At 36.9% G+C, this 57,671-nt stretch carries 43 protein-coding genes and 4 pseudogenes (2 of these 47 cut by a window edge); 8 read left to right on the forward strand and 39 right to left on the reverse strand.

The genetic code is table 11. The features are described 5' to 3' along the window. Window positions 1-48, reverse strand: the beginning of a protein-coding gene (yqeH, locus tag M1K46_RS11635) for a ribosome biogenesis GTPase YqeH (protein WP_256226093.1). It extends 1,053 nt beyond the left edge of the window; 48 of the gene's 1,101 nt are visible here — the first part of the coding sequence; it begins with the start codon at window positions 46-48; the stop codon falls past the left edge of the window. Window positions 49-50: 2 nt separating this feature from the next. After that, the gene (locus M1K46_RS11640) at window positions 51-566 is read right to left on the reverse strand and encodes a YqeG family HAD IIIA-type phosphatase (RefSeq protein WP_062234812.1); all 516 of its coding nucleotides are present in this window, start codon (window positions 564-566) and stop codon (window positions 51-53) included. A gap of 424 nt (window positions 567-990) precedes the next feature. Between M1K46_RS11640 and M1K46_RS11645 the strand changes: the two genes are divergently transcribed. Both M1K46_RS11645 and pssA read left to right on the forward strand, forming a co-directional pair. Next, complete coding sequence (locus tag M1K46_RS11645) at window positions 991-1,146, forward strand: sporulation histidine kinase inhibitor Sda (RefSeq protein ID WP_053357805.1); 156 nt, start codon at window positions 991-993, stop codon at window positions 1,144-1,146. 273 nt (window positions 1,147-1,419) lie between these two features. Beyond that, complete coding sequence (pssA, locus tag M1K46_RS11650; RefSeq protein ID WP_062237009.1) at window positions 1,420-1,959, forward strand: CDP-diacylglycerol--serine O-phosphatidyltransferase; 540 nt, start codon at window positions 1,420-1,422, stop codon at window positions 1,957-1,959. A gap of 44 nt (window positions 1,960-2,003) precedes the next feature. On the opposite strand, the gene M1K46_RS11655 is transcribed toward pssA, so the two are convergent. Next, window positions 2,004-3,782, reverse strand: coding sequence for a M3 family oligoendopeptidase (locus tag M1K46_RS11655; RefSeq protein ID WP_256226094.1), 1,779 nt, complete (start codon window positions 3,780-3,782; stop codon window positions 2,004-2,006). 365 nt (window positions 3,783-4,147) lie between these two features. Between M1K46_RS11655 and M1K46_RS11660 the strand changes: the two genes are divergently transcribed. The 3 genes from M1K46_RS11660 to M1K46_RS11670 all read left to right on the forward strand — a co-directional run bounded on the left by M1K46_RS11660 (window position 4,148) and on the right by M1K46_RS11670 (window position 6,062). Next, a complete protein-coding gene (locus M1K46_RS11660) occupies window positions 4,148-4,297 on the forward strand; it encodes a hypothetical protein (RefSeq protein ID WP_156316361.1) in 150 nt (49 codons plus the stop codon). 121 nt (window positions 4,298-4,418) lie between these two features. Further along, the gene (locus tag M1K46_RS11665; RefSeq protein ID WP_256226097.1) at window positions 4,419-4,667 is read left to right on the forward strand and encodes a hypothetical protein; all 249 of its coding nucleotides are present in this window, start codon (window positions 4,419-4,421) and stop codon (window positions 4,665-4,667) included. Window positions 4,668-4,811: 144 nt separating this feature from the next. Then, window positions 4,812-6,062, forward strand: coding sequence for an Nramp family divalent metal transporter (locus M1K46_RS11670; RefSeq protein ID WP_256226098.1), 1,251 nt, complete (start codon window positions 4,812-4,814; stop codon window positions 6,060-6,062). A 292-nt stretch (window positions 6,063-6,354) separates the two neighbouring features. Here M1K46_RS11670 and M1K46_RS11675 read toward each other — a convergent pair. Then, window positions 6,355-6,753, reverse strand: a pseudogene (locus tag M1K46_RS11675) (sigma-70 family RNA polymerase sigma factor); the annotation flags it as partial. 28 nt (window positions 6,754-6,781) lie between these two features. Beyond that, the gene (locus tag M1K46_RS11680; protein ID WP_256226099.1) at window positions 6,782-8,290 is read right to left on the reverse strand and encodes a recombinase family protein; all 1,509 of its coding nucleotides are present in this window, start codon (window positions 8,288-8,290) and stop codon (window positions 6,782-6,784) included. Window positions 8,291-9,090: 800 nt separating this feature from the next. On the opposite strand from M1K46_RS11680, the gene M1K46_RS11685 reads away from it, so the two are divergent. Next, window positions 9,091-9,444 (forward strand): BC1872 family protein, encoded by a 354-nt coding sequence (locus tag M1K46_RS11685; RefSeq protein ID WP_256226100.1) that lies wholly within the window; start codon window positions 9,091-9,093, stop codon window positions 9,442-9,444. A gap of 36 nt (window positions 9,445-9,480) precedes the next feature. Here M1K46_RS11685 and M1K46_RS11690 read toward each other — a convergent pair whose 3' ends face one another. From M1K46_RS11690 to M1K46_RS11700, 3 genes are read right to left on the reverse strand one after another with little or no spacing between them, the layout of a single operon-like run. Continuing rightward, complete coding sequence (locus M1K46_RS11690; protein ID WP_256226101.1) at window positions 9,481-12,081, reverse strand: AAA family ATPase; 2,601 nt, start codon at window positions 12,079-12,081, stop codon at window positions 9,481-9,483. After that, window positions 12,074-12,673 carry an ABC-three component system middle component 1 gene (locus M1K46_RS11695; RefSeq protein ID WP_256226102.1) on the reverse strand — a complete coding sequence of 200 codons (600 nt, stop codon included), beginning with the start codon at window positions 12,671-12,673 and terminating at the stop codon, window positions 12,074-12,076. The genes M1K46_RS11690 and M1K46_RS11695 overlap by 8 nt, the downstream gene beginning before the upstream one ends. Beyond that, window positions 12,670-14,193 (reverse strand): hypothetical protein, encoded by a 1,524-nt coding sequence (locus tag M1K46_RS11700; RefSeq protein WP_256226103.1) that lies wholly within the window; start codon window positions 14,191-14,193, stop codon window positions 12,670-12,672. Before M1K46_RS11700 ends, M1K46_RS11695 begins: the two co-directional genes overlap by 4 nt. 273 nt (window positions 14,194-14,466) lie before the next feature. On the opposite strand from M1K46_RS11700, the pseudogene M1K46_RS11705 reads away from it, so the two are divergent. Next, window positions 14,467-14,901 (forward strand): annotated as a pseudogene (locus M1K46_RS11705) (ATP-binding protein); the annotation flags it as partial. Between the two features lie 512 nt (window positions 14,902-15,413). Here M1K46_RS11705 and brxL read toward each other — a convergent pair. The 16 genes and pseudogenes from brxL to M1K46_RS11780 form a co-directional block, all read right to left on the reverse strand. Beyond that, complete coding sequence (gene brxL, locus M1K46_RS11710) at window positions 15,414-17,444, reverse strand: protease Lon-related BREX system protein BrxL (protein WP_256226104.1); 2,031 nt, start codon at window positions 17,442-17,444, stop codon at window positions 15,414-15,416. Between the two features lie 21 nt (window positions 17,445-17,465). Further along, the gene (gene pglZ / locus M1K46_RS11715) at window positions 17,466-20,015 is read right to left on the reverse strand and encodes a BREX-1 system phosphatase PglZ type A (protein ID WP_256226105.1); all 2,550 of its coding nucleotides are present in this window, start codon (window positions 20,013-20,015) and stop codon (window positions 17,466-17,468) included. Window positions 20,016-20,093: 78 nt separating this feature from the next. Next, window positions 20,094-23,633, reverse strand: coding sequence for a BREX-1 system adenine-specific DNA-methyltransferase PglX (pglX, locus tag M1K46_RS11720; protein ID WP_256226106.1), 3,540 nt, complete (start codon window positions 23,631-23,633; stop codon window positions 20,094-20,096). 52 nt (window positions 23,634-23,685) lie between these two features. After that, complete coding sequence (gene brxC / locus M1K46_RS11725; RefSeq protein WP_256226107.1) at window positions 23,686-27,267, reverse strand: BREX system P-loop protein BrxC; 3,582 nt, start codon at window positions 27,265-27,267, stop codon at window positions 23,686-23,688. A gap of 18 nt (window positions 27,268-27,285) precedes the next feature. Continuing rightward, a complete protein-coding gene (locus M1K46_RS11730; RefSeq protein ID WP_256226109.1) occupies window positions 27,286-27,867 on the reverse strand; it encodes a DUF1788 domain-containing protein in 582 nt (193 codons plus the stop codon). Window position 27,868: 1 nt separating this feature from the next. Then, entirely contained in the window at window positions 27,869-28,471 is a 603-nt protein-coding gene (locus M1K46_RS11735) for a DUF1819 family protein (protein WP_256226110.1), read from the reverse strand. Between the two features lie 354 nt (window positions 28,472-28,825). Next, window positions 28,826-28,981, reverse strand: a pseudogene (locus M1K46_RS25830) (recombinase family protein); the annotation flags it as partial. Window positions 28,982-29,473: 492 nt separating this feature from the next. Beyond that, window positions 29,474-30,676, reverse strand: a complete 1,203-nt coding sequence (locus M1K46_RS11740; protein WP_066287772.1) for a M24 family metallopeptidase — start codon at window positions 30,674-30,676, stop codon at window positions 29,474-29,476. 19 nt (window positions 30,677-30,695) lie between these two features. Then, window positions 30,696-31,658, reverse strand: a complete 963-nt coding sequence (locus M1K46_RS11745) for an ABC transporter ATP-binding protein (protein WP_256226113.1) — start codon at window positions 31,656-31,658, stop codon at window positions 30,696-30,698. Next, window positions 31,633-32,637, reverse strand: coding sequence for an ABC transporter ATP-binding protein (locus M1K46_RS11750; RefSeq protein WP_256226114.1), 1,005 nt, complete (start codon window positions 32,635-32,637; stop codon window positions 31,633-31,635). Before M1K46_RS11750 ends, M1K46_RS11745 begins: the two co-directional genes overlap by 26 nt. Window positions 32,638-32,658: 21 nt before the next feature. Next, window positions 32,659-33,561, reverse strand: a complete 903-nt coding sequence (locus M1K46_RS11755) for an ABC transporter permease (protein ID WP_256226115.1) — start codon at window positions 33,559-33,561, stop codon at window positions 32,659-32,661. Window positions 33,562-33,575: 14 nt separating this feature from the next. Beyond that, window positions 33,576-34,496, reverse strand: coding sequence for an ABC transporter permease (locus M1K46_RS11760; RefSeq protein ID WP_256226153.1), 921 nt, complete (start codon window positions 34,494-34,496; stop codon window positions 33,576-33,578). Window positions 34,497-34,634: 138 nt separating this feature from the next. Further along, window positions 34,635-36,188: an ABC transporter substrate-binding protein gene (locus M1K46_RS11765; RefSeq protein WP_256226116.1), complete on the reverse strand. Its 1,554-nt coding sequence runs from the start codon at window positions 36,186-36,188 to the stop codon at window positions 34,635-34,637. A gap of 113 nt (window positions 36,189-36,301) precedes the next feature. Further along, window positions 36,302-37,141 (reverse strand): tetratricopeptide repeat protein, encoded by an 840-nt coding sequence (locus tag M1K46_RS11770; RefSeq protein WP_066287748.1) that lies wholly within the window; start codon window positions 37,139-37,141, stop codon window positions 36,302-36,304. A 15-nt stretch (window positions 37,142-37,156) separates the two neighbouring features. Next, on the reverse strand, window positions 37,157-38,188 hold the full coding sequence (locus M1K46_RS11775; RefSeq protein WP_066287745.1) for a dipeptidase: 1,032 nt from the start codon (window positions 38,186-38,188) through the stop codon (window positions 37,157-37,159). Window positions 38,189-38,254: 66 nt separating this feature from the next. Then, window positions 38,255-39,463: a metal-dependent hydrolase family protein gene (locus tag M1K46_RS11780; protein ID WP_256226117.1), complete on the reverse strand. Its 1,209-nt coding sequence runs from the start codon at window positions 39,461-39,463 to the stop codon at window positions 38,255-38,257. Window positions 39,464-39,698: 235 nt separating this feature from the next. Between M1K46_RS11780 and M1K46_RS11785 the strand changes: the two genes are divergently transcribed. Next, window positions 39,699-40,598 (forward strand): LysR family transcriptional regulator, encoded by a 900-nt coding sequence (locus M1K46_RS11785; RefSeq protein WP_066287739.1) that lies wholly within the window; start codon window positions 39,699-39,701, stop codon window positions 40,596-40,598. Window positions 40,599-41,294: 696 nt separating this feature from the next. Here the strand turns inward: M1K46_RS11785 and M1K46_RS11790 are convergent. The 15 genes and pseudogenes from M1K46_RS11790 to M1K46_RS11860 all read right to left on the reverse strand — a co-directional run. Continuing rightward, window positions 41,295-42,206: pseudogene (locus M1K46_RS11790) on the reverse strand (HTH domain-containing protein); the annotation flags it as partial. Between the two features lie 256 nt (window positions 42,207-42,462). Then, window positions 42,463-42,906 carry a JAB domain-containing protein gene (locus M1K46_RS11795; protein WP_256226118.1) on the reverse strand — a complete coding sequence of 148 codons (444 nt, stop codon included), beginning with the start codon at window positions 42,904-42,906 and terminating at the stop codon, window positions 42,463-42,465. A gap of 534 nt (window positions 42,907-43,440) precedes the next feature. After that, complete coding sequence (locus M1K46_RS11800) at window positions 43,441-44,181, reverse strand: hypothetical protein (RefSeq protein ID WP_256226119.1); 741 nt, start codon at window positions 44,179-44,181, stop codon at window positions 43,441-43,443. A gap of 820 nt (window positions 44,182-45,001) precedes the next feature. Next, window positions 45,002-45,571, reverse strand: coding sequence for a hypothetical protein (locus M1K46_RS11805; protein WP_256226120.1), 570 nt, complete (start codon window positions 45,569-45,571; stop codon window positions 45,002-45,004). A 14-nt stretch (window positions 45,572-45,585) separates the two neighbouring features. Beyond that, window positions 45,586-46,674: a lysozyme family protein gene (locus M1K46_RS11810; protein ID WP_256226121.1), complete on the reverse strand. Its 1,089-nt coding sequence runs from the start codon at window positions 46,672-46,674 to the stop codon at window positions 45,586-45,588. Between the two features lie 12 nt (window positions 46,675-46,686). Beyond that, entirely contained in the window at window positions 46,687-48,525 is a 1,839-nt protein-coding gene (locus M1K46_RS11815) for a type IV secretion system protein (protein WP_256226122.1), read from the reverse strand. A gap of 14 nt (window positions 48,526-48,539) precedes the next feature. Continuing rightward, window positions 48,540-48,878: a hypothetical protein gene (locus tag M1K46_RS11820; protein WP_256226123.1), complete on the reverse strand. Its 339-nt coding sequence runs from the start codon at window positions 48,876-48,878 to the stop codon at window positions 48,540-48,542. 19 nt (window positions 48,879-48,897) lie between these two features. Continuing rightward, window positions 48,898-51,339 carry an ATP-binding protein gene (locus tag M1K46_RS11825; RefSeq protein WP_256226124.1) on the reverse strand — a complete coding sequence of 814 codons (2,442 nt, stop codon included), beginning with the start codon at window positions 51,337-51,339 and terminating at the stop codon, window positions 48,898-48,900. Beyond that, window positions 51,336-51,752, reverse strand: a complete 417-nt coding sequence (locus M1K46_RS11830) for a TcpE family conjugal transfer membrane protein (protein WP_256226125.1) — start codon at window positions 51,750-51,752, stop codon at window positions 51,336-51,338. The genes M1K46_RS11825 and M1K46_RS11830 overlap by 4 nt, the downstream gene beginning before the upstream one ends. A gap of 30 nt (window positions 51,753-51,782) precedes the next feature. Then, entirely contained in the window at window positions 51,783-52,004 is a 222-nt protein-coding gene (locus M1K46_RS11835; RefSeq protein WP_256226126.1) for a hypothetical protein, read from the reverse strand. An 11-nt stretch (window positions 52,005-52,015) separates the two neighbouring features. Next, window positions 52,016-52,981, reverse strand: coding sequence for a conjugal transfer protein (locus tag M1K46_RS11840; protein WP_256226127.1), 966 nt, complete (start codon window positions 52,979-52,981; stop codon window positions 52,016-52,018). Between the two features lie 17 nt (window positions 52,982-52,998). After that, window positions 52,999-54,879, reverse strand: coding sequence for a type IV secretory system conjugative DNA transfer family protein (locus M1K46_RS11845; protein WP_256226129.1), 1,881 nt, complete (start codon window positions 54,877-54,879; stop codon window positions 52,999-53,001). Further along, on the reverse strand, window positions 54,863-55,567 hold the full coding sequence (locus M1K46_RS11850) for a hypothetical protein (RefSeq protein WP_256226130.1): 705 nt from the start codon (window positions 55,565-55,567) through the stop codon (window positions 54,863-54,865). Before M1K46_RS11850 ends, M1K46_RS11845 begins: the two co-directional genes overlap by 17 nt. Window positions 55,568-56,113: 546 nt before the next feature. Continuing rightward, window positions 56,114-57,028 carry an ATP-binding protein gene (locus M1K46_RS11855; RefSeq protein WP_256226131.1) on the reverse strand — a complete coding sequence of 305 codons (915 nt, stop codon included), beginning with the start codon at window positions 57,026-57,028 and terminating at the stop codon, window positions 56,114-56,116. Then, window positions 56,928-57,671, reverse strand: the 3' portion of a protein-coding gene (locus tag M1K46_RS11860; protein WP_256226132.1) for a phage replisome organizer N-terminal domain-containing protein. It continues 141 nt past the right edge of the window; only the last 744 of its 885 coding nucleotides appear in the window; its start codon lies off the right edge, out of view; it ends in the stop codon at window positions 56,928-56,930. The genes M1K46_RS11855 and M1K46_RS11860 overlap by 101 nt, the downstream gene beginning before the upstream one ends.

The raw sequence follows: 57,671 nt of genomic DNA on the forward strand, positions 1-57,671 counted from the left end.
GGTCTGAATGGGTGCTCCGCATCCAATACACTTAATTTGTTCCTTCAATCTTATTCCTCCCAGTTAAGCATGCCTTTCCTTTTCATCCATGATAAAATCATTCTTTCAATTTTCCTGTTTACTCTTGTCCATAGACCATCGGTGCTTGCCACAGGTACAACCATGATCGTATGGAGATCCAGCCGATTCCCGCCAAGGACATCCGTCAGGAGCTGATCGCCGATAACTACAATTTCTTCTCGTTGAAGTTTCATATCGCGAATAGCCCGCTTGAATGCACGGGACATTGGTTTTCTGGCACTATAAATAAACGGGATTTTAACAGGATCGGAGAAGCTGCTCACACGCTGCTGCGTGTTATTTGAAACAATGGTAATTAAAATTCCCTTCTCTTTAAAAGAGCTAAACCATTTTAAAAGTTCAGGAGTAGCTTCCGGCCGATCCCATTCAACCAGGGTATTATCCAGGTCTGTAATGATCCCTTTTACATTTCGTTTCACTAGCATTTCAGGGGTTATATCAAAAATGCTCTGGACATGTTCATCCGGCAAAAAATTTTTTAACATGCTGGACACCTCTATACTATTCATTCAGATTACACTTTTACATTGTACCAGTTATTCGACGGGTAACAACTTTTTTATTGTTTTCAGTTACATTTGCCTGGAAAGGATGCATCCTTTTAAAGAAAAGTTTTCGACAAAATGTTCGCATTCCGACAATGTGGATAACTTTATTAACATTGTTCCTCTATGCAATGAGCAGAATTTTCTGTCTTATCTACAGTCTACCCACAAGTTATCCACCAAACGTTGTGGATAATCGAACGATTGTTCTGTTTCATGTTTCATGTTAAGCTGATTTTAGAAAACTACCAGAACATATAGTTTATGCGGATCTATGAGAAATCATGACACATACAGCGATGAAAATGCATCAATATGCATTAAAAACAGGAGGTGAACATGCCACCCGATTGGCATCTCACTTATGGAAAACTTATCGGACGAACTGTTGATCGAATCTTATTTTAAAGCGAAAGAACTTCAATTAAGTACAGACTTTATTTCATTAATTCAAAAAGAGATCGAACGCAGATCACTTCAGACCCGTCTCAGCACTCACTTTTGGAAAGCCCATCACTAAAAAATGGGCTTTTTTTTATGTTTTAATAGTAGGCATGTTTTCTTGAAATGATACAGTGTTCTATTCCAAAGTCTTACCTTTTTTTATTTTTCTATTAAATAGGAAGAAACAGAAACAGGGACTTATTTCCAATCATCCCCTTTCCAATTTTATAAAATTAACATATAATGATAAGAATCAAATATATTTCATTAACAGTGAATAATATTAATACACAAGTACTCTTTCCATTCAGATGAAGAAAGGTACAGGGAGCGATGTGATGTTATGTCCATGATTGCAAGAGAGCGGGTTGACTCTACAGTTAAGAAAATGAAAGGCCAAACGGCCAACGTTCTTACGCTGATCAACCTTTCACTAGGTGCTCTCGCTTTGATGTTTATTTTTAAAGATGATTTAAAAGTTGGCTTTATTCTAATTTTTCTAGCTGGCCTTTTTGACAGATTTGATGGTATGGTTGCACGGAAATTAAACATAGAATCAGAATTTGGTAAGCAGCTGGATTCACTTTGTGACTTAATTTCCTTCGGGATTGCACCTGCATTCTTGCTGTATCAGGGCTCTCTTTTCAATTTTGGGGTTCCCGGCATTATTTTTACCATTCTATTTATCGTGTGTGGAGCGATCCGTCTGGCACGATTCAATATTACCGAATTCAACGGTTCCTTCGTTGGTGTTCCAATCACAGTGGCAGGATGTATCATCGCCATGTGCTATCTTCTTATCCCTTTTGTTCCAGGATATGTTTTTATGTTTTTCATCATCGCTTTTGCTTTTCTAATGATCAGTTCGATCTCCATCCAGAAACGGTAATTAAAAACCATGGCCGACTTGGGCCATGGTTTTGTTGTGGCTTATTATTTTGTCAGGTCAAGAAATTCCTTCACATCTTCCATTGCAACCTCTATGCCCTTTTTCCAGAACGCCGGTTTGGTTACATCTTCATTCAAGTGTTTCATCGCCAATTCTTCGACCGTCATGCTTGCCGTGTCTCTGAGAAGAGCGATGTACTTCTCTTCGAAACTGCTGCCTTCTATTTTGGCAATAGCATAAATGCAGGCACTGAACAAATACCCAAACGTATATGGGAAATTGTAAAATGGAACGTCGGTAATATAGAAATGAAGCTTTGAAGCCCAGAAATATGGATGATAGCTTTCAAGAGAGCCGCAGAAGGCTTCTTTTTGTGCTTCAGCCATCAGTTCATTCAAACGCTCAACAGGTACAAGCCCTTTTTTGCGCTCTTCATAAAATCTTGTCTCAAACAAGAACCGGGCATGAATGTTCATAAAAAAGGCTACAGAGCGCTGTGCTTTATCTTCTAGCAGGGCAATCTTTTCTTCTTTTGTTTTCGCATTCTTTACTGCAGCATCTGATACGACCATTTCAGCGAAAGTAGACGCAGTTTCTGCGACATTCATCGCATAGTCAGTAGCCAGATAAGGCATATCTTCCATTACATATGAGTGGAAGGCATGGCCAAGTTCATGTGCTAGAGTAGAGACATTGCTTGGTGTGCCCGAAAACGTCATGAAAATTCGTGTTTCGTTCTTTACTGGGAAACCAGTACAGAACCCACCAGGCCTTTTACCTGTACGGTCCTCAGCTTCAATCCATTGCTTTTCAAACGCTTGTTTTGAGAACTCTGCCATCTTAGGGCTGAAGGACTGAAACTGCTCGACAATAAAGTTGGCCGCTTCATCATAGCTCATTTTGCTGTCGGCACTTGATAACGGTGCATCAACATCGTGCCAGCTTAATTTATCCAAGCCAAGGAGAGAAGCTTTTCTGTCCAGGTAGGACACGAAAAGACCTTTATTCTCTTCGATTGCCTGCCACATGGCGTTCAGCGTATCAGCGGACATGCGGTTGATATCAAGCGGTTCTTTCAGCACTTCGTCCCACTTGCGATGCTTATATAGGCTGTTTCGGAATCCTGCAATATGATTTAAAGCTTCTGCACAATAATCACCCTGCTGATCCCATGCTTCCGTATATTTAGCGAAAACCGTTTCTCTTTCCTGCCTGTCCGCACTAGTCATCCGGTTTTCTGCCTGGCCGACAGAAAGCGTTTCCTTCTTGCCGTTCAGTTCTACCTCGATGCCGATTTTCCCTACGACTGTGTCATAGAGGGTAGACCAGCTATGATATCCATCCACGGCCAGGTCATTCATCAAAGCTTCTTGTTCATAAGACAATTTTTGAGACGCTAGATTACGTCTCTCATTTAAAGAAAATGCAATGCTGGACAAATATTCGCTTTGAAGGGCTTCGTTCCACTCTTCATCCGGAATTTCAGCCATCTTATTATCAAGAAGCACCAGAATGGTAGTGTAGGCCGCATTCATAGACTCGAGCTTTCCGCGAAGATTTAAAGCCTGTTTGTCATTAACATCTTGAGCAGCAAGACACCCAACATAGGATATACATTCATTCAATAAGGCAGCTGTTTCTTGAACATCCTTCACGATCACCTGAAATGATTCCTTTGAAAATTGAAAGTCTTCTACCTTTTTGTTTAGAGCCGCAAGCTGTGCTTCAATGCTGGAGATAGCAGATAAAAGCTCTTCCGATCGGCTTCCTCCGCTGAATATAGAATCCAAATCCCAGCTCTCGCGCAATCCCTGTAATAACATGGTAATCCCCCTTGTAAATAAAGTATTCGATCTTTTTCCATTATAATGAAATTCCCAATAAAAATCGACTATTTAGTTTATTTAAAATAAAAAAACTCTTCTCCCGTACAGGAAAAGAGCAAAAAACCTATTCTGCGATGCAAAGATACATGAAATAGACTAATGTCAGGATCATAACTGCAAATAACAAAACTTCCTGCATATTCCGCAGCCTCCTTATGTATATTTCTTACTTCATCTATTCCCTTTAATAATAGGTTCAATCCTAATTCCTGTTTTCCTTTTTAATTAAATTGTAAATTTCTTACTATTTCGTTATATTTCAAGAGAGCTTGCTTAATTCATTTTTTTAAAGGGGGAGCACATTGAAAAGGAAAAATAAAAATTTTCATGCTGCCGGTATTATCCTTACTCACCATCCTCTCGATGACACTTGTCCAGAACTTAAAAAAGGAGCGTTCACTCCCCGATCCACATTGGAGCCGCTCCGTATCTTTGCCTCTCGTTACCAGTGAAAAGCAAATTGCCTTCACTGAAGTAAAAAACGGAAAGTATCAACTCTATCTAGTGGGTGTCCGAGAAACGAAGCATGAATGACAAATTGCCTCTTTCTCCGCTTCAGCTGTCCGGAAAACGATGATCTGGCTTGACTTTGCCGGAGAAGAAAAACAAAATGAAGACCTCTACACGTTAAAAGGAACTACGACTGATCCAAAAGAAATTGAGATCCGCCGAACTTTGACCAAACAAGATTGGATCAACGCTTGTTATTCTACCCTGATGTCTGTCATCTTCTTCTTTCTCATGCTGGTCACTGCATTAGTCTGGGTCGTACCCACGATTATTTTTCTATTCATTATGTATATAGTAAATACCAATCGATAAGCCTGCTTCCTTTTTTATTTCTTATTTGTTGCATTTTCCTGATTACTCGCATATATTATAGTCAAATCTCAAAAAGTTGAACAAAGGAAACTTTTTAACCTGAAGGACACCCTGTGACCTATTTTGCAAGGAAGGTGAGCAACAATGAATAGTAAAGCACTGGCTGCTGCTATCCCTAAGAAGGGTAAATTTCGCAGAGCGTTTCCTTTTCTTGGACCAGCGTTTCTTGTGAGTGTCGGCTATATCGACCCTGGTAACTGGGCAACCAACATTGAAGGCGGCGCCACGTTTGGCTATACGCTGTTATGGGTTCTCCTGCTTAGTAATTTAATGGCGATTCTTTTACAGATTACAGCTGCCAAACTCGGAGTAGCTACAGGGAAATCATTGGCAGAAAACTGCCGCCAGCATTTTTCAAAGCCGGTTGCTGTTTTTTTATGGATAACAGCAGAACTTGCTGCCATGGCTACCGATCTTGCGGAGTTTCTCGGTGCTGCACTCGGGATCTATATACTTCTTGGAATCCCTTTATTTCCAGCCGCATTAATCGGAGCTGCTGTTACATTTGGAATCTTGCTTCTTCATAAGTATGGATATCGTTTCATCGAACAGATCATACTGGCTTTCGTGTTAGTCGTAGCCGCTGTTTATATCATGGAATTATTTTATGCTAAACCAGATTTTGCCCAAGTAGGCTATCATATGGTTGTGCCTCAACTTAATTCAGCCAGCATCTTAGTGGCCATCGGTATGCTCGGTGCGACCGTGATGCCGCATAATATCTTTCTTCACTCTTCGGTAGTGAAAAATCGTTTGAAGAAGGACCAGCCAAAACATAATCATCGCGTATATAAGTTTGCCATCGTAGATTCCCTTCTTGCTTTGAACATTGCCTGGTTCATTAACTCGGCCATGATCATTGTCGCAGCTGCAGTCTTTTTCAAAAATGGAGTGAGCGTCAAATCGATTGAGGATGCCTATTCAACGCTTACTCCTCTGCTTGGCGGGTTTGCCAGCCTTGCTTTTGCGATCGCGCTGCTCTCAGCCGGCCTATCGTCCTCAGTAACAGGAACAATGGCAGGACAGTATATATTGGAAGGATTCTTGAATGTTAAACTGCCTATCTGGGTTAGAAGGGTTGTAACGATGATTCCCGCTCTTATCATCATTGGGATGGGAATTGATACGTGGAAAGCACTCGTTGTCAGCCAGGTTGTGCTCAGCATGCAGCTGCCGTTTACGATCATTCCGCTTATCATGTTTACACGCAATAAAAAGATTATGGGCAATTATGCGAATCGTCCATTGACGAACGTTTTATTATGTATTGTAGCCACACTCATTATCTTTTTGAATGCCCTTCTGATTTACCAGACATTCGGCGGGAATTTCTAATAAACAAGAAACAAGCCAGCATAGACTGGCTTGTTTTATTTCGCTTCATTATAAGAACTTGCTGATAATAATGGCAATAACACCCAGGAGGTTCTTTAATTTAGACCCGGCAGATTTGTGAAATAAATGAATGCCCGAAAACAGATGGGAAAATGCTTGCTTATACCCTTCTGCTTTTCAATCGGCGCTTCAATCACAACCTACAACAAATCAATAAACATCGGCTAACAGAGCTTTAACAAAAATAAAAGTACTGAGTCCATTCTCTGGCCAGCACTTTTATTGTATTTAATTAATAGGAGGGCTTTTCTTTCTGCCCCTGCTGCCGGCTTCTGTAAAATTCATGAAACAGTTTCATTAAGGCCCGCTTTTCAATCCTTGATACATAGCTCCTGGAGATTCCCAGCATTTTCGCGATCTCCCGCTGTGTTTTTTCCTTCTGAAGATCCAGTCCGAACCGACCGACGATGACTTCTTTCTCCCGATCATCCAAAACATGAATGTAATCATAGATTTTCTTTTTCTGCATTTTCAGCTGAATGGCATCGACGACATCCTCGGTTTCCGCTTTCAGGACATCAATCAAGGTGATTTCATTGCCTTCCTTATCGGTACCGATCGGATCATGAAGAGAAACATCTTTCTTGGTCTTCTTTAACGCACGCAAATGCATAAGAATCTCGATTCTAATGTCATTACATTGCGTTAGATATTACCAGTTAGAACGTATAAATTTGAATACTGTCTTTATATATCCTGATCTCTTTTACAACATGGCGTATTAGGGATTTTTTATCTTCAAAGCTTAACTCCTCTTTTCCCTTTGAGAAGTAAAATTCTGCAGCCTCCTCCAATAACTTTTTCCCGTATATATGCTGTTCACTACTTTTCTTCTTCGCTCCCAGTTCATCTAAATCCTTTTGCAAACGTTTTTCTTTTTCTTTTAGCTCTTTTAGTGATTGTTTTACCTCTTCTTCCGAAAGATCCAATCCTTGAGTAAATAATGCTAGCAAACGTTTCTTACCGGTTTTCACCTTTTTTATTTCAGATTGCAGCCTGTCAATTTCAATTTCTTCAAAATGGACAGATTTTTCTTCCCCTTCTCTTTCAGTCGCTGCTGCAATTTCCTCTGGTGTATTTAACCATTCTAAAATCGTCTCCCACACTTCTTCATCTAATTTGGGAACATAGACTTTTCTGCCGCAACCTGGATTTTTTGCACCTGAGGTATTCTTTTTATCGGTATAAATAAAAACGGTCTGTCCCCAGTTTTTAGTTTTAACGCCAACCATCGTATTGTTGCAATCACCACAGCGTAATAGCCCGCTTAATAGATATTCATTCTTACTTTTTTTAGCCCATCTTCGCCTTGACTCAGTTAACAGGGTTTGAGCATGCTCAAATATCTGTTCTTCAATGATGGAAGGACATTCGATTCGTATCCATTCCTCTTTTGGACGAACAGTCATTGGGACACGGTCTTCTTTAAACTTATACTTGTTCCCTAGCATACCTTCTGTGTTCCAACGGTTTTGATAAAACTCTCCCGTATACACTCTGTTCATCAGTAGCTGCCGAACCACCTGGCGATGCCATACTTTTGCGCCCCTTTTGGTAGGTATCCCTTTGCTCGTTAAATATTTTGCAATACCATTGATGCCTTCAACCATCGTATTCGGCTGGGTAAACAGATCAAATATGAGATGTACGACTTTTGCTTCTTCTTCATTTATGACGATTTTCCCATGTTCTTTATCATAATCATATCCGTAAATCTGAAAGTTCCGTAAAACTTTGCCTTGCCGGGCTTTTTCTTTTCTCCCCCGGCTCATCCGTTCGTTAATTTTTGCTTTTTCAAATTCCGCAATGGCTCCGCGCATACTATAGAAGAGGTTGCCTTCAGGAGTCTTCGTATACTCTCCATTGACAAAAACGAGCTGCACTCCCCGTTTTTCAATTTCATCTGTAATAATTAACTGATTCATTAACTTTCTGGAAAGCCGGTCAGGATCTAAGCATATGACTTTAGTGATCAACCCTTCTTTAACGTCATTTCGTAATTTAGTCAAAGCGTGCCGATCAAGGATTTCTCCAGAAACTCCTCGGTCTACATACTCCATCACTTCATCTGTCTTTGCCTTCTTTCTGCATTCCTTGATCTGATCCTCCAAGCTGAAGCCCTTCTTTACCTGCTCCTCTGTACTCACCCTTGCATAGATCGCGATCATTGAGCTTCTCCCTTCTGTACTTATCTTTAAGATAAGAGTAGCAAGAATACCTGATTTTGTCAGTAGAAGTTCCTTCAATGATTTTGATATGCACCTCGCATCACCTCTATAGAAGGTATGCTGTTACGGCTTGGTTACTTTCTAAAGTCTTATAGGGCCATATGAAAACCCCTCAAACCCAATAGTGTAAGGAGTTAAAAATGGTTTGAAGGTTCCAATGTGGACCCTGTGTACGGAACATATCTCACCCTTTTTTTTCTTTTCAAAATATGTCTAAAATACTGTGATATCAGCTTTTTAAATTTATTGTTTTCAAGATATTTATTATCTTTTTAAATTATTTTGGTCCAATTTTGGTCGGAATTTTGGTCCATCATACTACTTTAATTGCTAATTTATGTTTTTGAAAATTTCAAATAACTACACACGTATTTTATGTTAGATTGTTATTTACACCATTTCAGGACATTCATTTATAAAGGAGCAAGTTATCTATAAAAAAGAAAAAAGAAGCGTAAAAGAAAAACAGAAGGGTTAGTTAGAACTCCTTCTGGGAATTTTAAAACTGGACATTTACGGTAATTTATAACCTACCTTGACACTTTCCATGCTTTCCTACCTAGTTACCATTTTTAGCAAAATAACAGTTTTTACTTTTTTTACTAAAATTCATATATAAGGTCATCTATCATACCGTTTTAATCCTTCAACCACCGCTTAGATAAAAACCTCTCATGAAGTTCTATTAATTGAATAAGATATATAGAATACTCTCACACTCTTATTAAGGAGATAGACTCATGAAATATAAATGGAGTGACATGACAAATCGTGAAAAAAATATGTTATTAAGTAATAAAGTTTTAGAACTAGAATGCTTTTCCACATTAGAAGGTAAACATTGGTATGAGAAACATTACCAACTTGGCAATTGGCATTACACCACAAACTTACATGATGCAATGGATCTATCTAAGAGAATCATAAAAGATAATTTAGAGATGGTTATTTATTATTCCAATCAGAAATATCAGTGTCAAATTAATCATAAACATGATAATCGTTCTAATTTAGGAGCAGCGGTATCAACTTCTCTTTCCGAATCGATTTGTCTTGCTGTATTGAAATATAAAAAGGTCAATATTGAATTTTAATTAAAGGATGCTATATTTTATACACGTATTTGGTGTTTAAACTCTAGATTCATATTCACCATATCCAGTAAAATGGATATGTGAGTAGTTAATACCAAAATTTTTCATTTTGTGAACTATTAAATTTTCTAGATTTTCATCACATGTAGTAAAGAACAGTTGGTCAAAAAATCGATTTTCCTCTTTTTCATTAGAAAGTTCTGTACGAAGTAAATCAATAAAAGAAAGAATATTAAGGTCATCCATTGTTTGGATAGGGTCGTCCATAAAATAGCATTTGAAAACATTATTTTTTTGTCCCATAGCCACTGTTAAGAAAATTGAAAGAGCTACAACAGATAATTGACCAGCACTTAATATATTTGTAGCAGAAACTTCTTCATTGCTAATGGTTGCCATTAAACTTGCTTTAGTTTTTGTAGTACCATCCATGATTAAATTAATTTCTTCTATATTGGTATGGCGGTTTATCCTTCTATATATTTGTTGTAAAGGTGAACGGATTTCTTCTACCATCTGCCTATCCCATTGTTTCCTTTTTTTCTTTAATTCTAGGGATATCTCTTTTAAAGCTTTTAATTCATTCTGTTTTTTCATAAGTAGTTCTTCATGTTGATTCAAAATCTTTTTTCTTTTGTCTAGGTCAGAATGAGATTCCTTTAATATTTTATCATTGACAAGATTTGTTTCAATTTCATCTAATATAGTTAGCTTTTTAATTATTTTTTCAATTTTTATACTATCAATGGTTACTTGATTAGGTAGTTGTTCTGTTTTTTTTCTGTACGACTCCTTGAACTTTAATAAACTTTCTATTTTTTCTATTGTATCTAAAGACACAAACTCATCTCGATTCATTAAACCTTCACTAAATTTGCTAGGAACGGGATCAAGTTCACCCTTTTCATTTATAAGTAAGTCCAATATAGAAGTCTCTAAAACATAAAATTCGAGATCATCCAAAATCCGACTTTCTAATTCACGTCTCTTATTTTGTATTATTTCATCATTTACTTCGTGGTAGTTTAACTTAAATGAAGAACAAGCACTCTTAAATTTTTTCGTTTTATCAAAATTTGTTAATAAATTATTTAAAGATATGATTTTTGTGTCAATTGAGTTCAATAAATACTTTACAAATTGATTATAAATAACATTGATATGTTCTTTTTGTTCGTTGGATGATTTTTGAAGGTTTGATCTTTTAGAATCAACTTCCCCAAGAATTTTCCTAGCATTCCTTACAAGTTCATTACTTTCAATAGGAAATAATTCTTTACTTCCACAAAGAGGACAAACTTCTTGTCCATCTTCACGTAACTTGAAAAATCCCTGTGAATGATCTATTAACGATCTTAATGCATTAATTGCATCGTCTGAACTCTTAAAACCCTCAAGCTGGTTTACTAGACTTTCTAAATTTGAGTAATATTCAACTATAGTTGCAAAAGTGCTAAGTTCTCGGTCGTTTTTATCTAAAATAATCGAAGAGATAGCTTTAAGTTTTTCTACCCCTTCTTTTGATGAATTCTTAAAGCTAGATACCTCTCTCTTATAACCTTCTTGAATATTCTTATCGTATACTAAATTTTCAATTGTTTTCCCTTGTATACTTATCAGTTCTTCTCTCAACAGTTTAAAAGGATTTTCAACCTGTTTATTAAAATCTTGTAGCTCTTTTTGATTACGTAACTGATTTAGATATGTATCTACTTCTTTATATGCTGCTTTCTTTTCTTTAAGATATTTAAATTCTTTAAACATGAATATTTGTTTCTTAATACGAACAATTTTATCATGAAAATTTGTATCAATACTTAGTAAATCTTGCGGAAATACTTCTTGATTATAAAATTGTTCTTTTGGGTAATCTTTAATATTAATTGAGACATCTCCGCTTTTATTTCTTTCTTCCAGCAATTCTTTTTGTTTTTTTTCTGCCTCAATATACATACCCTTGGCAATATCAAAATTAGGTTTAAACTCTTCTATTATTTGATTATTTAATTGTTCTACCAACCCTTTTCTATTATTCTTTCCAGGATATCCGTCCAAATTATAAATAATTGTCTCAACTTCCTTTGTGCCTCCAAAAAAAGCTGAAAACATATCATAAATGTCATTTCTGCTTTTTTCATATACTCTTATGTTTTTCTCATATGAACTAGTGTATCTTTCATAAAATTCTTTAGATATCGATTGATTTAGAATGTAATCAATTGTATTCTTCTCCTCAATGTTTTTGCCATTAACTTTAAAAATAGTGTTTTCAGGAAAAAAACCGTTACTTTCATTGTCTCCCATATATATTCTCTCTATTTCAAGATCATTGTTTAGATAAACAATATCCATAAGGACACTTACTTGTTTTTTTGACCCATTATGCCGTAGTAGACACTTCTGCATTTTCTTATTTTTTTCTTTTCTAATTTCATAGTCCTCAACAACCCTTTGGATGGAACCAGTCATACACCACTCCATTGCATCTAACAATGAAGTTTTTCCGTAGCCATTTGGACCACCTAATAAAATTAAACCCTTCATGCTTTCTTTTTGATGAAAAAATGAAAACTCTTGTTGCTCATATCCTCTAAAATTTTGGATTTTTATACCTTTAATAAAAAAACCATTATTCATCAGATTTTCCCTCCTTTAATTCAAGGAGATTTAGAACCGTGTCTAGATTCAATTCTTCGTTCTCTTTAACTAACTCGTTATACAGATTTTTATTAACTACTGTTTTTACTTCTTCAATTAAACTATCTTTAATTGATTTAGATTGAGTTAATTCAACTTTTATAGGGAAAGATGGAAGTAATGAAATTTCTTTTTTTATAAAAATATCCTTAGAGCTTGAAGTATCCATAACAATTTTTCTACACGTATATTTATTTCTTTCTAGTCCTACAAGAAACCTTACGTCACTCTTATCAATACAATCAGTTTGCAAAGGACAAAGCAGAAGCAAATTTATATTGTATTTCAATGGATTTCGATTAGGGAGTACTTGAATGAATGCTAATATAATATTTTCAAACTCTTCAATTTCTTCTTGAGTAAAAGGTGTATTTTTCTCCTCAATAAGGTATAATTCGGTTTCAATTCTATTAATGTAAATGTTCTCGAATGGTAAAATATCTTCGACGTTGTTTTTAATAATTTCTCTATTAAATTTCTTTTTTTCATATCCATTTGATGTTAAAAAATCTTGAACTATTTCTAATTTCAACTATTATCTCCCCTTATAAAACAACCATCGACAAAGATGTTTGGAACTGTATTTATTTTTTCAAATTTATTACGGGACAAACAACCCATACATTGCACGTGAAAATGATCATCTTCAACTTCACAAAAAGTCAATCGTTTACGCTCTTCTCTTGGTAGAGTAATATCTATTTCATAATTCAAGTTCCTAGAAGCATTAAAATCATCATCATCATGACCCATATACCAGACATCTGGTCTTATGTCTTTAAGTTTCAATCTAGGAAGGAAGTGTCTTAAGCAAGCATAAAAGCTTTCACCATATATATCCCCTGTAATAACTCCGATTCCTCTTGTTTCATCTGGATATTTAAAAAGCCATGCTTTTTCATTTATTTTAAACCAATCTTCTAAACTTCCAATTCCATTTTCTTTTGCCTCATGAAAATAAAGGATTTTTGCTAACTTACTGAGAAAATTAGCAATCGGACTACTACATGTAAGAAACTCCATGAACTCTTCGGAACTATTATGTGTAAAATTTTTTAATTCTTTTGGTGCAATAGACTTTAAAAAAGAACAACGAAGTTCGTTTTCTATTAGTTTTTCCTTTAAAAAAGGTTTTATGACATGGTTATAGATTATTTTATAACTTTCAGTCACTGTATCATCAAAACCCATATCAAATTCTATGTCTGATAAATTTGAGTCCACAACAGAGAAAATAAAATCAATTATCTTCTGAGTATAGAAATCATTCATCTCATAAGGAACCCCGTGGAAATAAGACTTTAGAGACTCAAAAGTTAAATCAAGACCATTTTGACCATCTTCTATAAGTTTAGTAATAGCTGCGCCATATAAAAACTCTGGTGTATATCCATCCTTTAAATCACCAAAATACGAATGAAGTTTCATTTTAAGTTCATCTGAGATTTCTTTATGACTTTTAGTAGCTTTGAAGCGTGCAATCTTATAGAATTCTTCTCTATTTTGGTCGGTATCTATTCTAGTTTCACAAATTTTATCCCATACATTATGTTTTGGGATTTTATCACTTCCATCTTTTTTCATTTTTTCTAATTCTTTTTTTCTTTTAATCTCATAAGAGTTAAAGGCAGACTCTAGTACTGTTTGGATATCTTTTTCCCCATTTGGGTCATATTGAAATATTATCGCTTTATAGGATGTTTCTTTATCGATTTTTAATTGTAAAAATTTAAGGTAATTGAGGTATAACCATAGTACAGCATCATAATACTTTGAATCAGTTACACCTTTTGAATGATGCTTTATTTGAGCAACTCTAATATGGCTTTTATCTTTTGTATGACAGTATTTTACGTAGTCTTCAATAGTCTCAACTTTATATATTGCAGGAGAAAGCTCTTCTTCAAATGCATCTTTTTCTGTACCTTCTGTAAGTATATGTAAAAGTGTCAATTCAAACTGATAAAAATATCCTACAATTGAATGGAAGGCATCTCGATTTTGATTATCTCTGTGAATCCCATCTATAATATCGTTTAATAGAACTGTCATGTCCACACCTTTTTTAACTAAATTTTACAATAATATGAATTTTATAACAATCAATATAAATATAATAGAATTTGTAATGTGTTAAAGTCGATGACAAAAACACCTAGATAGCCGGAATAAAATCCTTATTTAAAATACAACCATAGTTTTGAGAGGAGTTATGGTTCATGATAACCAGAGGAGATTTTTTCAAAGATTTGTTTAAATAAGGAATGTCTATACATTATTTGTCATTGAGTGGTAAGAAGAATGTCATTGATGGTACATTTCATTGGCCGGAATCATTTAGCAACGGCGTTAGGCTTGAAGGCATGTGAACAAGGAATGGATGTGCGCTTTTACCGGGTTGCCGATCTGGTTGGAAATTTAGAAGACGTATTAAAACAAGGAAAATTACAGCGATTAATGAGGCAAATTGAGAAATGTGACCTACTGATATTGGACGAGTTAGGATATGTCCCTTTTCAAAAGGAAGGTTCAGAGCTGCTTTTTCACATCATAGCAGACTGTTAAGAAAAGAAAAGCGTAATTGTCACTTCCAATCTTGAATTTGGACAATAGAATCGCATCTTTGGCGATAATCGACTAACTTCAGTTTTAGTGGACAGACTTATTCATCACGCTCATGTCGTGGCATTTACAGGTGAAAGTTTCAGGCTGAAAAATGCCCCTTCATCTGTAAAATCACAAAATAAAAACTTAGTTTAAAAAGAGAGTTTGCAAGTCTATGCATATTTCGCTGCAACTCTCTCAGTATTTTCTGCTTGCAAAAAACATGTAGGATGGTGTTTATTATGGTGAACGTTTATTAGACGAGATCAAACTGTTAGCATATACCGGTGGAAAGACCATTTTAGAAGACTACATAAAACCCTTTTGAGATAATACTCCTTCTTTTAATCTACACACTTTTTAAAATATAAACAAAACCCCTCGATACATATTATCAAGGGGTTTTACTCTTAATACATGCCTTGATATTGTTCACGTTCAAAGGGTGTACCTGAGTGGAAACAGATACTATGTGTTTTTAAAACATAATTAAGTGATAAAACCCTATAAAATCAATACTTTTATAAAATATGTGTGTATTAAAATATATCAAAGGTGATACTTTGGTGGATAAAATGTGGGTGGTTTGGTGGGTGAAAATTTATCTATAAATACGTTCCCTAATTCTTCTTCAAACGTACCCTGTCGAAAACTTTACATATCAAAATTTATTCTGCCCCCAAAGCTTTAAACACTGCATCCTCCGGGGATTGATAAAAGCTGATTTGAAACTTTGCGAATAATTCTGCTGGTACTGATGGAATATCTACAGCGGATGTCATTGGAAGTAATATTTTCTTGGCACCACTATCAAAACAAACTTGAAGTACATTTGCTAGTTCTTCTACTTTATTTATTGTGCCACTTATACTTAGAGATCCTAATACGGCCATTTGGCTCTGTACAGGCTTATGAATGGCCCCTGAACACAACGCTATGAATGAAGCTAGTGATAGCTCACTCGTTAATCCAATACCGTGTATATCTTGAATATGCATCAGATAGTCTTTCAAGGTTGTACTGATCGTGCCACTTATATTTTTACTATTAGCCTTAAAATATCTGAATGATGTATCTATGCTTTCTTTTGCTTCTCGGTCCGATCCAAGTCCAGTTCTTTCAAATTTACCGTTTCCACTAACAACCTCAGTTTCAATTTTAAAAGTGCCAACCATACCTGATTTACCACGTGCAACAGTGTAAATGTGTCCAGGCTTACCCAATCCTTCTGGTATAATTTTGCCGCCGCCTTGTTCAGGAACAGAAACGAATTCCTCAATCATTGTTTCACTGTTAATATAAGAGAAATTAACATCATAGAATTCCATTCCGCCAATTTTCTTTAACTGCTCTTTTACGCGTCTTCTACCAATCAAAGCATACCTAAGGACTTCTTCTACTTCTTCTACGGTGAATTCGCCATTAGGATATAATAGTTTTATCATACCTGATACAGTCTTTCTAACGGCGATAACATCACGTTGATTTAAATTGTTTCCGAAACGAAAATATCTTTCTGCAACATCCGAGAATGATCGCTTCCTCATTTCTCGGAAAAATTCTGCTAAATAATCGACTATAAAACCATAATCATTTGTTAGAAATTCAGGTCGCATCTTTGGGACTTCCCACCCTGGGAGATAGTAATGCATTCGATCAAAAAATGCCGCATCGTAGGCCATGGCTTCAGGAAACGGGTCAAAAAGGTGAGATGTTTTTAAAAGCACATCCACACTTTGATTGATGTTTCCGACAAACACCATCGAAGCATTTGCATTTTTTTCTTCTCGCCCTCTGGCAAAAGAACCTGAAGCCATATAATCTTTCATAATTTGAATTCCGTCTTTATCTTTAAATGTGATACCTGCCACTTCGTCAAAAGCCACACAGTCCCACATACCAACTAGTCCAATTTGACGAGAGGACATATTGTAGAAAAGATTGGCAACTGTACTTTGGCCTCCGGAGACAAGAATTGAGTTCGGAGAAATTTCTTTATAAACGTGGGACTTTCCTGTTCCTCTTGGTCCCAGTTCGCACATGTTATAGTTATTTTCAACGAGTGGAACAAGACGAAGTAACATATGCCATTTTACATTCTCTTGAAGTTGAGTAGGTTCCATCCCAATTGATCGTATAAGAACATCAATCCATTCATCTTTTGTGAAATTTATTCGTTGGTTAAATAACTCTTGAAGATCCATCGTTGGCATCTGGATAGGAGTAATACTTTCAATACTGAAGGGGCTCGATCCCTTTTGTTCCTCATCATAAAAGTATTCCATTTTCAAAATGCACCAAATACCGCCTGCAAGTAACTTATCAAACTCTTTAACAAAATGAGATGATATAGCCACGCCCTTTAATCCTAGATTAGAAAACTCAGCTTCATAAACGTCTTTCTTTTCATTTAGTTTTACTGTAATTTTATCAATAACCGTATAACGGCCCAGCTCTTTAATCTTAGACTTTACCTTTTCAGCTTCATCCGGACGCACAAAATTGTCAGATAAGATCTTCTTGACCATTTCAACTCCATCATTAATGCTTTTCTCATCATTAGTAGCACAATACATCCCTAACAAATATTCTAAAACATAAACAGGAACATTCGCTCCTTCTTTGATCTTTTTCGTTAGATCTTTTCTTACAACCTTACCTGCAAAGTATTCATTTAACTTTTGATTTAAATCCTCCATTATCTCAACCCCACATTTCTCCTAAAAACCAAAATCATTTGAAATAGCAATATCAATTGTAAAAGGTATTTTGTCATAAACATTCTCAACTGACTCTTCTTCATCCTCCAAAATGAGATAATACTTCATTGCCTTATCGTATGTCATGTTTTTAAATACAAATTTTTCTTTATAAGTTCTCTCTTCTGGCTTAGAAGACTTACTATCGGCAATGATGATATTTTCATTTGATATACGATTTCCTTCAATATCAGTAAAATATATCTTTAGTCGAAGTGGCTTTTTCTTATCTTCCACTTTATCCGTTTGGAAGAAGTCTAAATAAGCAATCATGTTGGTGATTTTTCTTGAAATACTAGTTAATTTCACTTCCGCTTTACTTAAATCATTTTTGCCTGATCGGTCATTTTTGAACTTAATTACAGGTATTACATTTTCTTGTAACATTGCGCCACCATGTACATAATTTGCACCTGCACCTTTAACTGCAAAACGATTAGAGCCTCTTGGGACTGTCACATATTTTTCGTTATCATACAAAAGGTATCTCATGGAAAATTTCATCGTACCTTCAAGATCAGGTTTGTAATCCGATAAAATAAAGCGTCTTTTCTCAATTATCGCACCATCCATATTTTTGACGATTTTATCACTTTCTTGAAGTCGATCACGATTATAGATAAAACCATGGTCAGCCGTTATGACCATATTAGAAGCACTAACACTATTGACTAAATGGTTTATTAATGAGCTTATCTCTTGAAAAGTATCTTCAACAGCATTAAATACCTCTCTTTCAGTTGCTGCATGGTCCCCTCTAGCATCGATAGAATTGTGATAAATATAAATAAGCTTCTTACCAGAAACAGCTTCACGCAGTTCCTGACGATTCATTTCGATAATATCTTTATATTGAAGAGCTAATGAATCATTTACATACCTTTGTAAGATGGAGTTTCGGTTATCTGTACCAGAAGCCCTTATTCCATCAACTATTACTTGTCCATCTTCATATGAAATTTGTTTATGAGGTAAAAGAGCAGCCATACCAAGGTCTGTATAGGATGGTAGGACCCCCTGCATCGAACTGATTTCAGTAGAACCTTTTCGTTCTTGATTTAATAGTTCACTTAATTCTTTTGCTGCTTCAAATCGAAGGGCATCCGAAATAATTACAAAAACTCGTTCACCTTTTCCTAGGTATGGTTGGATGGTTGTCTTATAAAACTCAAATTGTTGGTCCATTCCAGGAATTGCCCAATGTTCCATTAACTCATTATCAATTGCATCACACCATTTAATCGAGAGTTCATCTGTAAACCAATTCGTATAGGTATTTTCAACTTTCTCTTTTAATGATGATAACCGTTCCTTATTTTGGAGTTTATCGTATGCAACATAAAACTTACGATACGCTGTATCAATCTTATAATAATCTTCACTGTATGCTTTAAACATTTCGTAAGGACTTTGTTGCCGAATAAAAAAGTCCAGTTCATATGCAATTTTGAGCAAATTAATTGCATGAATTAATGATTCATATTCATATTTAAATTCAGGATACCAGTGTAGTGTACGCCGTTTCGCGATCGTATCTATGTATACATCATACTGATGGATGTTGTTATTTAGTTGAGTAGAAATATAGTTGATTATCTTCTCATCAAAGATTTGAAAAGCATCTGTATTTATATAGTCCTTCATTTCCCACTCATCAACATAGTCATTTACCTTGACCATATTCTCAATCAATATTGACATCTTATTGTATTCGAAACGGTCAGTCTTATTATTCATAAACTGATTCATAAGGATTATACAATTTGTTGGTCGGGTCGAAATATACTTTGTCCACGTTTTTGGAATCGGAGCCTCTAAAGTGGCCGAAATATTAGATAGAGTGAAGAAAATGAGCAAAGTTTGAATGGAACGTTGTTCTAATGAATAGTTATAATGTTTCTCCACCAATGTCCAAAAACTTTCCTCATCACCGAACTTTTGAATGTTTTCCCAAGCATTTTTCCTTTCGTGATTCAGTTCTCTAAACAAGACTTTAATCACTTCATCTAGATTATTGAGATGGCTCTTACACAAAGCTGATAGAACTGCTATATCAATTACTTCATCTGTATATTCTTGGATATAATAAGATTGAAATATAGAATAGCGCTCTTTATTATTGAAAAACTTTGTATACTTCTTAAAAACGGGACGTAGCGAATCATTCGTTACATTCAAATCTCGCATAATTACCGTGATTTTATCTGTGGCAAATTCTAAACTATATTTATAAATATCTAGAAACCAATCCTCTTTTGGTGATGGTTTAGACATGTTTGCATAGATTAAAAAATGTGAATCTGAATCCTTTTTCTCCAGTTCGAATTTTGTTGCAAATAAGTTACTTTCTGTTAGTTTCCATAACCTAATATTGTTGAGATTTAGGCCGTCAATATCTTCTAAAAACTCTCCTTCTTCATCATACCAAAATACAATATGACGCTTCTTTCCATCCGTTAATTCCTTATTAAACGTATCTTGTAGAACCCTCTTTACGTCCTTAAGATTCATATCACACCAACCTTACAGATTAAATTACAGCTCCAGTATAATGCCTTATTGAAGCTATAACAGTTGAATTAGAATTCTTTAAATCTTTGCTAATAAATTTGCTTTAAGTGCTTTTTTCCCTTCACCTTGTGGTACTTCAATATTTTGAAACTTTTCATAGTTCTCTTTAACACCGTCATCCAAATCAATTTCAATTTTTTGATTAGCTAGGTGGGCAATAACTTGGTCATACTGCTGACATTCTAATAATTGCTTTTGTAGTTTTTCTTTTTGCTTCTTAGCTTTAGTTTTTTCATTTGTAGAAACATCCGATTCCAATAATAAATCTATTCTTGACATTTCAGCTTCATATTTACGCTGTAATGTATGTAAGTAATCTGTCCTTACTCTTGCAACAGCCCCAACATCATATCGATGCATGTATATGAGTGCTTTAAAGCCATCATTTTTACCACTGTCAAAAAGCCAATAAATTGGACGTTTTTGATAAGTTTGAAGATGATCTTTATAGAAGTCTTTTAAAAAATAACGACGAATCCGTTGACGGGAAGTTTCGTTTGCTTTTTTTATTAAAGTGGCAGCGATAAAATCAAGGTTATCTTCAATTGTTTCTTGACCAAATGTGACGCGTACAAAATCAATAAAACGACTAACAATATCATCTTCAAAATACTCATCATCTGTAATTGGGATAACATTGTCAATATCTACATTGAAAGTATTATATTTATTTACGTCAAACTCGCCACCAGCAAATACGAGTCCATCTTGCTCTATCGAATAGCGTCCAAAGATGCAACCAACTGCATAGGAGATAAAAGATTTAATTGTTTCTTTTTTTTCAATTGGCTTTAAGGATATTTCTTTTGAATCTACTTTATACGATAGTTCTTCATTAAGTCCAAATTCAACTAGGTAGATTTGGTTTATTTTTTCTTCGTTGTTTTTTAAATTATCAATCTCAATTTTATTAAATTTAAGGTATTCATAAAAAGCCGATTCAATATTATTAACATGCTGATTTTTATAATTTAACAAGGGATGTTTAATAAAGTCCCAAGACACTTCATAATTATCCCAATATTTTTTGGATATAGAAATATTCTGACTAACCATTTCATTAATACTATCATTTTCAAATAAGATTACTGGTAATTTTCCTAGAGGACCCTCATGATAATCAATTGTTGGAGATAAGAATTTTATAAAATGACTTACTAATTTACTGTTTAAGTATCCTAATATGTATTCTAATTTTGCATAGTCTTTTGGAAAACACATTGAGCCCTTTGTTTCAAAGACAAACCCTTCATCACAATACCTTACGGAAAGTGGTCCTGTAGTAAGTGTAGACCATGTTAATCCCTTCTTAAGGTAATACTGCCTAGACGGGAGATTATTACCTTGATTTTTTAATTGCTCAAAGCTTTTATCATCAAATTTAATTAGAATAGAATTATTTCCGTACCACTTTCTATAAGAACCTCCTTTATTACAAGGAACCCATTTTTTATTCGACAAATGAATATCTGCAATCTTATTAAATCGAAAACCAATTTCTATATAGTTTACTTCGTGCCACAACCGTAAAAACATTTCATTATTGCCAGTTGCAAGTCCTTGTCGCGGATCAGCAATATCTTTTAGCATAAGACTTTCTCTAAAAATTTCTATGACCCTTTTGCTAGCCCAATATGCAATTGGAGCCCCTGGAATTTCTTTATAGCTACTCTGTCTAACCTCAGCAAATCTATTTTCCTTATTAAAAAATTGACTTTCCTTTTCATAACGTCTTGAATCATAATAATCGACCAATCTTATCCCCGTAGGTTTAATCAATGGAAGATGTATGTTCCTACATACAAAAGCAACAGTTTGAACTACTTTTCCGATAATATTCTCAAATGCTTCTGCACCAAGATGAAGAATAGAATATAAACTTGTTGTATTTATTATGTTTTGACGTAAAGTCTCAAATGAACTTAAGAACATCCAAGAGTGCATTGTAACCATAGACAAATAACCATTCTTTTTAGTAAACTTCATACCTTTTTCAATAAATGTTGAATATAAGTCACTTTTTGAATCCTTATAATATTTTTCTGTAAAACGCTTTAAATTACTATTCATTCCACTACTACTCATATACGGTGGATTAGTGATTACTACATCGTATTTGTTAGTCATTAGATTGGTTTGTTTTATTAAAGAAGGTAATTTTTCAATTAATGATTCCCTATATTGATAATTGAAAATATCTTGAATATCATTTTGTAGTTTTATCTCTTCTAATCGATTTACTATGGAATCAGTATTAATTGCTTCTACATTAAGAATAGAACCGTATTCCTTTGCATCATGAAATACGTTAATGAGTTCAACAAAATCCTTACTTGAGTCATTAACGAAATATCTTATTTCTTCTGATGAAATACTGTTACTTTCTTGAATTGAACAAAGATTTAGCTCAAGCCTCCTCTTAAAAATTCGACGATTGTAACTCCTTGCTTTCATTACTAAAGCAAAATAAGCTAATTGTGCAGCACGATCATCGATGTCCAGTCCGTATAAATTTTTTTCTAATATTAATTGGGGGATTTCTCGCTCTGAATACCCTGCACTTTGGTAAATTTTATATAATACATCAAAAGCATAAACAAGTATGTGACCTGAACCCATACATGGATCTAATACTTTGATATCTTCTGGAGCTATATTATTATTTTTAAGGTTCTCAAGTTGTAGCTGTACTTCTTGTTCTTGCTCAGCTTCTTCTATATAGTACTTCCAATCATTCTTTAATTGATCATTAGGATGTGATTCAAGCCATAGCTTCCCTAAAGAATTTTCCACCATGTATTGAACAATCCATTTTGGTGTAAATAACTGTGTAGCTGCCGGGATGTTTTCCTTGGTTATCTTTTTATTCTTCTTTAAATCAACAAATATTTCATCTTTCTTTTCTGATATATAATACTGATATAACCACCCAATAATCTCTACTTGTTCTTTCCATACCTCCTCGTTAATCATCGATACTAAATCACGTACAACTGAACCTTCAGATAATAATTTGTCAGGCAACAGTAACTCTGTATAGTCCTCAATCCGTTGAAACATCATTGGCATAATTTCGCCAAGTTTATTACATTGTTTAACTAATATGTATTTAAATAATTCTTCCGTATTATTTTCGTCTTGTAAATGATAAACAACTTCTAAATCAAGTTCTAAATCTTTAGCAATGGTCAATACTTCTGTCACTGTATCCGGCTCAATTTTCCCACTGTCTATAGATGAAAGAACCCTTACACCTGTTGGTAGGTATTCATTAACTTCCATAAACCGAATTGCAATCAAACGGTTAAACCATGTATACGCTACTTCTTCTATAACTTGGTCGAATCCTTGGTCTTTAATTTTTTCTAAGAGCTTTTCCCGTTGTTTTATCTGGTATTTTTTGAAAAACTTATCGTTAATGCGAAATCCATCTTGATAAACTTCTAGTTCTTTAATTTCTTTTTTTGTGATTCCTAGTTCATAGGCTTTTTGTTGAATGGATTCCATTAATTTAACTCGGGCTGTAACAGCAAAGCTTTTTATGGCTGATTTATTCATAGTTTAGCCTCCTTCATTCTAAAAAAGGGAGAAGATGACTTCTCCCTAAATTCTAAACAAGCTTTATTATCATGTTTTCTTTTAATTCTTTTTTTAACTCTTGTCTTAATTCATTTAATAAGGATTCAATATCATCTTCATTTTCAATCGTTTTTGTACCACGTAAAACAGTAGATTTACTAATTGTTTTTGTTTCTTTATATCCACTAGGTGGATCAACAATCGTTGTCACACCTGTCCCAACTGTTGAGGGACTTGGCGGTGTGATCGGCTTATTACGTCTTGCAACTTCTGAATTTATTTCATCAATACAACGTACTTTCAATCGATCACTTTCCGTTTGCATTGCAATAGCTTCATAAAAATTGTTCACACGTTCAAGGCGGCTTTTTAGGTCGGAAAAACGATTTCTAAATACTTCACTAAACTTTTCCTTTATACTAGAATCTTTAGATAACTCACCCATAACGGTCATAAGGTCTTGATCGATTGCCTTGCTGATTGGTTCACATTCTTTCTCTAATAATAAAACAAAAAGATCATCAAAATCTTTGTATAAACCAGGTAACTTTTGAATATTGTCAAAAGGATCGCTATGCTTGACGATTTTTTCCATTTCGGCGATTATTTCCAGTACTTTATTATCAGTAACATACGAACGATTACTTTCAAAGATGTTTAACCGTTTAACAGCATTATCATATAGTTCTCGTTGATTTTCAAAGAAATCCTTAACATTCGCGACAGCTTCTGCATAATCAAGTAAGTCGTCCTCAACCTGTTTTATTTGCTCATAAAAGCTTGCTGTGTCTGAAATGGACAATAAATCCCCAATTGAATTCTTCCCGCCCGTTAAGATATCCTTTCTTGGATAGACTTTATTCCTGTAATTCACTAGTAATAAATTGATTTCATTGAGTTCTTTTTGTAAAAGTTCCTTACATCGAACCATAAGCCCATCTTCATCATTTGGTACGGCTGTAATCCCGAACATATCTTTGATTATATTTTTTGTTATTTTGATCAAATTCTGAGAGATACGCTCTCGCTTTTTAATGACTACTTTATCAACATAATCACGTTTCGTTAAATAATTTAAGATGTCACGATCAGATGTACTTAAGTTTGATTGGTTTAATTCAAACTTTATTTCCTGACACTTAAAGAGCTTGATGATGATAGCAGTTGTATCTAGCTCATTCCATCCATATGGCTGTTTTGAAAAGTAAGTTGTTATTCCTTTAATAGTAACTTGTTGTTTTCGAGAAGAAAGTCTGGCTATATAGTTACTTACCTCTTGGAGCGCAAGCTTATTGGGTTCATCATCGTCTGTCAAAGTTAATTGAGTTGTATTTTCTTTTATTAAATCATCTAGCTGCTTTGTTGTATCTACATACTCTTTAATATAAATTAGCTTACTAAATAGATTTTCAATTAATGCTCTGAACGCATCATTAATTCGATCAACGGGATTTTTTTCTTTTACATCAAGTAGCTGAGAGTTTACGTAAACTTCAGCTACTTTGAATGCCTCAGTTAAGTAGGTGGTAACGCGCTCTTTTCGGTCTGTCACTTCACGTCCTTTTCGAGTTTTAATATCCTCAATAGTCTGGGAAACTGATGACCCACTTTTTACCTTAAGGTAAGCTTGGATTTTTAATATGTGTTCCATCTCGTCTAAATAGGAAGTATCAATAGGTAATTTTATGATGACATTATTTTCACGCATGGACATCATTTTAAGTTCTGATTGGTTTAAGTCCACAGTTTCTTCATAGTATGGAGTAATGATTTTTATACCGAAATCATTTGTCTGTCCAGTAATTGGACGATCATCAATAATACCATTGAAACCAAAATGATATCTTGTTGAATATCGAAATTTTTTATCTTTATAAATCGTATTAAATATCTCTTCTCCTATTTTATGAATTACTTCAGCAGTATCGACGTGCATATTTTTGATTTCACGGTTTACATCTTGCTCATCATTAGTTAAGAAAATATATTCATCACCATTTTTTTGTATTAAAGTTTCTCTTGATAATCGAGTGAGTGATGCTTCCATTTCCTTTTTCAAATCAATCTTATCCACATCAATATGATTGACCATTAAGGTTGATAGGTTCTCTAAATCAGATGGTAATTCTTTTACATATTTGATTAAGAATAATAGTTTTAAGATTTCAATATCTTGTTCTTTGAGCCGTGAATTTTTTTTAGCGTGAATAATTACTGTTCGTATTGATGAATCTAGAAAAGCCTCGATTGTTTCATAAAATGCTGAAAATGGTACCAATGATCCTTCTTCATGTTCAGCAAAGCGAATGGCTGACTCTTGAAACGCACTTAAAAGGGAACGTTCGCCTTCTGATAAACTCTTTCCCGAAGCCCCATGAATTCTTACACCCGTAAATACTTTTTGAAGTAGATTGAATTGGTATGGTACAAACGGATAAATATCCACAAAATCTTCTACGGAAATGAACGTTTTCATTTCAGCAGCTTCGTGTGAAAACAAAAATAGGTTTTTGAGTATAGAACTCTTTTGGCGGTACACTTCTTTCAAAGTAGCCGTACCTGCTTCATTCTTAATAAGAATACGTTTTTTAATCACCTCGTCAACATATGCACTCGATAAGCTTAGTTTCGTATCAAAACGCCCTTGAATTTTAGAGAAATCGTTCCCTTTTACACTTAAAACAGAATCAATATCTTCTTGGCTTGTTACTACGATCCACGCTTTGCCGCTGCAATGAATTCCAAATTGATGAACAATGGTTTGGAGGTTCAACATAGATTGAGAATTATCCCCTATGTATTGCCCTACTTCATCTACAAGGAATACAACATGATGATCCTTCGTATCTGGTTGCTTTCTTTTATCTTCAATATATTCATTTACTCTTTTCGCGAATTTCTCAATACTGATAGAATATTCTTGTTCAGCTAGTTCAAACCAATGTCTAGCTGCGTCTTCACTCATTTTAGTCGTTTTACATAAAGCTTCAATAATAGAGTCTTCTTCATAATAAAAATCTTCTCTCGAGTCTTCCCATCGGTTCCCCGAAATTTCATTAAATGCCTCTCTAAAGTGTTCATAGAGTCCATCCTTATCCATTTTACGTTCAATATCAGCAATCCATGGAATAGATCCACAAAAACCTTGCATCTCGTTAAAGACCTTGTTAAGTACCTTAACAATGGAATCTTTATCAGACTTTGAATCGGATTCACTTTTTGCGTCAATATCAAAAAGAATAACATCGGTCGTGATGTCACCAGCCATTTTTAAATCAGCTAATATCATCGAATCATGAATTTTTTTATCAAAAAAGTTTATCGCTTCTTTATCATTTACTATTTTATTTTCAATAAGATAGGAAAGAATTTTAAGAAAGTGTGATTTACCACTCCCAAAGAATCCAGAAATCCAAACACCTACTTTGTCTGTGTTACCTCTTATTCCTTTTTTATAGGATTGAAAGAAGTCACCAATGTGTTTATGAAGTTCATTTGTTACAACGTACTCATCTAATTCCTGATAAATATTTTTTTCGTCATCTTGGCCAACTTTTACTACACCTTTAATGTCACGAGTAATTAATTTGTCAAACATTTTTTGTATTTGCATCCTGTTCCCCCCATTAGATTACTTATCAATTAGTTGAAAAGCTCGATAGTAATTGTCATCTTTAATTTCACCAAATAAGACGAGTTCCTGGCCATCATAGTTGCCTGGAAAAAACATCACAACAGGAACCTGATCTACTCTCTTTTGTAATGTATTTAGCACCGTATGTGAGCGAATGATCGGAAATGCCTTGCCAATACCGGTCAAAAACACAATATCGTTTGGTTCTACACGATCAGAAATGTATTGAACAATTAAATCATTATTTAGTGTCAATCGAAGTGCCTTTTTTGTTGCATTTAAAATGAAATTACTACCTTTCTTTTCTTCCATCTCAAAATTCTTTTCCAGAAAACCTTTGTTATGTAGGATTTCTAAAACAATTTCATATAAATCAAATTCTCTAATGTAAATCTCAGAATTGTCAGTGTTAACTCTTTCCTTAATGTATGCAACATGCTCCCTAACTAACATTTCATATTTTGGATCATAATCGAAAATATGATAGCCAACTTCATTTCCTAAACCCTTACTTTCACGAAATGACGCCTCTGTTATCCTAGGTAGGATATCATCTAATCTCTCGTTAATACTTTTCATTTCACTCACCTGCTACAATTTTAATATAAGTTTGGTCACCTATTTCTAGTAAATGTTGTTTTACTTCATAATCTAAATACACTCTCTCTATCTCGCGATCACCTTTCTGGTTTTTTATTAATCCAACTTCGTTAAGAATTCGAATGTATACCTGTTTGATTTTATAAAACGTATAGTCATTCCAAGAGGCAATTTTGTCACTCTGTTGCTTTTTTGTATCAAAAAAAATGTTAAAGTCTTTGTCCGTCAAAAAATGTTCCTTAAGGATGAACTTCTCTCTGAATACCTCATACATGAATTCAAAAAACAATCTGTCAGTTTTCAAAATGGAATAAAGGACTAACATTTTACTCGTTTCAGAGTCACCACGGGCAATTTTCCCAATCAGAAAATCGTCTAATTCATTGAGTCTTGTTAGAATTATTGATGCAATCTCTTTTTTTCGGGCTTCTGTTTTTACCTGGAATATATTTTCACGAATTGCCTTGTCCTTTATTTCAAAAGCCTTTGACCCTTGATATATAAGGTCTGCTACCTTTTTCGTCTCTAAAAAAAAGAACGGTCTGGATTTAATTGTTGATTTATATTCTTGCTTTTTTTCCATTTAAACACATTCCTTTGGTCCACTTTTTATAAATCAATTGTACCATTTATTATTTACCTTCTCACCATATTATAATAGATTTAAGATTGAATGATTTTATATTGAAAGAATAAACCCAAAGTTTAAGAACAATTCCAGAACAATGGATTCGAAATTTCTATTTAATTTTTGGTATAATATCACATTTCAAATCTTAATATTTGTAAACTCACTTATAGTTTCCCTACAAAACTGTTGGTAATCTTTTTGTAACGCCGTGGCCATACATTTTCGAAAGATATTGGAAAACACAGAAAACACAAAAATTATTACACTATGATTATTAGTTTGGATTTTAATATTATTTTGGTTGGTTTATATAGTGTAAAAGCTTTGTTCTTCTACTAATTCAAATAAATCTCGAGTAGATCTGCTAATTCGAGTTAAGTCTGTCACTGTAAGTGCATAACCAAATTGAATTTTATCAAGTATCCTCTTAAGTTTAGGCCACTCCAAGTCCTCACCACTTACATTCTCTTCGTAAACTTATTCACATTCTGCAGCCATTAAAACTTTAATTTGATGGGCTATGTTCTTCTCTTGTGTGCTAACTCTTTCATTACCTATAACAAAGAATAATCCTCATTTAATATTAATCATTTTGGATCATGAAATTGGGATATCCCAATTTCACAATCCAACATTCTATATCATTGTTCCAATAGATTCTACCCTATTGAAACAAACAAGGAATAAACGATACACTCAAAAGGACAACATCATGAATAGAAAGTACCCCCCAAAAAAAGTAAAGGGTTCCTAACATAATAATTGGCATATAAAAACTCAAAAACTCGCCGCGAATTGGCGAGTTTTTTTAATCTATGGACCAGGAGTGCCACCCTTCTTCAACTATCTTTTCTTATGAATTCTGTGATGCGATGGCCGAGAACCTAGATTTGTGTTTTACCTATTTTAAGGGTGGGGATTTTCGTTTGTATTGCCACTCGCTCCTTCTCTTTCCTACAAAATCCACAGATCGCGCTTGAGTGGTGTTAATAATTCATATCCTTTATCTGTTATTAAAATATTTTCCTCGATGCCAAACCAGCCTTCACCTTCTTCATAAAAAGCAGGTTCGATAGCGAATACCATACCAGATTTCAGAATTAATTCTGATCCCAATTCAAAGGTCGGCATTTCATGAATGGATACTCCGATAGAATGTCCAACCCATCCGCGAGTTTCGTAGTATTTTCCATAACCATGTGCATCGACAAATTCATCGACCACCTGGCATACTTCACCGGCAGTCACACCCGGTTTAATGAATTCCAGTCCTTTTTCACATGCGGCTACAGAGAAATCATATAGCTCTTTTTGTCTGTCAGAAGGTTGACCAATGATCGCCTCACGTATGATGTCGGAGTAATAACCTTTACAGCCCGGACCGCCGTCAATGAGAATTATTTCTCCTTTTTCAATTGGACGCTCACTTGGTGGACAATTGCTTTGTGTATACCGTTCCGCACCTGCTCTTATACCGAGAGGAAATACCTCATCTGCACCGAATTCGAACATCGCCTTGGAAATCTCTCTAAATAACTCCAATTCAGTCATCCCTGGATAAATGGAGTTAAGTGCTTTTTCATATGCCTTTATGTTGATATTACAAACATTTTTCATGTGGCTAATTTCCAGTTCGGATTTTATTGCACGAAGATCCCAAATGGACGGGCCAGCATCAATAATGGCAGCATCCTGTAAATGTCCCATCAGTTTACTGTAATCAGTGGTGTTCATGTGAATTCGAAAACCAACTCCGGTCTCCATACCGATTTTTCCTTTTGCCAATCCTTTCTTGGTGAGTACATCATAGATTGCATCCGGCAAGTTCGTAATTGCATCATCTCTTCCCAATGGGTCCCAAATTCTGAGATCCTCTACCCAAGTGGTAACCTTCAAAGCCTCACGGTTGCTATAACCACTCACCATCGTTACTTCTCCATCTTTTGTGATGATTGCACATGCCGGCTTTGATATACCACTACCCCATACGATCAGCTGGTATCCTGTAAAATATCTTGTATTCTCCTTTGTGGTGAGAATAACTGCATCCATCGCGTTTTCTTCCATCTTTTCCATCAACAATTTTAGCCGTTTTTTGTATTCCGACGCTGGAAATTCAAGCATAAATGGTTCTCTCATTGTAATCGCTTCTACCACTTAAATTACCCCTTTCTAGTTATAGATGGCATGCCATAAGATGGCCTCCGCCAATATCCTTCAGTTGCGGTTCCACTTTTTTGCATTTCTCAGTAACAAATTTACAACGGGTATGAAAGCGACAGCCTGTTGGCGGATGTGCCGGACTAGGAATATCCCCTTCCAACACAATTCTTTGGGTTGCCAAACCAGGATTAGGTACAGGAATCGCACTTAACAAAGCTTGGGTATACGGATGAGATGGATTTTCGAATAGTGTTTTCTTATCAGCAGTTTCAACAATTTTCCCCATATACATAACGGCGATACGATCACAAATGTGGTGTACGACGCTAAGGTCATGTGAAATAAAAAGATAGGTTAACTTCAACTCTTTTTGCAAATCTTGCATAAGGTTTATGATTTGGGCTTGCACTGAAACGTCCAAAGCCGAAACTGGCTCATCACAAACCAGCAACGATGGATTTAACGCTAGTGCTCTCGCGATGCCGATCCGCTGCCTTTGTCCTCCACTAAACTCGTGCGGGTACCGATTGATATGCTGGGGTCCTAGACCCACTGCTTCCAAGAGATGCAAGATTCGGTCTGTTCTTTCTTTTCTGGTGTACATATTATGGATTTCTAATACTTCTCCGATCGTATCGGCTATGGTAAAGCGTGGATCTAAAGACGAATACGGATCCTGGAAAATGATCTGAATTTCTCGGCGCAGTTTCTTCATGCTGTCTTTCAGAAGGTCCTGAATATATTTTCCTTTATAAATAACCTGACCATCTGTAGGCTCGATGAGTCTTAGAATCATCCTTCCAGTTGTTGATTTTCCACAACCACTTTCTCCAACAAGTCCAAATGTCTCCCCTTCGAGAATAGAAAAACTAATGCCATCTACAGCTTTAACAGCCCCGACTGTTTTGGAAAAGAGCCCTTTATTGATTGGGAAGTATTTTTTTAGATTTTTAACTTGCAGTAGTTCTTGATTCATGAGCTCCCTCCTCTCCGTATTTCCAACATCTTACTTGAGTGTTATCTTCCAAGTGTATGAGCTCAGGTTCTTTTTCTAAGCACACCGGCATTGCGTATTTACATCTCGGGTGAAACCTGCAGCCAGTTGGGAAATGATGAGGACTTGGAACTGTACCGGAAATGGCTGATAGCCTCTCTACCGGTTTATCAATATTCGGAATGGAATCAAGCAATCCTTCGGTATAAGGATGTTTGGGGTTGTTAAAAATCGTTTTTGTATCAGCATATTCCATCACTTTTCCCGCATACATAACCATGATTTTTTCAGCCATTTCTGCAACAACTCCAAGGTTATGGGTAATCAGGATAATAGAGGTGTTAAATTCTGCTTTCAGATCACTCATTAGTTTTAGAATTTGTGCTTGAATCGTAACATCCAACGCGGTAGTCGGTTCATCCGCGATCAATAAATCCGGATTACATGCAAGTGCCATTGCGATCATTACTCTTTGTCTCATTCCACCACTCAATTGATTGGGATATTCATGAATCCGTCTTTCCGGCATGGAAATACCGACAAGCCGTAAAATTTTAACCGCTTTCTCTTTCGATTCCTTTTTTGGTAATTTTTGGTGATATTGAAACACCTCCATCAACTGTTTTCCAATCGTAAATACCGGATTTAAAGAGGTCATCGGTTCCTGGAAAATCATTGATATTTCATTTCCTCTAATTCTTCGATACTCTGAGCTACTAATTTTGCAAAGATCTTTTCCTTTAAAATTAATACTTCCTTCTACAATCTTTCCCGGTGGAGATGGAACAAGTCCCATGATCGATAATGACATCATACTTTTACCGCAACCAGATTCGCCTACGATCCCTAGTGTTTCACCTTTCCCCAGCTGCAGATCCACACCATCTACCGCTCTAACAGTGACTTCTTCCGTGAAGAAATATGTTTTTAACCCTTTAATGTCTAATAATTTTTCATCCATTTTTTTCACCTGCTTCCCTTATCAGTTTTTTAGCTTGGGATCGAGTGCATCTCTTAAGCCATCCCCAACTAGACTGAAGCTCAGTACAACCAATGTAATCGCAGTTCCTGGCGCAATTGCTGCAAGCGGTGCACTTCTCAGCAATTCTCTCGCTTTACTTAACATGGCTCCCCACTCTGGATTGGGAGGCTGCACGCCTAGTCCAATAAAGGAAAGACCAGAAGCAGTTAAGATTGCCGTACCCATCATAAGGGTTGTTTGCACAATGACAGGTGATAATGAATTGGGAATAATATGCCGTAAAATAATCCTAAGATTAGACGCGCCGGCTGCCTTGCATGCCTCAATGTACTCCATCTCTTTTAACGAAATGACAGAAGCCCGGATTATCCGCGCAAAGTCCGGAACGGAGAAAATCGCTACCGCCATCATGGTATTAACTAAACCATTTCCTAACACCGCGACAATTACGATTGCCAGTAAAATACCTGGGAAAGCCAATAATATATCGATAAATCTCATAATGAGGGTTTCAATTTTGCCACCATAATAACCTGCTGTAACGCCAAGTACTAAACCTACAATCAGCGCCAAGCCTACACTTGCCATACTTATTTCCAAAGAGATTCTTGCGCCGTAGATTAACCGGGACAAAGTATCTCTTCCCAAATTATCTGTCCCGAGCCAATGCTCTGCACTCGCCCCTTGGAAATTGTTTGCCAAATCCTGTTGAAGCGGATCATAAGGGGCAAATAGTGGTCCGAATATTGCCGTAATTACAAAAATAATAATAATGATTCCACCAACGATAGAAACTTTTCTTTTTAAAAAGCGCTTTAATACCTGGTTCTTAATCTCCCTTGGATTGGCTTTGAATTTCTCCACCTCTGGCAATGTTCCCATTTTGGCTACCGGCTGGTCCATGCGAGTCACTCCCCTCAGTTGTAGCGAATTCTTGGATCTATAATTCGATATACAATATCTACTAGCACATTAATCAAGACGAAGCTTGTCGCCACGACAAGTACCGTTCCTTGTACGGCAGGATAATCACGGGTCAATACAGCATCTACCATAAAACGGCCGATACCTGGAACCGCAAACACACTTTCTACCAGCACCGTACCAGCCAATAATCCTCCAAAACGTAACCCAATAACTGTAACAACTGGGATCAACGCATTTTTTAAGGCATGAACGTAAATAACGATTCGTTCGGGCAAGCCCTTGGCTCTTGCCGTTCGAATGAAGTCTTGCCTAATCACATCAAGCATACTGGACCTTGTCATCCTAGCAATCAAGCCCATAGATTGTGCTCCCAGGGTGATGATAGGGAGAATATAATGAATCTGCGAGCTTATCCCAATCGTTGGAAGCCATCCAAGATATAACGAAAAAACGAGCATCAGCAACAGCCCCAAAAAGTAGGATGGGGTTGAAATAGAAGCAAGTGACAATATCATGATCAGATTATCTCCGAATTTATTTTGTTTAATGGCAGCAATAATGCCACAAAGCACTCCAAAAATAGTCGCGAAAATTGTTGCGCCAACCGCGATTGTAGCAGTGATAGGGAGTCTCTCCGCGATTTCCTGCGTAACAGGAAGACCTGTTCTTATCGACATTCCTAAGTCTCCTGTAAGTGCATTACCTATAAAAATACCAAATTGTTCGTATAACGGTTTATTAAGTCCTAGTTCTTCCCTTGCTTTTTCAATTATTTCTTGTGACGCTTCAATCCCAACCATCGTTCTTGCTGGATCCCCAGGGATCATATGAAGCATACTAAATACCAAAATCGTAACACCCATTAAAACGGGGAATATCTGCAAAAGTCTTTTAATAATGAAGCTTAACATTTTTCCCACCTCCATTATCTCCCACACTGGAACCAAACTACTTTATTATCTTGAAAGGTCGTTATTCAGAATGGATTGTAGACTCGCTTAGTCAAGTTGACCTCCACCAAGCGAGTAATTAATCTTCCTTTAAGTTGTTTATTTTTCAATGTATGCTTTCTCAAATGTAATCAAGGTTAACGGGCTTACTGTTACTTCCTTCACCTTGTCTTTTTTTGCAACAATCACGTATTGATCGTAGAGCCAGAATGCAACTGGATCTTCGAGGTAAACAATCTCTTGTGCACGTTTATAGAGAGCTTTTCGCTTATTTGGATCTATCTCTTTCATTGCCTTATAAATCACATCATCAAACTCTTTATTCGAGTAGAAACCGTAGTTTTGAACGTTTGTTTTTGCAGTAGCGTAGATCGGTCGCATACCCTTGTCCGCATCCATAGTAGATGGTGCAGCGCCCATGATAAAGATACCTTGATTAAATTTATCCGGAGTTACGCCGCCCCACTCTTTTACGATCTCACTCCACTCTTTCACGTCAATTGTTGCTTCGATACCTACGTTTTTCAACTGTGCAGCTAATGCCTCGGCAAGTTCTACCCCTTGTATATATCGTTCCGTGGTGGTAATTTTCGTCTTAAATCCATTTGGATAGCCTGCCTCTGCCAACAATTTCTTTGCTTTTTCGGGGTCGTATGGAATTGAACCGAGATCAGTATAGCCCCATGTTACTTTTGCTAATGCACTGGTAGACAATTCACCTAAACCAGGTACAACGTTATCTAAAATTGATTGCCTGTCAATCGCATAAGATACCGCTTGTCTTACGCGTGTATCATTAAACGGTTTTTTCGAAACGTCAAATCTAAACTGTCTCTGATTGTTTCCAAGGAGTTTAGTAATCTCGATCCCTTTGACAGACTCAAGTCTTTTCAGTTCTTTTGCTGGGATTTGTTGTATTACATCCACCTCTCCCGTTTCTAATGCCATTACACGAGATGCTGCTTCGGGAATCGGTTTGTAAACGATTGTTTTGGTCACACCTTTTTTGCCGAAATAATCTTCAAAACGTTCTAGAACGATTTGTTCATCCTTTTTCCACTCAACAACTTTATATGGACCAGTACCACCAACACTAGATTTCGCTGTTTTCCCAAGATTTTTACCATATGCTTCTATCGCTTTAGGACTGATGATCCCACCTGACGTATTCGCCATGCTGGCTTTAAAAGCACCGAATGGCTCCTTGGTGGTAAAGCTTACCGTATAGTCATCGATAACCTTTACTTCCTTTATCATTTCATACGATTGGTACTGCGCTAACCCATTATCTTTATTGAGGAAACGATCGAAGCTCTTTTTCACAGCTTCTGCGTTAAAGTCTTCACCGTCTTGGAATTTAACCCCTTTCTTTAATTTAAACGTCCATACTTTTCCGTTCTTAGACACTTCCCATGATTTTGCTAAATCGCCTACTATTTCTTGTTTTTCATTAAATTTCAGTAATCCATTGTAAAGCATTCTAATTACTTGCTCAGAGGTGTTGTCATTCATATGCTGCGGATCTAAAGTTTGAGCATCCGTATTAGGAGCAAACACTAACTTATCTGTAGTTTGATCTCCGCTAGTGGGAAAAGAGCACCCAACAAGAGCTAGTACCAAGCTTAATGAAAGCAAAAATGATAATTTCCTCATATTATCCCCTTCCAAATCTACTTTACTTCATTTATACTTTGGCATACGCTGTTGTCATTCTAGTATTCGTTCTTTCAAAGATGCCGACCTCGAATGCATTGATTATATAAACCTCAATAACTAGATAAAGAATCACTCTTGGACATATTGCTTAGTTCCGCTTCAGCTGCCAAATAGCCAAATGCGGACCATTGCGTTGAATCTTCAACGATTCTCTTAAACATAGCCTTTGCTTTCTCTATTTCACCGTACACAAGATAATAATGTCCCAACCCATAACCTTGTGTGGCAAGTTCTAAGTCAGGAAGCTGTGCACCTTCAAAATACAGAAGTTCCTCTGGTTTTAGTAAACCTTTATACATAAGCAATCTTCTATGGTAAGAAGCATTTTCTCCTGGATCTGTATCCTCTGTAATGGGTTCAATCAGTTTTATGGCTTCTTCTTTTTTCCCTAGACGCATAAGGGTCATCCAGTACCAATCTGCAATGGCTACATATTTATCATCAGTATCAGTAATCTCCATGCATTTTCTGTATACGCTTTCAGAACGTTTGAAATCACCTAGTAAGTAATAGGCTAGGCCCAAATGGTACCAGGTATCCCAGTTCGTTGAATCAATACGTGATGATAGCTCAAAGTCAGCTGCTGCTTGTTTGTACATGCGTATAGATAAGTGACGGTGTCCTCTGTGCCTGTATACCAAAGCATGGAAAGGATCATAGCTTAATGCGATTGAGTACGCATCGATTGCCTCTCTAAAAAGCAAGGATTTGGATAATGCAATTCCTTTTATCATCCATAAATCCGCGTTATTCGGTGTTTTCTCTAGCTCTTCGTTAATTCCCGCTACTTCCTTGGACATTTCTAATATTGATTTAGACCAACCTAGCTGATTTTCTCTTGAATCTCTTTGCTCAGTTAAAGCTATATTCATGAATGTGCCTTTTTTCATTTCAATGTCCCCATTCTATTTTGAACTTGAAACAACATTCCTTTCTGATTTCCAAACTTGCTTTAACACTCTCGTAAAGTTGCCGCCTAAAAACTTCCCGATAGCTTCTTCACTGTATCCTCTCTTTTTTAAACCTACAATTACGTTATCGATCTCTTTTACACCTTTAAAATTTTTGGCATGAGATACTATTGGTTCAGAGCCTACTCTTCTGTAATATTCACTCACCACTTCTGGGTATAAATTTGCTTGGACTAACGTACCTGATTGATCTTCCTTATCATCAAGCGTTATATCACTGCCAAACCCTACATGGTTAATCCCTACTAGATTGATAATGTATTCTACATGATCTAAATAATCATCAAGGGATGGCTGCTTGTCTAATTCTGAATTCCAAAGAATCGCTGACCAGGGAGTTAATCCGATCACGCCGCCCTTCTCCGCAAGTAGCTTGATCTCTTCATCTGTTTTATTTCGTGGATTATCACTTATGTTTTTCACATTAGCATGGGAGATTACGATAGGCTGAGAACTGGCTTTAATCGCTTCTAATACAGTTAATTTGCTGCAGTGCGAGACATCGATAAGCATACCCAGCCGGTTCATCTCAGCGATTAACTCCCTGCCAAAGTCAGTAAGACCACGATCTGTTGATTCCGTGCAACCCGTACCGATATAATTCGATTTATTATAAGTGAGTTGAACAACCCTCACCCCAAGTTCATAGAAAACGCGAAGGTTATCCAAAGAATTCCCTATTGGATATGGTTCCTGGAAAGCTAAAATGATAGACTTTTTACCTACTTGAGCATTTTTGACTAAATCATCATAAGATCGAGCTACACATATCTTTTTCTCTTCCTTATCTGCCAAATTATAGATCTTACCAATTGAGCGAATTGTTTCCGAAAAACCTTCAAAAGAAGACAAGGTTAGGAAGAAGGCGCTTAATTTAGATCGATGTACCGCATCTGAACACCCTTCAAATTCGCCTTCAGCATATGCACAGCCATCAATCGTTAAAGATTCTGATACACTTCCCATACTATTTTCCTCCTTGATTTTAGTTTAATTGCAACCCACCAAACTTGACACGAGAACGGATGTTTATCAGTCTATGAAAAGCTTCTGACCAACCGTAAAAAGTCGATTGATTTCCTGGTGTTTGGCAAACTCAACTTTGCCTGCTTTCATGACAAAATGAACATCTGCCAATCGAGATAGATCTTCTAACGGGTCACCTGGTACTGCAATCACATCTGCAAACTTACCGGCATCAATAGTACCTGTGTGATCGGCTAATCCACAAAGTTCAGCTGCATTTTTTGTCCCCGCTTGTAATGCCTCCATCGGTGAGTAACCGACTTGAGTCAGGAACTGCATTTCTTCATAAATCTTGCCATGAACCTCATCGGTACCAAGTGCGATCTTTAAACCAGAGCCTCTTGTAAGTGCCAACGTTCCAAGTAAAGTATCTGTATAACCTTTAACCTTCTCTTTCATAAAAGCTGGTACCTCAGGATGTTTAAGAATTGCGTAATAGATTCCAGCGGTAACGACCAAATAGGTACCGTGTTGAACCATTAGCTGAATATCTTCTTCCGTGAGATAGAGTCCATGTTCGATGGAATCAATTCCTGCCTTAATCGCTGATCTTACCCCTGGACCACCATAACCATGACCGGCAACCTTCCGTCCATTGCGATGTGCCTCGTCTATTACTGCCACAATTTCTTCATCCGTGAACTCCGTTGTGAGCATGTTGGAACCAGCAGTAGATACACCACCAGTTACCATTATTTTGATTAAGTCTGCACCATTTTTTATCTCTTCCCGCACGGCGGTACGCAATCCATTTGGACCATCTGCTTCACGGCCAAGAAAATAACCGTGACCACCTGTACGTACGATATTTCGACCAGCCACTAGCAACCTCGGACCTTGAACCAAGCCTTCCTCAATCGCCCGTTTCATCATTGAACCAATACGTTCTTTTTCACCTACGCTCCGGAGAGTAGTTATCCCAGCATGCAGGATATCCCGTGCGTTCCTAGTACACTTAATTGAGATATATTCAATCGGTTCTTGACACTGAGCTTCTTCGTCACCAACATCGATTCCAAGATGATCGTGGCAATCGATAAGACCTGGGAGAACTGTGAGATGACTTAGATCTATTACATTCCCTTCACTAAGATCTAATTGGTCTGCCGGCCTCACCCATTGAATTTTGCCATTCTCGACTGAGATAGCCATGTTCTGCATTGGTGCTTTACTAGATCCATCAATTAAAGTTCCACAGACTATTACTTTTGACATCATACCCTAACCCCTTAATTAGAATAATTGGTTGTAAAATTAGCACATTGATCTGGAACAATCTTTATGCAATGTGTATTCCTAACTGAAAAATTATTGAGGATCTTGTGTCATCCCCTCCCACTCTTGTCTTAGTTTTTATTTTATATAGAAATTAAAAATATTTCCAATATTTAAAAAATTGAATTATAATACTTTTTAAGTATAAGTACTTTAGAAACGAGGGGTAATCAACATGGAACTAAGGCACTTAAGATACTTTGTGACCGTTGCCGAAGAATTGAATTTTAGCCGTGCCGCTGTTCGCTTAAATATATCCCAACCCCCACTCAGTCAACAGATTCAACAATTAGAAAGTGAATTAGGAGTTCCGTTATTTTATCGCACAAAACGTAAAGTTGAATTAACCGATTCGGGAAAAGTTTTTTTGGGAAAAGCATATAAAATTCTGTTTGAGGTGGAGAAAGCATGCGATCACACAAAGAAAGCGTACGAAGGGAAATATGGCCAGTTGGTGATTGGATTTACGGGTTCAGCAACATACGACTTCATTCCTTTACTACAATCTTATAGAGCGAAGTTTCCGCTCGTTGAGGTGATCGTTCACCAGATGAGCACACCCGAGCAAGTTCTTGCGTTAAATGAAGAGCGAATTGATGTAGGTCTTATTTGCACACCCATCGCCATCGAAAACAGTAAATTAAACATTTCACCCATCCGTAGACAACATTTTATTGCTGTTTTACCTGAAACTCATAAGATGGCAAAAAAAAAATTCCCTCTTGAGATACGGGAATTAGCGGAAGACACGTTTATTATGACGCCAAGACAAGAGGGGTCCGTTTATTATGACACCATTATGAGTATTTTCCACAAAGTGGGATTTATACCAAAAATAACAACTGCCCATGTATCAACAGCTGTTACATCTCTTGTTTCCGCTGGAATGGGGGTAGCTCTACTACCATATTTATTGGAAAATCTTCAAATGAAAGGAGTAGTTTTCAAAGAGATTACAGACACCACTACAAAGATCGAAACAGCAGTGGCCTGGCGGCATAATGAAAAATCAAGTATTGTAGATCCTTTTATTACACTTGTAAAAGAATTTGTTATACAAGATTCAGTAAAATAACTGTACAATATGGTTTTCAAATCAATATAAAGATTATAAAAAAGGAGTTTTGCAGATCTTACAACTCTAGAAAAAAAGTTGATCAAACCTTTATCTAAGTACCTTACATCCCCGGACCCATGTTAGCTCTATATTGAATCTTCTATAATTCAACCGGTAACAACAGATCGTCGGGCTCTCACACATCTGTAGGTTCCTTTTTCGTTTGCTATTTGGTCATACGGAACGAGTCTAGAGGATTAAAATATTAAATAAAATCAGTTCCTTTATAGAAAACAGGCCTAGCGTCTGCTTTTTTTTTGTTCTCTTTTATATTTCCCACTCTTGCATCATGAATCGTAAAACTACCGAAGCTCCCTACCTTTCCATCAGGGTAGCCACTTTACCCCCTTGAACTCCTGCCTAGGGTGTCTTTCGTCTCCACGTCAAAAGGACGAAAGTCATTTAATTCCTAAATGTTTTGTGTTTAAATATTCTTAGATCTTTACTTACTCGAATTTATCCAAACTTACGAATTTCCATAGAACCCCTATTTTGGTATAATTTACCTTAATTGTACCAAAACGTTCATAAAAGTATGTAAAAACAAATGAACGTTCGTAAATCTTTTTTAATAGTTTTATGAACGCATAAATCTAGTATGTTATTAAGTTAGGTCTATCGTTCGTAAAAGTGTACTTTTCCAGACGGTTAGCTTACTACTGACAAGTAAGCTTTTAAGCTTTTATCATAGGATAAATAGGTGATATCCGTTAATAACACCTTCCCTGGAATTCCTTGTTTGAATTGACGATTTAAGAGGTTTGATACTACGGAGTGTTCGTGTGTTGCCTTCATCATGCGTTTATAAGGATTTGCTTTTCATATAGGGCAGAGAATGTCATACTTTTTCATAATACGGCGGATGGTTTTAAATTGTAAACAACCTTAAATTGACCCGTCAGGGTCATTTTAATTTGACGAGCCCCTTTCTTTCGACGTTTGAAATGAAAGGCTTTCAGTATAATCTCTTTTGCTTCTTCATCTCTTACTTCTCGTTTTTGTCTTTGTTCTTGAGATTTCAACGAGAAATAGTTGTAGTATCCACTCTTTGAAACTTTTGCGACCTTACAGAGATAACTTACCATCATTTTAAGTTGGTACTTCTTAATCACAGTACGAATCAATATATACTTTTTGTTTGGAGGCAGAATTACTTCTTTAGCCCCCTTTCCGCGAAACGGATCTTTTTTAAGAGTTCATTTTCTGCTTTCAGTAAATTGATTTGTGCTTCTAAACGTGCGTGTTCTGTTCCTCAAGCGCTAGTTCTCTTTCTCTAGGTCGTCCAGAGTTACCAGCTCTAGTGTCTGTTAGACCGGTTATTCCATCCTTTTTGTAGGAGGCTCTCCACCTTTTACTAGCTGCGTGGATTCTAGCCATCCCTAAAACTTCTGGATTAAAACCACATTCCTCAAAGATTTGTCTCGAGAACTTTCCTTTTTCACTTTCTGAAATAAAAATACGCTTGAATTCATCTGTATATGTAATTCCTTTTCGACTCACTGATTTTACATATCCGATAGCTGACAGTTGGTTGACCTCTTTATCTGTAAAAAGCTTTTTACTCATTTCATTTTCCCCAGTCTCTGTTTTCTTGTCTATTTAAAAAAGCACCCTACAGGTAGACTTTTTTTAGTGTCTACTCTATAGGGTACAGATTAGTTGAAGGGTGGTTTTTTTTTATTGACCTAGTTTGCTCCGAATTGCACAACAAAAGTACAAGTTTTTGTATCCCTTAATGTTCTAATGAGCAAACGATTATTCTGTGGGTCTTTGTACCTTTTTTAAAAGAAAAGAAAAAAGGAAGGGTAATACCCTTCCTAGATTATACATATCCTTGTTCTTTCAGACTGGTGTATTCCGCCTTCGCATTAATGATTAAGTGATCCAGAACTTCGATACCGATGAGCTTTCCGGCGGCTACAAGCCGTCCTGTGACATCAATATCTTCACGGGAAGGCATCGTGTCCTGGCTCGGATGCTGATGATAGACAAGAATGGAAGACGCATTATTCAAGATCGCTGATTTAAAGACTTCCCTTGGATGAACGATACTGGAGTTCAGGGCCCCGACATGGCAGCGATGAACGGCGATCACTCGGTTCTTGGTATTCAGGCACATAACGAAGAACACTTCTCGATCATCCTCCCCGATGAACAAAGCAGCCACCCTCGCGCCATCCTGGGGAGAACGGACCAAATATTGTTCCCCTCCTTCAAGTTCTGAAATCACTTGCTTGATGCGTTGAATTTCGTAAACAGCTTCCATAACAAACAGCTCCCTTCTTTGTTTGAGGGAGCAGTAATCTTTGCGTAAAGAACGGTCAAGGGGCCTGAAGTTTGTGAAGTTTTTTGAAATGCCTCACTCAAAAAAAGTTCACAAAGTTTGCGAAGCGTAAGCGCAGCATCCCTTGAGGGTTCTCATAAGCAAACGATTATACTGTGGAGAACAAAGAAGAGGATATTATACGGCCAAACACACCACCATGTAAAAACAGGACAACTCACTGAAATTATTTAATAACGATTATGAACATAACAGAAAAATAGCTACACCGTTTTGGGACAATCCCCCCTTATTAAAGTAATGGGAGCTAACGTGGCAATCAAAATAATCTATTTATTTGTCGATTTTACATAATACCAGTTTACAGAAGCAAGCGAACAAGCAAAACCCTGAATTCAGCCAAAAAGGTCGAAATTCAGGATTTTATTTTTTGTGAACCTAGTAAAAACACGTTTTAACGAAAGAAGAAGATCTTGGTCTCCTCTTTCATGATAAATCCATTTAAATAAACGGTAATCACCCTTTTTTATTCTTTCTTCTGATTTTAATCATCCATTCGAACCATTCAGCAAATATACATGCTGTAGACACTAAAATTGACATGATAATAACTCCCAATAGTACAACTGTGATATTTATTAAGGAATAATCTGCTTCTTTAAATAGGTACCAAACTCCCCAGACAAAACAAAGAGACGACATTACTATAGGTAAAAATAAAGTAGGTTTAAATTTATCTTTTATTTTATTAATATCTGAAACCCCAGCAATTCGACTCATTATTTTTAAATCTTCATTATATGATTTAACGAGCAGCTTTAAAATAAAGTAATCTCCACTATTTAAAAGCATAGGTTCAATTTCAATTATGTAAGCTTCTTCTAAAACACGACGGTTTAGTTTTACAGTAAGATGTGGGGGTTTTTGTTCCTTAACATCTCCTGCTAAAATGTCATGAGGAGCCTTTATTGTAATTGGCTGTTTTCCCCACTCCTCTTCTTTAATATCAAGATTACCTGTATTTATAATTTTCAACAAAACTAAAGATAGATCTGCTGAAATCTCTTGATTTTTATAATAGATTTTCAAATCTCCAAATTCACCGAATTCACTATTAGCAAATAAAGATGTTGCTGATAAAACTTCGTAACTTAGCGCTTTCTTTGTTTGTTTAAAGTGAATTATAAGAGGGACTATAATGGCCACCAGTACACTAATAAGGGTAATAATCAATGACACTGCTTTTTCTATTGACAAATCAAACCATCTCCTAACTGTATCCACGGCACCGGGCTTTGTTTTAATTATATCTCATCTTTTTATGAGTAAAGTAAAGTTTTATCCAAAATTTTACTCTTTCTCAAAAAAAGAAGGCGATTTGATAGAAATTAAAATTAACGCTGACTCGTCAAGGGATAAATCGAACAAGTCATGTTGCCCCTAGATCCGTCGGTTACCTAACCACGCCATAAGCAAAAACTTTACATAATGGAAAAGAACAAGGGGGGCGAACGCTGATTTTTCTGCTGAAATTCCTATACAACAAACGAAAGTCCCACCTTCGCGGACTCTGTCGGAAGGTGGGTATTTTTTATAGTCTTCATGTTAGAAACATTAAAGGGAAAATGAAGAAACCGTTTTTGGGACGATTCTCCCTATAAAAGTAATGGGAGCTAAAGTGAACAGGTATAAAAATTAGCTTATTTATTTGTTAAAGCCAGTTCCCCGAAGCAAGAAACAAGCAAAACCCTGATTCCAGCCAAATCAGCCGATAATCGAAGGGGTGTTTTCTTTACTTTTATTGATTTTCGATTTGGCTCACTTTCTTAGCCTTTCCCTACAAAAAGGTTAATCAAACAAACGTAAAATCGTTTTTTTATATGCTTTAATATGATCCTTAATAATTATCTGATCCTATTACGTGCTGAAAATTTAATTCGTTCATATATATTCATGTATTCTATATGTTGTTCATGATCTTGAATATTTCGGTTGTGAACAACCTCTTCATTTTCAAACCTATCGACTATATTCGTATCAACCATCTCCCACCCTTTTAGTTTATATATTTAGTAAACTAAAAAGATTCAGCATTTATTTGCTGAAATCGATTGACTAGCCACTTACTCCCCTCTTTCTGTAAATTAACTTCTAATGTAATCTTTGAATTCTCTTTTCTTCCATTAGCAAGTGATTCCATGGTCTCTTCAAACGTGACGATTGCACTGCCGTTTTCTCCATGTACACGTGTATAAACTGTAGATTCTCCAATTTCGTACTCATATTGAATCTTCCCGTCTTTTTCTTCTGCAGGAAAATACTCTTGGAACATGTCTTGTGTAAGCACCTCTTTTGCATTTTCACGTCGTTTGTCCAACTGATCCTTTTTTACTTGGTAAAGTGATTGGACAAAAACATTTACAGTCTCTTCAATATTTTTGCTTTCTGATTGAATAGTCTGCCGGCTTTCCTGTTTGCTGCTGGCTTTCAAAAACTTAATCTGGTCTTTTTGCCTTTTAACCTTTTGGGTTAATGAATCGATCATTGTGGCTTGGTCATCGATGGTTTGGAAACCAAACCAAACTGTTCCGATCATAAAGATCGCTACCATTAAAAGACCCGTTTTTAATAGCAACTCCTGCTTCATCTCTTCACCTTCCTCTAAAGTCCTAAAACGGATTTGGGATTGAGATGGCCGCCCCATTCCGAAGTTTTGACTTCAAAGTGCAGGTGGGGGCCGGTTGAATGACCTGTGCTGCCGCATACTCCAATTTGCTGACCCTCTTTTATAGCTTGTCCTTTTCTCACACTGGTTTCGGATAAATGAGCATAGCCGGAATAAAGTCCTTTTCCATGCTGAAGGATGACGAGATTGCCATAACCAGGTGCTCCACTTTTGTTTTTGTGAAATTGAGAATATACTACTCTCCCCTGACGTGCTGCATAGATGGGGGTTACATGATTAATACAGCCAAAATCTAGACCTTTATGGTTCTCTTTGCTTTCATCATCCCATTTTCTTGATCCAAATCCACTGGTTACATCAACAGCTCCTTCAATAGGAAATGTCCATTTCCCTTTTCCCGAGACCGGCGAAGTAAAGTCATAGTATTTTAAAACGGCATCAACATACCCAATGTCTCCATAACAGGCATTAACAGGAACTGATTCAGGTCGTATACAGTGGTAAAAACCCGTATTTGCGAGTTTCTGATATTGTTTCTTTGAAAATGATATGGCAAGATCTTTCGTGTAATGACCGCCATTTTGATTCACATAATCGATAAATCCTCCACCGAAATTGTAACTTTGAATAGCTGTTTTTAGATCGCCCTTCGCCTTTTTCAGTTGTTGGGCAAAGTACTTGGTTCCTTGCTTAATCGACAAATCCACATCAGTGATGCAGCCTACCGCTCCACAATAACTTTCACTTGCTTGCATAGGATCATTTCCATGACCGCCCGATTCCTGCATCATCATAGCCAGAATCAATCCTGTATATTGGCTGATTCCGTATTCTTTCGTGAATTTTTCAACGGTAGCTCTATGTCTTAATACTTCTTGACTAACATTCGCTTGTCCACTTTCAGTAAAGTTCTCTTTTTTTCCGGTCAGTTGGTCTGCCATTATTAAAAGCATAAATACAACCGTGAAAAAAAGCCCAAACAATAATATTAAGGGAAACAAATACTTCAGAACCATCGACCATACTGCAGTCTTCACCTTTACTTTAATCGCTTGTCTTAACACATAGCAACCCTCCTATTCATCACGAGAGGAGTTCTGCCGAGAAGTACGGTTTAATAGACCATATGATTGCTCAGAATCCACGTTCGTCTTCTTCTCATTTTCTATAGGGTAAGGATTCCTTGCCCTTGATACAAGCGGTTTTGAAGGTGTAGCTTGTTCAATTTTATGCTGTCGTGTTTCAGGTTGCTTATTAGCTTCCCACTTCGTCATATGTTTTTGTGGTTCAAAAGCTTTTTGGAGTACCGATTCCTGATTGTTCTTTTTTGTCCTATTTAATACTTTCTTTTTGGGCTTTCGGTGTATTGAACTCATTGTCGGTGGCTGAGTATGATCATGTTCTTTAGCGATGGCCACTTCTTGCTGTGAAGGATTTGGGTATTGAATTTTGTTCTTTCCTTGGGTAGATCCCCGTACCCCATCGTTGACTGATCTCTTTGTTTCGGGTGATTTTGAACGGAAAGATGAGGATGTTGATGTCTTTCCAGCAAGACCGCCGTTTATGGATTGCAACCCTTTTCTTCCCTGCTGTCTAATCCCGGATACCGTATGAGATAGTTTTTTCTTTTGTCGATAGAAGTTGTTGCCTAGAGATGCAGCTCCCATATCATGTAGGCTAGGCGTAGCACCCTCTAACATGTTAAGTACAAACTGACGTTTACTGTACATAAAGATCACAGCCACACAAAATGTGATTTGAATGAAAATGCGGTAGTAAATGTCATCTGACATATTAGTCATTTCATATCCGAGCGATATGAAACTAGTAGCGACCAGTACAAAAAACATCGTCACGGATTTAAAAAGAATGAGAATCGTTGTCCCTTTGAGATACTGTCCAACCAATGCCTCAAAACTCGGAAACAAGCTGATGAAAATCATAAAAGGCGCCAGAAGCAACATCATGATAAAAGCAAATTGCAACATGACACGAATTAACGCAATGCAGAAAAATACAATGCCTTGAATGACCGTAGACAAAATCATCACAAGGATATACCCCGCCTGCTTCCATCCATTTCCTGCAAAAATATTCTTATTCTCATATACCTCATACTCTTCTTGTGAAATTTCTTCTCGTTTCTTGACCCCATCTTTAGTTGTTGGATCAGCGTTTAAGTAATTTTTTATCCGGTCTGGACTCTCAGCGTTTATCTTTTCTTCTTGAGTTGTCCCGTATTGAAGAAGTAGGTAGGGCTTATAGATTAAGGCATCAAAGACCTTATTTTGTATGCCAATAGAGACGTTTTTTGCGGTATCTTTATTGAAGGATTTAAACTGAAAAGCATCATCGTCATTCAAAGTGGGATTAACACTCATGATGGCATTCTCCAAAGAAACGGAAAGCCCATGAGCAATATCAATATAATTGAACTTCTTGGACTGGATAGAGAAAAGAAGGGTCAGGCTAAGCAGAATAAGCGTTAAAAGCTTAAAAAAGGCTTGCCAATTTTGTTGAATATAGGAGCGAATTACGATTCCCAAAGAAGCCATGGCTAGGGCGAACAAACCGAAATTAAACAGCAAGCTCCCCGCAGTTCCTGAGGTGATTTCCTGCAGCGCCTCTTTAGTCATCGATACGACATCTAAAGAAAACAACTGATAGATAACCATCAAAGTAATTTGAGCAAGAACAATATTGATCATCCAGAAATAATTTTTTACGGCTGTAGCTGTTGCGGAACCTGTCTTTCCCGCCACATCCCACCAGCCATCGTCGGCATAACTCATGAGCTCATAAGCCGATTCATCGTGTTCCTTCGATTTTCGTTCAGTTTCTTCAGCAAACACGGTAGTTGATTGAAAAAAAAGGAGTATTAAGAAAAGGAATGATAAGCAAAATTTGTGGTTCACACCACTTACCTCCTTTAGTAATCAATACATTGATCGGAGTTAATTTTGAAATTGTTCGTTCCATAAAAAGTTTTATAATTCTTCATCACCAAAGCTCTTTCATATTTATCATCTTTAGTTTTCCAAGAGACTATATAGTTCCCTTTAAATTCAGATTTTCCATTTTCAATAGCTTCACAAGCTTTTACAAGTTTAATATCCTTCGATGTATACCCTCCGTCTTTGATCACTTTTTGCTCCAATGCCCGCATGGATACGGCGTTTTGTGTTTTTTCCTTATCCAGTTCAGAATCGTTGCTACCACAACCGGCTAGTAATAAGATCCCCCAACTGATCATAATGAGTTTCTTCATCTAAACTACCTCCCTTTCACTAGTGATACGCTTCCTCCATCTGGACAGCTTGTGATTCTTTTTCTGTGGTTTTAAACGCTTCAAACCATTCATCGAACAACACATCAATCGCTATGGCTTGATTTCTCCCCAAGTGATCCTGGAAAAGGCACATACCCGACTTAAGGGAACTAACGACTTCAATATTGGCTAAGTTTTCCTCCATGTCATAAAAACGCAGGATAGGCTTAATGGAATCGTCTGATTTAGGTCGGAAGGAAAACTTGATCCCGATCTGTTCTTTCGTAGTATCTACATTAAAATCGTCATAGGCCTGGGTCACCAGAACAATGTCCGTCTTGAGTGAACGACCGGTACGCAGCATTTCATCAATAAGGTTTTGACCGTTCGCTGACCGTTTAAGCGTCCATGCCTCATCAAAGATGATCATCGCTTCTTCTTCCCGATTCGTTGAAAAGGTATGAACATATTTGGAGATCGACATCATTAAACACAATCCAATTCGTTCTTCTTCATTCATATTCTCAGAAGTGGGAAGCCGTAAACCTTGCAGGCCGAGTACATTAATCTGTCGCTGAAAATCCAATCCTTTTGAATTCGGGTTTCCAAACAACATTCGTCCTAACCCATAACGGTATTTTTCAATGAACTTTCCTAACGTATGATCGTGTTCCTTAATCCGATCTAGTACCCCTGTTAAAGTAGGTCGTTTTGCTTGGTTCACTTCTTCAATGATGGCATCATAGATCGTTACACTTTCATTGCGTGAACCTCTTACTTCGGCAAGTGTGTTCAAAATCATTATTGCGGTTTGAATGGCCTGATCGCCCTTCAAGAAGACAAGAGGATCAAGAGCTCCATGGTATTCACTTTCCTGCGAAAGATGAATAAAGTTGATGCGTTCATATAGAGCACGGAATTCAGGTATATCGCCAAACTTCTCAAGAGCTAACTGATAGTACTGTTGAAATTCGTTTTTGGGGTCAATGTAGAGCACTTTGGATCCGAAGAATGTACTCCAGGTAAAAAAATTTTTGACGAGCATCGACTTCCCGCTTCCTGGCGGTCCCGTGATTAAAATATTCCCATTGGTATGATCAGCACCTGAAATAGCCTTCTTAGTCAATAACGGATTAAAGATGACGACGTTGTTATTTATCTCACGTGCTTGCTCTACATTGGACAGTTTCTTGCCGGTAATAACTTTTCCTAATACCATCCCAAAACGGTTTCCTACCCGATTGTTTAAATTCATTCCTGTTTGTGCCAAATACGATTCATCTACTACTTGTTCAAAGTAAGAGTAATCCTGGTATGAAGCTGGAAGAGCTTGAGCAAAAAGAGTGAGTTGGTCTACTAACGGTTTAACAATTTCAAAACCGGTATTTTTAAATAAGGTGCGAAGAGCTTCATACTTATCGTTTAGGCCTTCCTTTGTATGATCCGAAATCACCAGTGTAAATGTCATAAACAAAAGCTGGCGCTTATTGGCCTTCACATCATCGAGCAGCGAAGTCAACCGTTCGGAGGCCATCTCGACAATTTTGTCATCATCGGCTGTATGAGTGGATTGGATCTCTCGGTCAAAGTTGGTAAAACGCCGCTTTAATTTACGTACCTTTCGTACGTTAACTCCATTTTCCTTAAAATGATAACGAATCTGAATTTCCACAGGAAAGGACACGTTTTCTAAGATATCTTGAATGAAACGATATCCTTCGATAGAAGCAGGCATGCTGGCAAACGGTAAAAAAGCCATATATTCTTTTTGTTTTTCATGAGTTACCGTTAAATACCCATATTCATTTTTTATAATCCCTTCGGTTAGATTGTAAGAACCATCTGGAATGGCAAACAAATCACTGGTTCGATGAAACATGTAATAAATAAGTTTATCCAGTTCTTCTTCATTCACTTTTTGAACGTGCTTATAATTGGAGACTTTTAAACTAAATGATCTTTCTAGCTCTTCATAGTACGTCAAGTCATCTTCAACCTGTATTTGAAGCGTCATCAGTTTCGAGACATCTTCTTTGACCCGCTTCAAAAAGAGCGAAATCAGCTCTCCAACATTTGAAGTAACCGTTTGGTCGGCTTGGTTTAAGTGAACTCCCACATATACCGAATACTCATGTAAAAATATTTCTTCCTGTAAAACCTGTGAAGCGCGATTGAAATACGTTCGACCAATATCAGAAAACTCTCCTTGAACAATGTGTTGATTGACCACTTCTGTAAATGTGTCAAAGTCAAAGCGTTTTGGAAGAATCAGAATATGATAGTCGTATTCTTCATTCGATAAAAAGGCAGCCGTATTTTCGATATACCGTCCAAAATCCGCCTCACTATTGAGCCGAATATATTCCTCATCCAAACGATAAAAAGCCCATACTTGCTTTCGTTTATTAAACACCATATTTTTATGACGAAAGGCAATAGGAAACTCCAGCTTTGCGTTCAATCACCTTCACTCTCCTTCTGAATAACAAATGGCTCAAACACGAGATCCTTATGAAGTTGATGACTGGCCACTTCCATGAAATGTTCATACGATTTATTCTTGCATCTGTAAAAATGTATTCGATCTCTGGAGTAAGGAAGGACCCCCTTATGGTCATATTTTAAATTAAACACAATAAAGGTGATCAATCCCGGTATGACCGTGAGAAGGATGAGCCAGTTTTTAAGAAAGAACCGAAAAAGATTAGTATCGCTTTTTATTCCGATGAGTACGAAAGATAATAAGAGAACGGCTGCTAGTATGATCGAAAAGATCATCTTCCTCACTTCAAGTCCATTCGCAAATTCCACCGAACGGATACGATATATTTTGATCGGATACTTATACTCCGGTGTAAAATTCTCTCCCTTCATCGCTCTCTCCCTCCTCTTGGACGATTGAGACTAGTTAAACATGGCATTCCCCAGTCCCTTGGCTAGATCCTGTAATTGCGGACCGAAAAAGACAACGATCAGGCAGCATAACCCCAGTGTCAGCCCAGACCAGAACTGTCCCCAGTCCTCTCTGGTGTAAGCAATTAAAGCTCGAACCACCATAATGAGTAAAATCAGAAAACCAATCTGGGAAATCAAATTTTGTGTGACTTCCTGAAGATTAAAGTTCATGCCAATCCCCCCTATTCAATATGAGTAATGAAGAACTTATTGTTTTCTTTTTCAAGTTTCAGCTCGTAGGAGTAAAGGTCATTCATGTCCGTTTCTTTATTTTGATAGTGAACATCTGCAAAAACCGTGTAATCACCCGAATCATCTTTTACTGCTTGTCTGACTTCAACACCTTGGAGAAGTTGATAGTGTAATCCTCGTGTGACTTCTGCCATAAACGGGAGCTTTTCATCCCCTACGCCATAAGAAGTAAAGAAATCAGATAAAAAGGTTTCAAGAAGTTTCCGATCAGCTGATGTAACCTCCTCCCCTTTCGGCGTTTTTTCTTCATAAGACATGGTCGTTGTTAGATCCTGTTGAGTAATATTCGGACTCTTATATACAGCGAAACCCTTCCCGTTGCTCGTGACTGGGACCACAATGTCAACATTATGCTTGGTGGTTTGCGGAACAGGTTTCACTTTCTTTTTTGCATTACCTGGAATCATTTCCGAGATTTCATATTGAGCACGAAAACGAACTTTGGCTTCTGTGTTGCTAAGATGTTGAGTCTCCACATACTTCAATCCAGTTACATTCCTCTCTCCCTTGAAGTCTCCGAGTTCTGATATCCTTTTCGTATCAAATCCCGATACAAAGTAGTGGGATAGTTCCTCGATGCGCAACTGACGATCTTCATCATCTTTTGGAACCGTAAGATAGGTTCGAAGAAAATCTTCAGTGAATACCGCGATAGAATCAGAGTGTAACAAGTTGGCGTTTTCGACTTGATTCAATTGAAGATGGACATTTTGTTCGGAAGCTTTTACAGCGTTTCGAATGGTTTGGTACTTTGTAATAAATATGATGTTGAATAACAAGGATAGAGAGATGACGGAAAAGAATAGGATGGATGCCGTTTTTGTGGCTGTTGTCCTGGAGTAAGAGAGTTGTCGTTTCTGTTTTGGGGTGGTATCTGTTCGTTTAGAAAATAGCATAGATTGTTTCACTCCCTTCAATCGTTAGCCAATGGATGTCGGACATAAATGATTTCTGGGTGAACCACTTCTTTTGCTGCTTTCCGGGCAAAAATGAATTGGCCCTGGCGAAGATCCCTAATTTCATCTGGGGAGATTTTAAACTTTTGTACATGGCGCAGTGTGCCTTTGTCGGCTTTCAAGTCAACACGTTTTAAACGGCCTTCTTGTTTTTCTGTTGTAACGGTTAGATCAATATCTTTGTACGTACCGAGAGTACTTGCCCAGGATTCCACTTCATCTGGATTGTTGGTCTGTCCAATGGCGTACGTATTCGTGTTCCCCACAACCTGTCTGCCAAGATACGGATCATTTTTCTCAAGATCCGCTAAGGTCTGTGTGGCGATAATACAATGAAACCCTGCAGAACGCGATTTATTGACTGTGTCTACGATCTTGTCATTGGCATACACTGAAAATTCATCATAGATAGCGAGCATTGGTTCATCTTTGAGCTGATTACGATTACGGTAAGAGACCAGATAGTTGATATCTAAGATTAAGAATCGAGCCATGACTTTAATAAATTTGTCGTAGATTAATCCATCAAAACTGACAAAGAGTGCTTCTTTTTGTTCGCTGATGGAAAGTAAATCAAGACTGTCCTCCTTCTCCTCAAAAAGATGTCCTAGTTCACTGTCTAATAGGAGGAAGATTTGTGTCCGGACCGAGGACGCATTGGTAAATAAATAGTTTTCGCCCTCCTCTTCATGCCGGTATCGTTTAAACAATCGGTCATAATGCTTCTCCGCCTTGTTGCTGCGCACCTGTTTCTTTTTTGTTTTTTTAGGTTTTACTTCCACCTTCGTTTCATCTGGTAGAAACGAAGAGTATGAGGATGCAGCCGTGACAGGTTCCTCCTCTTGTTTTTCATGTACATCAACCACGTCTTGATTGAGGACAGTAAGGATTTCCTCAGGATCAAGATACTTGGCAAACGTCCATAAATCACGAGTAAAGCCATAATCATCAATGAACTGAATGAGCGCCTGGACTAGTGACGTGGAGATGGCCGAATAGTAATCGCTCTCCGTTTCGATGAGTTGCTCCAATTTGTCTTTAATGACCGTTGGGCCACCGTATTTCAACGGATTGTATGTGAACTGCCCCTTATCTGAAAAGACCTTTAATTCTTTTCCGTAGCGTCTACATAAAGATTCAACTTCATTGATGCTTTCCGCTGAACCTTTTCCATCAATAAAGAGAAAAGGCAAATCTTTCATAAGTGCATACTCCACAAAATTTAATAGCAGGATCGTCTTTCCACCACCAGTTGTGGCAGGAACAAACATATGCTGGTTCACTTCATGAAAATCCATGTAGTAGGGTTTTCCATCTTCCGTAATTCCCAGCAGTAATTTTTCATGCTGTTTCTGATTTCTCCATTTTTTCTGTTCTTTGGCCGTAATCAAATAGCGTTTCTTCTTTACTTTTTGAAAGAGTGAAGACTCCTTAAATGCATCCCTGCTTTCTTCCAATGACTTCACGCGCTTTGCTCGATAATAATCCGTTAAAATTGACCAACCAAAGGATACAACTAAGCCACCGGAGCCATACATCATTAGAGATACAAAGCTTAACTCCATAGGCTGTTCCACTATGTTCTTCATCCATTGCAGGTCAAATGGGAGAATTGAATACAATCCTAAATAACTCCCAGGGTCAAGATAAAGTAAAAAGCAGAAACAGATGAATCCTAATACAGCGAATAACACATGAACGTTGCTTCGTTTTAAAGTACGAAAAAAAATATAAAACGGTATAGAAAAAACAAAGATTGGAAAGAAGGCAAATACACCCGCTAACATTCCAAAACCAAAGCCAAATTCTTTTCCTAGATCCTCATTGCTTTTCGGCAAATTGCAACAACCTCCCAACAAGCTCTAGCTGCAGCATACTGCTGTCGATTCCAGCCTGGTGAGCATGTGTTATGACAGTGTCGCGAATCGTTTCGTTATCACATAGATACCGTACCTGTTGATATTTACCATTGAGAATCTCTTCCCGATAGCGCTCCATTTTTTCAAGATATCGCTTTGAAGATTTTCGTGTGAGTTCTACTTCACAGGCAATTTTGCCCCCCTGTTCCACTACCACAAAATCCGGAATTCGGTCTGAGATTCGTTTTAACAGCGTGGTGTTTCGCTTATCCGCCTTCGTAAAGTTCTGACGGATGTAGTCGCTGCGCAATTCACGCTCCGTGATAAACTCAAAAAGCCGGTTTGCTCTTTCTGTAATTTGTTTTAATGCGAGTATACTATTGTTCATGATCAGCTGATGCTTCAATAAAGAGTAATTAAACTTTGTGAATGGAGTCAATGAACTGCCTAGATAATCAACCCCACTCGGCCTCATGGCTAGAATCAAATGATAACCAATTTTTTCTTCCGTCAAAAAACCTAAGGATAATAGTTTGCGCTTCGTCTGGTAGACCGTAACATGAGAGATAGAACCTTTTAAAAATTCAGATAATTGAGTTGACGTTATAACCCCGAACCGATTAATTACCTGTAGTACCTCTTCTTGCTTTTGGGCTAGCAAATTCATCCTCATTCCCTCCTTCAAAAATCCTCCCTTCATTTACTAAACTAAGCTAATAAACTAAACGAATTCTTCTTCCTTGAGTAACAACTAGTATTCCTACATCCCAGCACTTGAACTTCACCCTTGACCTACCTTCACCTTACCTCTTACATCCTAATAAAATTAAAATTCCATTTAACTAACAAACTATACTGGCATAATATCATAACCAATATTTCACAACAATGGCATTCGCCCGCATTTCTTTTCTGTCCTCTTTTCCACCTTGTGCTCCCGTGACCTCACAACACATGATGTTGGTGGTGTGAGGTCACGGGATTTCCACGGCGATAGCCTGGAAAAACAAGGTGGAAACTCCTTTAGGGATAACCGATGCGGGCGGTCACACCCTTTAAATTATTTTCTTTTCTGCTTTAAAGCATTTTAAACCCTTTTTTAACACTCATTTTCTTTCTAGATCCTAATAATAGTTTTAAAAATTTTTACCTGTGAAGAACTGTAAGCCATGTCATTTGTATATTAAAAACTAGAAATACACACATTTGTTTCCTAACTTAGCCTTTGGTTTAACCTCTTCTTTTCTCCCTGAATAAGTACCATATAGTGTTTACACATTTCATAGATTCGAGTCCCTAAGGCTTCATCCACAACCTCTAATTCATCTACCGTTAACTCAGAAGAAATTAAGATAGGAAGATGATTCAAGTATCGGTAGTTGATAAGGGCATACATTTTTTCAATTTGCCATTCAGTGGCTCGAGGCCGTCTGCTTCTCCCGACAGGTTTGAAGAGATCATCGATAAAGAGCACGTCCACCTTTTTCATCCGATCCATCTTGTCTTCTAGTTTCTCAAAATCATCTTTTAGATCATCAAAACCTTCAACGTACGGAAAGTACAGAACCGACACTTGCTTGTTCACCATTAAGTGATTGGCTATGGCTGTAAGCAGATGGGTTTTCCCACTGCCGGGTTGCCCCAGTAATGCAATACTGTTGGTTCTGCTTCTTCGAATATCGCTAAAGTCCAGGATGTATTCTTGAGCACATTGATAGGCGTCCTTGATCACTTGATCCTTTCCTTCTGTGACAAAGCTATTAAATTCATGTTTCCTAAACTCCTCCGTGATCTCAGAAGACTGCAACAGGTTCTGAATGCTTTTTTGTTTCACACAGCTGCACCTTTCTGAGTAACTGTCATGCCATTCCCAGGCTTCTCCAGGCGAACAGACTTTTCCCAGATGGTAATCAATTTCTGGAACTCTACTGGCAGGCACACACGATTGCAGCGTCTCATTCCAATGCCATTCTGTATCTTTGTGTACACGATAGATGATAATTTCCTTGTCTTTGCAGATGGGGCAGTTAGGCTTGTCTTCCTCTTCCAACCCTTCCAATTTGGCCACCGGTGATTGTAAATGCTTCTGGCGAAGTGTTTCGATAATGTTGCTCAGACGGCTTTCCATGTTCACCCTCCTTACGCTTCTTAGCGAAATCGTTATCCAGTAGTTTCACATCCGATAGATTCTGAACGTAGCTTTTTACCCACTGCGTCAGAATACCTCTAGCATAGGACCAAGATGCTTTTTTCACTGCAACCGAGCGTTTCAATGCCTCCATTACCAGCTCTTCGTTCAGTATCTCTATCCATACTTTTAATTCTTTCTGGGTTTGGCCATTCACCTTGCCAATTTTTGAATGAAAGTATTCATGAACTTTAGAACTTTGCGAGTTATAATTTTTGATGTCTTTCTTTATATCTAATTCTTTTTCTATATCTATATCTTTATCTATTTCTACTTCTATATCTGTTCCGTTACCTTGCGTTAGTGTAACGTTACCTGTATCGTTACCAGCTTGTAGCCTTTTCTTCTCGCGATATTTGGCTACTCTATCCCTGGTCTGCTGGCGGATCTTATCAAGCCCTTCAACGTTTTGGTGTTTCTCCCAGTTACTGATCGCAATGTAATGATCATCGCTGATCTCAATCATTCCAAAGTCTTCAAACGTTTTTAGAGCTAGCCGAACGATATTTAGTGGCCGATTAAATATCGTTGCTAACATCTCATCAGTGTAAGGGATATTTTCGTGTAAATAAATATAGCCATT

It is taken from the genome of Fictibacillus sp. WQ 8-8, assembly GCF_024494405.1.
Lineage (GTDB): Bacteria > Bacillota > Bacilli > Bacillales > Fictibacillaceae > Fictibacillus_C > Fictibacillus_C marinisediminis.

Coding starts and splice junctions, on each gene's coding strand:
- M1K46_RS11750 (WP_256226114.1), bottom strand. CDS start 32,637: ATGGATGAAAAATTATTAGACATTAAAGGGTTAAAAACATATTTCTTC.
- M1K46_RS11640 (WP_062234812.1), bottom strand. CDS start 566: ATGTTAAAAAATTTTTTGCCGGATGAACATGTCCAGAGCATTTTTGAT.
- M1K46_RS11735 (WP_256226110.1), bottom strand. CDS start 28,471: ATGGAAAAAAAGCAAGAATATAAATCAACAATTAAATCCAGACCGTTC.
- M1K46_RS11685 (WP_256226100.1), top strand. CDS start 9,091: ATGAAATATAAATGGAGTGACATGACAAATCGTGAAAAAAATATGTTA.
- brxC (WP_256226107.1), bottom strand. CDS start 27,267: ATGCAAATACAAAAAATGTTTGACAAATTAATTACTCGTGACATTAAA.
- M1K46_RS11840 (WP_256226127.1), bottom strand. CDS start 52,981: ATGCTATTTTCTAAACGAACAGATACCACCCCAAAACAGAAACGACAA.
- M1K46_RS11805 (WP_256226120.1), bottom strand. CDS start 45,571: ATGAAGCAGGAGTTGCTATTAAAAACGGGTCTTTTAATGGTAGCGATC.
- M1K46_RS11745 (WP_256226113.1), bottom strand. CDS start 31,658: ATGAATCAAGAACTACTGCAAGTTAAAAATCTAAAAAAATACTTCCCA.
- pssA (WP_062237009.1), top strand. CDS start 1,420: ATGATTGCAAGAGAGCGGGTTGACTCTACAGTTAAGAAAATGAAAGGC.
- M1K46_RS11855 (WP_256226131.1), bottom strand. CDS start 57,028: ATGGAAAGCCGTCTGAGCAACATTATCGAAACACTTCGCCAGAAGCAT.
- M1K46_RS11670 (WP_256226098.1), top strand. CDS start 4,812: ATGAATAGTAAAGCACTGGCTGCTGCTATCCCTAAGAAGGGTAAATTT.
- M1K46_RS11755 (WP_256226115.1), bottom strand. CDS start 33,561: ATGGACCAGCCGGTAGCCAAAATGGGAACATTGCCAGAGGTGGAGAAA.
- brxL (WP_256226104.1), bottom strand. CDS start 17,444: ATGGAGGATTTAAATCAAAAGTTAAATGAATACTTTGCAGGTAAGGTT.
- M1K46_RS11830 (WP_256226125.1), bottom strand. CDS start 51,752: ATGAAGGGAGAGAATTTTACACCGGAGTATAAGTATCCGATCAAAATA.
- M1K46_RS11680 (WP_256226099.1), bottom strand. CDS start 8,290: ATGATCGCGATCTATGCAAGGGTGAGTACAGAGGAGCAGGTAAAGAAG.
- pglZ (WP_256226105.1), bottom strand. CDS start 20,015: ATGAATCTTAAGGACGTAAAGAGGGTTCTACAAGATACGTTTAATAAG.
- M1K46_RS11775 (WP_066287745.1), bottom strand. CDS start 38,188: ATGGGAAGTGTATCAGAATCTTTAACGATTGATGGCTGTGCATATGCT.
- M1K46_RS11700 (WP_256226103.1), bottom strand. CDS start 14,193: ATGACAGTTCTATTAAACGATATTATAGATGGGATTCACAGAGATAAT.
- M1K46_RS11850 (WP_256226130.1), bottom strand. CDS start 55,567: ATGAATTTGCTAGCCCAAAAGCAAGAAGAGGTACTACAGGTAATTAAT.
- M1K46_RS11645 (WP_053357805.1), top strand. CDS start 991: ATGGAAAACTTATCGGACGAACTGTTGATCGAATCTTATTTTAAAGCG.
- M1K46_RS11665 (WP_256226097.1), top strand. CDS start 4,419: ATGATCTGGCTTGACTTTGCCGGAGAAGAAAAACAAAATGAAGACCTC.
- M1K46_RS11785 (WP_066287739.1), top strand. CDS start 39,699: ATGGAACTAAGGCACTTAAGATACTTTGTGACCGTTGCCGAAGAATTG.
- M1K46_RS11730 (WP_256226109.1), bottom strand. CDS start 27,867: ATGAAAAGTATTAACGAGAGATTAGATGATATCCTACCTAGGATAACA.
- M1K46_RS11765 (WP_256226116.1), bottom strand. CDS start 36,188: ATGAGGAAATTATCATTTTTGCTTTCATTAAGCTTGGTACTAGCTCTT.
- M1K46_RS11760 (WP_256226153.1), bottom strand. CDS start 34,496: ATGTTAAGCTTCATTATTAAAAGACTTTTGCAGATATTCCCCGTTTTA.
- M1K46_RS11770 (WP_066287748.1), bottom strand. CDS start 37,141: ATGAAAAAAGGCACATTCATGAATATAGCTTTAACTGAGCAAAGAGAT.
- M1K46_RS11820 (WP_256226123.1), bottom strand. CDS start 48,878: ATGAAGAAACTCATTATGATCAGTTGGGGGATCTTATTACTAGCCGGT.
- M1K46_RS11835 (WP_256226126.1), bottom strand. CDS start 52,004: ATGAACTTTAATCTTCAGGAAGTCACACAAAATTTGATTTCCCAGATT.
- M1K46_RS11655 (WP_256226094.1), bottom strand. CDS start 3,782: ATGTTATTACAGGGATTGCGCGAGAGCTGGGATTTGGATTCTATATTC.
- M1K46_RS11795 (WP_256226118.1), bottom strand. CDS start 42,906: ATGGAAGCTGTTTACGAAATTCAACGCATCAAGCAAGTGATTTCAGAA.
- M1K46_RS11690 (WP_256226101.1), bottom strand. CDS start 12,081: ATGAATAATGGTTTTTTTATTAAAGGTATAAAAATCCAAAATTTTAGA.
- pglX (WP_256226106.1), bottom strand. CDS start 23,633: ATGAATAAATCAGCCATAAAAAGCTTTGCTGTTACAGCCCGAGTTAAA.
- M1K46_RS11780 (WP_256226117.1), bottom strand. CDS start 39,463: ATGTCAAAAGTAATAGTCTGTGGAACTTTAATTGATGGATCTAGTAAA.